At 65.3% G+C, this 57,160-nt stretch carries 47 protein-coding genes, 2 tRNA genes and 3 rRNA genes (2 of these 52 cut by a window edge); 36 read left to right on the forward strand and 16 right to left on the reverse strand.

The genetic code is table 11. The features are described 5' to 3' along the window. From C8C99_RS00015 to rrf, 5 genes are all read left to right on the forward strand, one after another. Window positions 1-179 (forward strand): 16S ribosomal RNA (locus tag C8C99_RS00015) (it extends 1,350 nt beyond the left edge of the window). Between the two features lie 52 nt (window positions 180-231). After that, window positions 232-308 (forward strand) — tRNA-Ile (locus tag C8C99_RS00020). 33 nt (window positions 309-341) lie between these two features. After that, window positions 342-417: transfer RNA gene (locus tag C8C99_RS00025), tRNA-Ala, on the forward strand. A gap of 392 nt (window positions 418-809) precedes the next feature. Beyond that, window positions 810-3,688, forward strand: a 23S ribosomal RNA gene (locus C8C99_RS00030). A gap of 144 nt (window positions 3,689-3,832) precedes the next feature. Continuing rightward, window positions 3,833-3,945, forward strand: a 5S ribosomal RNA gene (gene rrf / locus C8C99_RS00035). The 16S, 23S and 5S rRNA genes sit together here with 2 tRNA genes alongside, the layout of an rRNA operon. A gap of 260 nt (window positions 3,946-4,205) precedes the next feature. Here rrf and C8C99_RS00040 read toward each other — a convergent pair. Then, complete coding sequence (locus C8C99_RS00040; RefSeq protein ID WP_108626976.1) at window positions 4,206-5,285, reverse strand: MBL fold metallo-hydrolase; 1,080 nt, start codon at window positions 5,283-5,285, stop codon at window positions 4,206-4,208. A 125-nt stretch (window positions 5,286-5,410) separates the two neighbouring features. On the opposite strand from C8C99_RS00040, the gene C8C99_RS00045 reads away from it, so the two are divergent. The 9 genes from C8C99_RS00045 to C8C99_RS00085 all read left to right on the forward strand — a co-directional run bounded on the left by C8C99_RS00045 (window position 5,411) and on the right by C8C99_RS00085 (window position 14,436). After that, window positions 5,411-5,806 carry a MerR family DNA-binding transcriptional regulator gene (locus C8C99_RS00045; protein ID WP_108624541.1) on the forward strand — a complete coding sequence of 132 codons (396 nt, stop codon included), beginning with the start codon at window positions 5,411-5,413 and terminating at the stop codon, window positions 5,804-5,806. Between the two features lie 42 nt (window positions 5,807-5,848). Next, window positions 5,849-6,310, forward strand: coding sequence for a PaaI family thioesterase (locus C8C99_RS00050; RefSeq protein ID WP_108624542.1), 462 nt, complete (start codon window positions 5,849-5,851; stop codon window positions 6,308-6,310). A gap of 41 nt (window positions 6,311-6,351) precedes the next feature. Beyond that, window positions 6,352-7,542 carry an isovaleryl-CoA dehydrogenase gene (locus C8C99_RS00055; protein WP_108624543.1) on the forward strand — a complete coding sequence of 397 codons (1,191 nt, stop codon included), beginning with the start codon at window positions 6,352-6,354 and terminating at the stop codon, window positions 7,540-7,542. Between the two features lie 36 nt (window positions 7,543-7,578). Next, window positions 7,579-8,238, forward strand: a complete 660-nt coding sequence (gene can, locus C8C99_RS00060; protein WP_108624544.1) for a carbonate dehydratase — start codon at window positions 7,579-7,581, stop codon at window positions 8,236-8,238. Between the two features lie 56 nt (window positions 8,239-8,294). Further along, entirely contained in the window at window positions 8,295-10,100 is a 1,806-nt protein-coding gene (gene aceK / locus C8C99_RS00065; protein WP_108626977.1) for a bifunctional isocitrate dehydrogenase kinase/phosphatase, read from the forward strand. 81 nt (window positions 10,101-10,181) lie between these two features. Then, window positions 10,182-11,369 (forward strand): acetyl-CoA C-acyltransferase, encoded by a 1,188-nt coding sequence (locus tag C8C99_RS00070; RefSeq protein WP_108624545.1) that lies wholly within the window; start codon window positions 10,182-10,184, stop codon window positions 11,367-11,369. A gap of 49 nt (window positions 11,370-11,418) precedes the next feature. Beyond that, complete coding sequence (locus C8C99_RS00075) at window positions 11,419-12,498, forward strand: DUF695 domain-containing protein (protein ID WP_108624546.1); 1,080 nt, start codon at window positions 11,419-11,421, stop codon at window positions 12,496-12,498. Between the two features lie 84 nt (window positions 12,499-12,582). After that, window positions 12,583-13,251 (forward strand): SDR family oxidoreductase, encoded by a 669-nt coding sequence (locus C8C99_RS00080; RefSeq protein ID WP_108624547.1) that lies wholly within the window; start codon window positions 12,583-12,585, stop codon window positions 13,249-13,251. 54 nt (window positions 13,252-13,305) lie between these two features. Continuing rightward, window positions 13,306-14,436 (forward strand): acyl-CoA dehydrogenase family protein, encoded by a 1,131-nt coding sequence (locus tag C8C99_RS00085; RefSeq protein WP_108624548.1) that lies wholly within the window; start codon window positions 13,306-13,308, stop codon window positions 14,434-14,436. A 20-nt stretch (window positions 14,437-14,456) separates the two neighbouring features. Here the strand turns inward: C8C99_RS00085 and C8C99_RS00090 are convergent, their stop codons facing one another. From C8C99_RS00090 to C8C99_RS00100, 3 genes are all read right to left on the reverse strand, one after another. Beyond that, on the reverse strand, window positions 14,457-15,632 hold the full coding sequence (locus C8C99_RS00090) for a hypothetical protein (RefSeq protein WP_108624549.1): 1,176 nt from the start codon (window positions 15,630-15,632) through the stop codon (window positions 14,457-14,459). A 187-nt stretch (window positions 15,633-15,819) separates the two neighbouring features. Beyond that, window positions 15,820-16,176 (reverse strand): DUF2237 family protein, encoded by a 357-nt coding sequence (locus tag C8C99_RS00095; protein ID WP_108624550.1) that lies wholly within the window; start codon window positions 16,174-16,176, stop codon window positions 15,820-15,822. An 88-nt stretch (window positions 16,177-16,264) separates the two neighbouring features. Continuing rightward, complete coding sequence (locus C8C99_RS00100) at window positions 16,265-16,744, reverse strand: DUF421 domain-containing protein (RefSeq protein WP_108624551.1); 480 nt, start codon at window positions 16,742-16,744, stop codon at window positions 16,265-16,267. Window positions 16,745-16,906: 162 nt separating this feature from the next. Between C8C99_RS00100 and C8C99_RS00105 the strand changes: the two genes are divergently transcribed. The 7 genes from C8C99_RS00105 to leuB all read left to right on the forward strand — a co-directional run bounded on the left by C8C99_RS00105 (window position 16,907) and on the right by leuB (window position 23,894). Then, window positions 16,907-17,605 (forward strand): DUF4197 domain-containing protein, encoded by a 699-nt coding sequence (locus tag C8C99_RS00105; protein ID WP_108624552.1) that lies wholly within the window; start codon window positions 16,907-16,909, stop codon window positions 17,603-17,605. Between the two features lie 12 nt (window positions 17,606-17,617). Beyond that, entirely contained in the window at window positions 17,618-18,067 is a 450-nt protein-coding gene (locus C8C99_RS00110) for a YchJ family protein (RefSeq protein ID WP_108624553.1), read from the forward strand. Window positions 18,068-18,117: 50 nt separating this feature from the next. After that, window positions 18,118-18,771 carry an HAD family phosphatase gene (locus C8C99_RS00115; protein WP_108624554.1) on the forward strand — a complete coding sequence of 218 codons (654 nt, stop codon included), beginning with the start codon at window positions 18,118-18,120 and terminating at the stop codon, window positions 18,769-18,771. Window positions 18,772-18,782: 11 nt separating this feature from the next. Continuing rightward, window positions 18,783-19,679, forward strand: a complete 897-nt coding sequence (locus C8C99_RS00120) for a LysR family transcriptional regulator (protein ID WP_056639025.1) — start codon at window positions 18,783-18,785, stop codon at window positions 19,677-19,679. Between the two features lie 79 nt (window positions 19,680-19,758). Further along, on the forward strand, window positions 19,759-21,741 hold the full coding sequence (locus tag C8C99_RS00125; RefSeq protein WP_108626978.1) for an aconitase family protein: 1,983 nt from the start codon (window positions 19,759-19,761) through the stop codon (window positions 21,739-21,741). Between the two features lie 26 nt (window positions 21,742-21,767). Next, window positions 21,768-22,742, forward strand: a complete 975-nt coding sequence (locus tag C8C99_RS00130; RefSeq protein ID WP_233247130.1) for a tripartite tricarboxylate transporter substrate binding protein — start codon at window positions 21,768-21,770, stop codon at window positions 22,740-22,742. Window positions 22,743-22,748: 6 nt separating this feature from the next. After that, window positions 22,749-23,894: a 3-isopropylmalate dehydrogenase gene (leuB, locus tag C8C99_RS00135; RefSeq protein WP_108624556.1), complete on the forward strand. Its 1,146-nt coding sequence runs from the start codon at window positions 22,749-22,751 to the stop codon at window positions 23,892-23,894. Between the two features lie 36 nt (window positions 23,895-23,930). On the opposite strand, the gene C8C99_RS00140 is transcribed toward leuB, so the two are convergent. From C8C99_RS00140 to C8C99_RS00155, 4 genes are all read right to left on the reverse strand, one after another. Then, entirely contained in the window at window positions 23,931-24,611 is a 681-nt protein-coding gene (locus C8C99_RS00140; RefSeq protein WP_108624557.1) for a glutathione S-transferase family protein, read from the reverse strand. Between the two features lie 36 nt (window positions 24,612-24,647). Next, complete coding sequence (gene dmeF, locus C8C99_RS00145) at window positions 24,648-25,682, reverse strand: CDF family Co(II)/Ni(II) efflux transporter DmeF (protein WP_108624558.1); 1,035 nt, start codon at window positions 25,680-25,682, stop codon at window positions 24,648-24,650. 8 nt (window positions 25,683-25,690) lie between these two features. Beyond that, entirely contained in the window at window positions 25,691-25,969 is a 279-nt protein-coding gene (locus C8C99_RS00150) for a metal/formaldehyde-sensitive transcriptional repressor (protein WP_108624559.1), read from the reverse strand. 128 nt (window positions 25,970-26,097) lie between these two features. After that, on the reverse strand, window positions 26,098-27,207 hold the full coding sequence (locus tag C8C99_RS00155; protein ID WP_233247131.1) for an AraC family transcriptional regulator: 1,110 nt from the start codon (window positions 27,205-27,207) through the stop codon (window positions 26,098-26,100). Window positions 27,208-27,257: 50 nt separating this feature from the next. On the opposite strand from C8C99_RS00155, the gene C8C99_RS00160 reads away from it, so the two are divergent. From C8C99_RS00160 to C8C99_RS00190, 7 genes are all read left to right on the forward strand, one after another. Continuing rightward, window positions 27,258-29,024 (forward strand): AMP-binding protein, encoded by a 1,767-nt coding sequence (locus C8C99_RS00160; RefSeq protein WP_108626980.1) that lies wholly within the window; start codon window positions 27,258-27,260, stop codon window positions 29,022-29,024. A 14-nt stretch (window positions 29,025-29,038) separates the two neighbouring features. Continuing rightward, a complete protein-coding gene (locus C8C99_RS00165; RefSeq protein ID WP_108624560.1) occupies window positions 29,039-30,646 on the forward strand; it encodes a carboxyl transferase domain-containing protein in 1,608 nt (535 codons plus the stop codon). Window positions 30,647-30,663: 17 nt separating this feature from the next. Further along, the gene (locus tag C8C99_RS00170; RefSeq protein WP_108624561.1) at window positions 30,664-31,173 is read left to right on the forward strand and encodes a DinB family protein; all 510 of its coding nucleotides are present in this window, start codon (window positions 30,664-30,666) and stop codon (window positions 31,171-31,173) included. Next, window positions 31,170-31,955 (forward strand): enoyl-CoA hydratase/isomerase family protein, encoded by a 786-nt coding sequence (locus C8C99_RS00175; RefSeq protein WP_108624562.1) that lies wholly within the window; start codon window positions 31,170-31,172, stop codon window positions 31,953-31,955. Before C8C99_RS00170 ends, C8C99_RS00175 begins: the two co-directional genes overlap by 4 nt. A 16-nt stretch (window positions 31,956-31,971) precedes the next feature. Then, a complete protein-coding gene (locus tag C8C99_RS00180) occupies window positions 31,972-32,691 on the forward strand; it encodes a DUF4126 domain-containing protein (RefSeq protein ID WP_056638998.1) in 720 nt (239 codons plus the stop codon). 2 nt (window positions 32,692-32,693) lie between these two features. Next, window positions 32,694-34,721 (forward strand): acetyl/propionyl/methylcrotonyl-CoA carboxylase subunit alpha, encoded by a 2,028-nt coding sequence (locus C8C99_RS00185; protein ID WP_108624563.1) that lies wholly within the window; start codon window positions 32,694-32,696, stop codon window positions 34,719-34,721. Between the two features lie 63 nt (window positions 34,722-34,784). Beyond that, window positions 34,785-35,705 carry a glyoxylate/hydroxypyruvate reductase A gene (locus C8C99_RS00190; RefSeq protein ID WP_108624564.1) on the forward strand — a complete coding sequence of 307 codons (921 nt, stop codon included), beginning with the start codon at window positions 34,785-34,787 and terminating at the stop codon, window positions 35,703-35,705. Window positions 35,706-35,729: 24 nt separating this feature from the next. Here the strand turns inward: C8C99_RS00190 and C8C99_RS00195 are convergent, their stop codons facing one another. From C8C99_RS00195 to C8C99_RS00205, 3 genes are all read right to left on the reverse strand, one after another. Next, entirely contained in the window at window positions 35,730-36,758 is a 1,029-nt protein-coding gene (locus C8C99_RS00195; protein ID WP_108624565.1) for a tripartite tricarboxylate transporter substrate binding protein, read from the reverse strand. 73 nt (window positions 36,759-36,831) lie between these two features. Next, on the reverse strand, window positions 36,832-37,689 hold the full coding sequence (locus tag C8C99_RS00200) for a 3-keto-5-aminohexanoate cleavage protein (protein ID WP_108624566.1): 858 nt from the start codon (window positions 37,687-37,689) through the stop codon (window positions 36,832-36,834). After that, window positions 37,686-38,669, reverse strand: a complete 984-nt coding sequence (locus C8C99_RS00205) for a 3-hydroxyacyl-CoA dehydrogenase family protein (protein ID WP_108624567.1) — start codon at window positions 38,667-38,669, stop codon at window positions 37,686-37,688. The genes C8C99_RS00200 and C8C99_RS00205 overlap by 4 nt, the downstream gene beginning before the upstream one ends. Before the next feature lie 97 nt (window positions 38,670-38,766). Here C8C99_RS00205 and C8C99_RS00210 point away from each other — a divergent pair, with 97 nt between their 5' ends. Next, on the forward strand, window positions 38,767-39,675 hold the full coding sequence (locus tag C8C99_RS00210; protein WP_108624568.1) for a LysR family transcriptional regulator: 909 nt from the start codon (window positions 38,767-38,769) through the stop codon (window positions 39,673-39,675). Between the two features lie 107 nt (window positions 39,676-39,782). Then, window positions 39,783-40,691 carry a hydroxymethylglutaryl-CoA lyase gene (locus tag C8C99_RS00215; protein ID WP_108624569.1) on the forward strand — a complete coding sequence of 303 codons (909 nt, stop codon included), beginning with the start codon at window positions 39,783-39,785 and terminating at the stop codon, window positions 40,689-40,691. Window positions 40,692-40,739: 48 nt separating this feature from the next. Here C8C99_RS00215 and C8C99_RS00220 read toward each other — a convergent pair whose 3' ends face one another. Genes C8C99_RS00220 through C8C99_RS00230 form a run of 3 tightly spaced genes read right to left on the reverse strand, consistent with a single transcriptional unit; the run spans window position 40,740 to window position 46,729 of the window. Next, window positions 40,740-42,173 carry an efflux transporter outer membrane subunit gene (locus C8C99_RS00220; protein ID WP_146186040.1) on the reverse strand — a complete coding sequence of 478 codons (1,434 nt, stop codon included), beginning with the start codon at window positions 42,171-42,173 and terminating at the stop codon, window positions 40,740-40,742. Window positions 42,174-42,226: 53 nt separating this feature from the next. Then, on the reverse strand, window positions 42,227-45,415 hold the full coding sequence (locus C8C99_RS00225) for an efflux RND transporter permease subunit (RefSeq protein ID WP_108624571.1): 3,189 nt from the start codon (window positions 45,413-45,415) through the stop codon (window positions 42,227-42,229). An 18-nt stretch (window positions 45,416-45,433) separates the two neighbouring features. After that, on the reverse strand, window positions 45,434-46,729 hold the full coding sequence (locus tag C8C99_RS00230; protein ID WP_369867741.1) for an efflux RND transporter periplasmic adaptor subunit: 1,296 nt from the start codon (window positions 46,727-46,729) through the stop codon (window positions 45,434-45,436). 245 nt (window positions 46,730-46,974) lie between these two features. On the opposite strand from C8C99_RS00230, the gene C8C99_RS00235 reads away from it, so the two are divergent. From C8C99_RS00235 to C8C99_RS00255, 5 genes are all read left to right on the forward strand, one after another. Continuing rightward, on the forward strand, window positions 46,975-47,508 hold the full coding sequence (locus C8C99_RS00235) for a YbaK/EbsC family protein (RefSeq protein ID WP_108626982.1): 534 nt from the start codon (window positions 46,975-46,977) through the stop codon (window positions 47,506-47,508). Continuing rightward, complete coding sequence (locus C8C99_RS00240; protein WP_108624572.1) at window positions 47,505-47,771, forward strand: DUF1289 domain-containing protein; 267 nt, start codon at window positions 47,505-47,507, stop codon at window positions 47,769-47,771. Before C8C99_RS00235 ends, C8C99_RS00240 begins: the two co-directional genes overlap by 4 nt. Further along, window positions 47,768-48,421, forward strand: a complete 654-nt coding sequence (locus tag C8C99_RS00245; RefSeq protein WP_108624573.1) for a 2-hydroxychromene-2-carboxylate isomerase — start codon at window positions 47,768-47,770, stop codon at window positions 48,419-48,421. Before C8C99_RS00240 ends, C8C99_RS00245 begins: the two co-directional genes overlap by 4 nt. Before the next feature lie 173 nt (window positions 48,422-48,594). Further along, window positions 48,595-50,256 (forward strand): MFS transporter, encoded by a 1,662-nt coding sequence (locus C8C99_RS00250; RefSeq protein ID WP_056638965.1) that lies wholly within the window; start codon window positions 48,595-48,597, stop codon window positions 50,254-50,256. Window positions 50,257-50,403: 147 nt separating this feature from the next. Further along, on the forward strand, window positions 50,404-50,595 hold the full coding sequence (locus tag C8C99_RS00255; RefSeq protein ID WP_108624574.1) for a hypothetical protein: 192 nt from the start codon (window positions 50,404-50,406) through the stop codon (window positions 50,593-50,595). A gap of 89 nt (window positions 50,596-50,684) precedes the next feature. Here the strand turns inward: C8C99_RS00255 and C8C99_RS00260 are convergent, their stop codons facing one another. Further along, complete coding sequence (locus C8C99_RS00260) at window positions 50,685-51,803, reverse strand: ABC transporter substrate-binding protein (protein WP_108624575.1); 1,119 nt, start codon at window positions 51,801-51,803, stop codon at window positions 50,685-50,687. A gap of 81 nt (window positions 51,804-51,884) precedes the next feature. Further along, window positions 51,885-52,970 carry an ABC transporter substrate-binding protein gene (locus C8C99_RS00265; RefSeq protein WP_108626983.1) on the reverse strand — a complete coding sequence of 362 codons (1,086 nt, stop codon included), beginning with the start codon at window positions 52,968-52,970 and terminating at the stop codon, window positions 51,885-51,887. Between the two features lie 242 nt (window positions 52,971-53,212). Between C8C99_RS00265 and uvrA the strand changes: the two genes are divergently transcribed. Then, window positions 53,213-57,160, forward strand: partial view of an excinuclease ABC subunit UvrA gene (gene uvrA, locus C8C99_RS00270; RefSeq protein ID WP_108624576.1) — the 5' portion only. It continues 1,926 nt past the right edge of the window; 3,948 of the gene's 5,874 nt are visible here — the first part of the coding sequence; its start codon is at window positions 53,213-53,215; the stop codon falls past the right edge of the window.

A 57,160-nucleotide genomic window follows, 5' to 3' on the forward strand; every position in this document is an offset into this window, starting at 1 on the left:
TGTCGCGGTGAATACGTTCCCGGGTCTTGTACACACCGCCCGTCACACCATGGGAGCGGGTTCTGCCAGAAGTAGTTAGCCTAACCGCAAGGAGGGCGATTACCACGGCAGGGTTCGTGACTGGGGTGAAGTCGTAACAAGGTAGCCGTATCGGAAGGTGCGGCTGGATCACCTCCTTTCTGGAAAACTGCATTCAATATTGAACGCCCACACTTATCGGTTGTTGGAACAGGGTCTGTAGCTCAGCTGGTTAGAGCACTGTGTTGATAACGCAGGGGTCGTTGGTTCGAGCCCAACTAGACCCACCAAATTCCGATGGCTAGATGCGGTAAGAGGACACTGGGGGATTAGCTCAGCTGGGAGAGCACCTGCTTTGCAAGCAGGGGGTCGTCGGTTCGATCCCGTCATCCTCCACCACCCAACGACAAGAGAAGACTTCGGTCATTCAACACCAAAGCGGCTTTGCTAAGAGGCTGCTTTGTTGTTGATCAATATCGATTGATCAATCGGCTGTTCTTTAAAAATTCATAGAGTCGAAATCAGAGTTGCCAGGGGAAACTGCACATTCGTAAAGGTTTAGTGCAGACCGTGCCCCTGGTGACAAATTTTTGATTGCGTCAAAACGAATGTTCAATGAGCAAACGTGATTGCGAAAGCGATTGCGAAGTAATTTGAACTCAGTAATGACGAATGTTTCTTGATAGTGATATCGAGGAATTATTCACATTACGGCATAACGCGCCAGGTGAAAGACCTGGCAAGTCCTTGAAGATGATGGCGATATCTTGAAAGAGATGTCAAAGTTATAGGGTCAAGTGACTAAGAGCATGTGGTGGATGCCTTGGCGATTACAGGCGACGAAAGACGTGATAGCCTGCGATAAGCTTCGGGGAGCTGGCAAATAAGCTTTGATCCGGAGATTTCTGAATGGGGAAACCCACCTCGCAAGAGGTATCGCATACTGAATACATAGGTATGCGAGGCGAACCGGGTGAACTGAAACATCTCAGTAGCTCGAGGAAAAGACATCAACCGAGATTCCGAAAGTAGTGGCGAGCGAAATCGGAAGAGCCTTCTAGTGATAGCACGACTGTTAGCAAAACGGGATGGAAAGCCCGGCCATAGCAGGTGATAGCCCTGTATGCGAAAACAGACGTGTGGTACTAAGTTAGAGAAAAGTAGGGCGGGACACGAGAAATCCTGTCTGAATATGGGGGGACCATCCTCCAAGGCTAAATACTCGTAATCGACCGATAGTGAACCAGTACCGTGAGGGAAAGGCGAAAAGAACCCCGGGAGGGGAGTGAAATAGATCCTGAAACCGCATGCTTACAAAAAGTAGGAGCCCGCAAGGGTGACTGCGTACCTTTTGTATAATGGGTCAGCGACTTACATTCAGTGGCAAGGTTAACCGAATAGGGAAGCCGTAGAGAAATCGAGTCCGAATAGGGCGAATCAGTCGCTGGGTGTAGACCCGAAACCAAGTGATCTATCCATGGCCAGGATGAAGGTGCCGTAACAGGTACTGGAGGTCCGAACCCACTAGTGTTGCAAAACTAGGGGATGAGCTGTGGATAGGGGTGAAAGGCTAAACAAACTTGGAAATAGCTGGTTCTCTCCGAAAACTATTTAGGTAGTGCCTCAAGTATTACCTGCGGGGGTAGAGCACTGTTTAGGCTAGGGGGTCATGGCGACTTACCAAACCTATGCAAACTCCGAATACCGCAGAGTACAGCTTGGGAGACAGAGCACCGGGTGCTAACGTCCGGACTCAAGAGGGAAACAACCCAGACCGCCAGCTAAGGTCCCTAAAATTGGCTAAGTGGGAAACGAAGTGGGAAGGCTAAAACAGTCAGGATGTTGGCTTAGAAGCAGCCATCATTTAAAGAAAGCGTAATAGCTCACTGATCGAGTCGTCCTGCGCGGAAGATGTAACGGGGCTAAGCCAGTTACCGAAGCTGCGGATTTGCAATTTATTGCAAGTGGTAGGAGAGCGTTCTGTAGGCCTGTGAAGGTGTCTGGTAACGGATGCTGGAGGTATCAGAAGTGCGAATGCTGACATGAGTAGCGTTAAAGGGGGTGAAAAGCCCCCTCGCCGTAAGCGCAAGGTTTTCTACGCAACGTTCATCGGCGTAGAGTGAGTCGGCCCCTAAGGCGAGGCAGAGATGCGTAGCTGATGGGAAACAGGTCAATATTCCTGTACCGATCAATAGTGCGATGTGGGGACGGAGAAGGTTAGCTCAGCCAACTGTTGGATATGTTGGTTCAAGCCTGTAGTCGTGCCTGGTAGGCAAATCCGCCGGGCTTAGATGAGGGGTGATAACGAGTCTGCTTGCAGACGAAGTGAGTGATACCCTGCTTCCAGGAAAAGCCACTAAGCTTCAGCTATTGACGACCGTACCGCAAACCGACACTGGTGCGCGAGATGAGTATTCTAAGGCGCTTGAGAGAACTCAGGAGAAGGAACTCGGCAAATTGATACCGTAACTTCGGGAGAAGGTATGCCCCAAGTAGGTGAACTCGTACAGAGGGAGCCCAACGGGGTTGCAAAAAATCGGTGGCTGCGACTGTTTAATAAAAACACAGCACTCTGCAAACACGAAAGTGGACGTATAGGGTGTGACGCCTGCCCGGTGCTGGAAGATTAAATGATGGGGTGCAAGCTCTTGATTGAAGTCCCAGTAAACGGCGGCCGTAACTATAACGGTCCTAAGGTAGCGAAATTCCTTGTCGGGTAAGTTCCGACCTGCACGAATGGCGTAACGATGGCCACACTGTCTCCTCCTGAGACTCAGCGAAGTTGAAATGTTTGTGATGATGCAATCTCCCCGCGGAAAGACGGAAAGACCCCATGAACCTTTACTGTAGCTTTGTATTGGACTTTGAACAGATCTGTGTAGGATAGGTGGGAGGCTTTGAAGTGAGGACGCTAGTTCTCATGGAGCCAACGTTGAAATACCACCCTGGTGTGTTTGAGGTTCTAACCTAGGTCCATTATCTGGATCGGGGACAGTGCATGGTAGGCAGTTTGACTGGGGCGGTCTCCTCCCAAAGCGTAACGGAGGAGTTCGAAGGTACGCTAGTTACGGTCGGACATCGTGACGATAGTGCAATGGCATAAGCGTGCTTAACTGCGAGACTGACAAGTCGAGCAGATGCGAAAGCAGGACATAGTGATCCGGTGGTTCTGTATGGAAGGGCCATCGCTCAACGGATAAAAGGTACTCTGGGGATAACAGGCTGATACCGCCCAAGAGTTCATATCGACGGCGGTGTTTGGCACCTCGATGTCGGCTCATCTCATCCTGGGGCTGTAGCCGGTCCCAAGGGTATGGCTGTTCGCCATTTAAAGAGGTACGTGAGCTGGGTTTAAAACGTCGTGAGACAGTTTGGTCCCTATCTTCCGTGGGCGCTGCAGATTTGAGGAAGCCTGCTCCTAGTACGAGAGGACCGGAGTGGACACACCTCTGGTGTATCGGTTGTCACGCCAGTGGCATTGCCGAGTAGCTAAGTGTGGAAGAGATAACCGCTGAAAGCATCTAAGCGGGAAACTCGTTTCAAGATGAGATCTGCCGGGGCCTTGAGCCCCCTAAAGAGTCGTTCAAGACCAGGACGTTGATAGGTCAGGTGTGGAAGCGCAGTAATGCGTTAAGCTAACTGATACTAATTGCTCGTGCGGCTTGACCCTATAACTTTGATAGCCAACACGCTCACCAGCGTGAAGCTCAAAGTCTGTTATGCCAAGTTAGACGCAGTCAAATACAAAAAATCTGATTCCAGACTCTATGAATTCGCCAGGCTGTTCACAAGAACAGCCCAGCACCAAGTTATGCCTGATGACCATAGCAAGTTGGTACCACTCCTTCCCATCCCGAACAGGACAGTGAAACGACTTTGCGCCGATGATAGTGCGGGTTCCCGTGTGAAAGTAGGTCATCGTCAGGCTCTTACAGCCCAGAAAACCCCAGTCTCCAAAGGACTGGGGTTTTTTGCTTTGGAGCGCCAGATTCGCCACCGGGCTAGCTCTCAACGCACGCATCGGTTCCTAGCCCTTATCCCTCGCTTGGCACCTCTACTCGCCGCGAGACAATTGAGGCTGGCGAGAAGGCCTTGGCGTCACAATGCAGTCACCTCTCAGTGCTGACGCAAAGCTGCAGCGGAACTTGCCCGGCCGTGATCAAAAGACGACGGCTCCTTCGTCTGATTCATACTCCGCCCGGCACGCGAAATCTTTGAACCCCGGCATGATCAAGAAGCCGCTCCAATTTCCCCTCCATCCACAGATAGTGCAGATGCGCGAGAGCCTCGCCCATGGCGAACGTTATCTGGTGCGTGTCCAGCGCGCGCTGAAACAGGATCGGCAAGGCGTCGGCAGCGCTGAGGGCTTGGTTTTGGGCGGCTTGCATGATTTCCTCAAGGCGCTCGCGGTGATGGGTCTGCAATTGAGCGATGCGCGTGGCCAGGCCCGTAAAGGGTTTTCCGTGCGACGGCAGCACCAGCGTGTTTTCTGGCAACTCCAGATAGCGCAACAGCGAAGTCAGGAAAAGTTGCAGCGGATTGGCTTCTGGCTCACTGGCATGAACGCTGACATTGGTAGAGATGCGCGGAAGCACCATGTCGCCGCTGATGAGCGTGCTCAACTCCGTGCTGAACAAAGCGATGTGTTCGGGGGCGTGGCCGTAGCCACCGATGCAACGCCACGCTCGTCCTCCGATGTCCAAGGTGTCTCCGTCCATCATCCTGCGAAAGCGAGTTGGCAACGCGGGAACCAGGGTCGGGAAATAGGAGGATCGGCCTCGGACATGGGCTAAAAAGGCGGCATCTTGTGCCCCGTGCAGGGCATAAAAGTCGGCCCCCGCTTCTCCGCCAAACCCTTGTGGGTCGTACACGGCGACCCGTGCCACGTTGTAGTCGGTGGCACTGATCCACAAGCGCACGTCCCAGCGCTCGCACAGCCAGTGCGCCAGACCAATGTGGTCTGGATGCATGTGGGTCACGATGACCCGCAGGATAGGCAAGCCCCCTAGGCAATTGACGAATACCTGCTCCCACTGCGCACGGGTGGTAGCGCTGTCGATGCAGCAGTCCACCACGGTCCACCCGTCCACCAGCACACCGCCGGCATCAGGTTGCCGGTCGCGCAGCAGCCACAGATTGATGTGGTCGAGCGCGAAGGGAAGGCCCATGCGTATCCAGTAGACACCCGGCGCGACCTCGATGGCGTCGCCCTCTGGAGGGAGCGTGTCACCCAGCGGATAGTGGATCTGATGTTCTAGTGGATTCATGGCAACGATTGGATGGGTTAGCATTGACGTTAACGTAAACGTCATGCGCTCAATGCATTGTAGGGACCAGCCGCCACCGGGCTGTCTCCTGCGCGAAACCGACTCTGCTGTGTGCAGCACCCACTATGGCCAATACCTACACCATCAGCGATCTCGCCAAAGAATTCGATCTCACCACCCGGGCAATCCGTTTCTACGAAGACATGGGCTTGTTGCAGCCTGAGCGCACTGGGTCTGCGGGCCGCAACCGGGTGTATAGCGCGCGCGACCGCACGCGGCTGCGCCTGACGCTGCGGGCCAAGCGCCTCGGGCTGTCCCTGACGGAGGCCAAGGAGATCATCGATCTCTATGACAGCCCCCGCGATACGGGCGTGCAACTGCGCAAATTCCTGGACGTGCTGGTCGTCCATCGCAAGCAGCTCGAAGAGCAAATGGCCGATCTCCAAGCCAACCTGGAAGAGGTGCGCGAGCACGAAGAAGAGGCGCGAACGCTGTTGGTCAAGGTGGAAAAGCAAAATTGATTCATAATTGACGTTTACGTAAACGTAAATCAGGAGAGCACTGTGAGTCTGGCCCCTTTTGAGCCGCGTTGCCTCGACTATGCCGACCGCGTGCGCCACAGCTTTGCGCGCCAGGGGGCCATGCAGACTTTGGGCGCTGCGCTGGGTCTGGTCGCGCCGGGCGCGGTGGATATTGAGTTGTCATGGGCTGCCGCGCTGACCCAGCAACACGGCTTCCTCCATGCCGGCATGGTCGCTACAGCGCTGGATTCGGCGTGCGGATATGCCGGTTTCACTCTGATGGCGGCCGAGGCGGCAGTGCTCACCATTGAATTCAAGATCAACTTGCTGGCCCCGGCCAAGGGCGAGCGGTTTCGCATGGAAGGGCGGGTGCTGAAGCCCGGCCGCACCATCACCGTGTGCGAAGGCCGTGCCTTCGCCATCGAGGGCTCCCAAGAAAAACTGGTCGCCACCATGGGTTGCACACTCATGGCAGTGACCGGGCGCGACCACATCCAGGGCTGAAGCCCGTCCATTTCACTACCCGTTACGAGGAGACATTCACCATGAGCATTCCCGCCAACCTTCCAGGCCTCAATTTCCAGTTGGGCGAAGACATCGACGCCCTGCGCGACGCCGTGCGCGACTTCGCGCAGGCAGAGATCGCTCCCCGTGCGGCAGAGATTGACCGCAATGACCAGTTCCCCATGGACCTGTGGCGCAAGATGGGGGACCTTGGCGTACTGGGCATCACGGTGCCGGAGCAGTATGGTGGCGCCGCTATGGGCTACCTAGCCCACATGGTGGCGATGGAGGAAATCTCGCGTGCCAGTGCCTCGGTCGGCTTGTCCTACGGCGCACACAGCAACCTGTGCGTGAACCAGATCAACCGCAACGGCAACGAGGCACAAAAGGCCAAGTATCTTTCCAAGCTCATCAGCGGTGAGCACGTGGGCGCGTTGGCCATGAGCGAACCCGGCGCGGGCTCGGACGTGATCAGCATGAAGCTCAAGGCTGAGGACAAGGGCGGCTACTACCTGCTCAACGGCAGCAAGATGTGGATCACCAACGGCCCCGATGCCGACACGCTCGTGGTCTATGCCAAGACCGAGCCTGAATTGGGCGCGCGCGGCGTGACCGCTTTCCTGATCGAAAAGGGCATGAAGGGCTTCTCGATTGCGCAGAAGCTCGACAAGCTGGGCATGCGCGGTAGCCACACGGGCGAGCTGGTGTTCCAGGACGTCGAAGTGCCCGCAGAGAACGTACTGGGCGGTCTCAACATGGGCGCCAAGGTGTTGATGAGCGGCTTGGACTACGAACGCGCGGTGTTGACCGGCGGCCCGCTGGGCATCATGCAGTCGGTCATGGACAACGTGATCCCTTACATTCACGACCGCAAGCAGTTCGGCCAGAGCATTGGCGAGTTCCAGCTCATCCAGGGCAAGGTGGCCGACATGTACACCGTGCTGCAGGCGGGGCGCTCGTTTGCCTACACTGTAGCCAAGAACCTCGACATGCTGGGCACCGACCACGTGCGCCAGGTGCGCAAGGACTGCGCCAGTGTGATCCTGTGGTGCGCCGAGAAAGCCACCTGGATGGCGGGCGAAGGCGTGCAGATCTATGGTGGCAACGGCTACATCAACGAATACCCGCTGGGCCGCCTGTGGCGCGATGCCAAGTTGTATGAAATCGGGGCGGGCACCAGCGAGATTCGCCGCATGCTGATTGGCCGCGAGCTGTTTGCTGAGACCTGCTGACCTGCCCTTACTGAAAACCTCACAGACCAAAACACCATGCCTTCCTCGATCGACGACCTGTTTGTTCACAATCGCGCCTGGGCAGCCCGGATGGAGAGCGAGCGGCCAGGCTTCTTCACCAACCTGCTGGCGCAGCAGAAGCCCAAGTACATGTGGATCGGCTGCTCCGACAGCCGGGTGCCAGCCAACCAGATCACCGGGTTGGAGCCCGGCGAAGTGTTCGTGCACCGCAATGTGGCCAACGTGGTGGTGCCCACCGACCTCAACTGCCTGTCCACCATCCAGTACGCGGTGGACCAGCTGCGGGTGGAGCACCTGATGGTGGTGGGCCACTACGGCTGCGGCGGCGTGCTGGCGGCACTGGAGGGCACCCGCGTCGGTTTGGCAGACAACTGGATCCGCCACGTGACCGATGTGCGCGACCGTCACCGCGACCTGATCGCCGCCACCGCGCCTGAAGGGCGCCACGACGTGCTGTGCGAGCTCAACGCCATCGAGCAGGTGGTGAACATCGCCCAGACCACCGTGATGCTCGACGCCTGGGGGCGGGGCCAGAAGGTCACGCTGCATGGTTGGTGCTACGGGCTCAAGGACGGGCTCATCAACAACCTGCACATGTCGGTGGATAGCACCGAAGGCCTGGAATCGCTGTACAAGGCAGCGATTGCCGGCGTGGCTGCCACCCGGCGGCAGTAAGCCGGGCGCCCCTGCCCACGCTTGCGACGGTTGCGCTGACAAGGATGCCTGATACCATGTTCCCGCAACGCCTGGATGCCCCACAGGCCTATGGCATTGCCAAGGCCATGATGGACGGCTTCAACCGCCACTACCGGCTGTTCCGCACCGAGTCTGCGCGGGCCAAGCACCGCTTTGAAACCGCCGACTGGCATGGCCAGCAGCGGGCGCAGCGCGAGCGCATCGAGTTCTATGACCTACGGGTGAAGGAATGTGTGCGCCGCCTGGAGAAAGAGTTCGAGGCCGGCGCGCAGCCCATGGATGTGTGGCACCAGGTCAAGCTGCATTACATCGGCTTGCTGGTCAACCACCACCAGCCCGAGCTGGCCGAGACATTCTTCAACTCGGTCACCACCAAGATCCTGCACCGCACGCATTTCCACAACGACTTCATCTTTGTGCGGCCTGCGGTCAGCACCGAATACATCGAGAACGACGAACCCGCAGCGCGGCCCACCTACCGCGCCTACTACCCGACGCGCGACACGCTGGGAGAAACGTTCCAGGCCATCATCGAGAACTTCCAGCTCCAGCGCGAATTTGTCGACCTGCAGCGCGACACGGCCTGCGTGGTGGCCGCCATGCGTGGGCGCCTCGACAAGGTGCGGCTGCGCACCAACTTCCAGATCCAGGTGCTCACCAGCCTGTTCTTCCGCAACAAGGGCGCTTATGTGGTGGGCAAGATCATCAATGGCTTCCACGAGGTGCCGTTTGCGCTGCCCATCCTGCATGACGACAGCGGCAGGTTGTACATCGACGCGGCCCTGTTTGGCGAAGACGACATGCAGATGCTGTTCAGCTTTGCCCGCGCCTACTTCATGGTGGACATGGAGGTGCCCAGCGCCTATGTGCAGTTTTTGCGCAGCCTCATGCCGCGCAAGCCGCGCGCCGAAATCTACAACGCCCTGGGCCTGGCCAAGCAAGGCAAGACACTGTTCTACCGCGACTTCCTGTACCACCTGAAGCACTCCAGCGACCAGTTCCGCATCGCGCCCGGTATCAAGGGCATGGTGATGCTGGTGTTCGACCTGCCGAGCTTTCCGTTCGTTTTCAAGCTCATCAAGGATTACTTTCCGCACCAGAAGGAAACCACGCGCGAGCAGATCAAGGCCAAGTACCTGCTGGTGAAGCAGCACGACCGCGTGGGCCGCATGGCCGACACGCTGGAGTACAGCGAGGTCGCCTTTCCGCGCGACCGTTTTGACGATGCGCTCATCGCCGAGATCGAGAAGTTCGCCCCCAGCCAGCTCGAAATCAGCGACCGCGACGGCGATGGCCAGACCGAGGTGATCATCAAGCACCTGTACATCGAGCGGCGCATGATTCCGCTCAATATCTACCTTCAAGAGGCTTTTGATACCGGCCTCGCCGACCCGCGCGCGCGCCAGCAGATGGAGCACAGCGTCATCGAATACGGCAACGCCATCAAGGACCTCGTGGCCGCCAACATCTTCCCTGGCGACATGCTCTGGAAGAACTTCGGCGTCACGCGCAACGGCAAGGTCGTGTTCTACGACTACGACGAGATCGAATACCTCACCGACTGCAACTTCCGCCGCGTGCCCACGCCGCGCAACGAGGAAGAAGAGATGAGCGGCGAGATCTGGTACAGCGTGGGCCCGCGCGATGTGTTCCCCGAAACCTTTGGCCCCTTCCTGCTCGGCAACGACGCGGTGCGCGAGGTCTTCATGCAGCACCACGCCGACCTGCTCGACGCCGCGTTCTGGCAGTCGCACAAGGAGCGCATCCAGGCAGGCCACATGTTCGATGTGTTCCCTTACGACACGGAACGGCGCTTTGCGCAGCGCGCTGCGGCAGGCTGACCGCTCGCGAAGCCCCGGTTTTCACCTCCCACTTTCCCCCAGAACACCTTCCCTCTGACCCTTACCCAGGAGACCTTCCCCATGTCCATCCAAGACCCCATCGTCATCGTCGGCGCCGCGCGCACCCCCATGGGCTCGCTGCAGGGCGACTTCTCCAGCCTGGCCGCGCACGATCTGGGTGGTGCTGCCATCAAGGCCGCCATCGAGCGCGCCGGTGTGTCGCCTGACGCCGTGGGCGAAGTGCTGTTCGGCAACTGCCTGATGGCTGGCCAGGGCCAGGCGCCCGCACGCCAGGCCGCGTTCAAGGGCGGCCTGCCCAAGGGGGCAGGCGCGGTCACGCTCAGCAAGATGTGCGGCTCCGGCATGAAGGCCGCGATGATGGCGCACGACATGCTGCTGGCGGGCACGCACGACGTGATGGTGGCGGGCGGCATGGAGAGCATGACCAACGCTCCCTACCTGCTGCAAAAGGGCCGCGGCGGCTACCGCCTGGGCCACGACCGCATCTTCGACCACATGATGCTCGACGGCCTGGAAGATGCGTACGAAGCGGGCCGCAGCATGGGCACCTTTGGCGAAGACTGCGCTGCCAAGTACAGCTTCACGCGCGAACAGCAGGACGCGTTTGCCACGGCCAGCGTGCAGCGCGCCAAGGCTGCTACCGAATCCGGCGCGTTTGCGGCCGAGATCGTGCCCGTGACCGTCAAGACCCGCGCGGGTGAAACCGTGGTCTCGGTGGATGAAGGTCCCGGCAAGGTCAAGCTCGAAAAAATCGCCACCTTAAAGCCAGCGTTCAAGAAGGACGGCACCATCACCGCCGCCTCCAGTTCCAGCATCAACGACGGCGCCGCCGCGCTGGTGATGATGCGCGAGTCCACCGCCAAGAAGCTGGGCGCCAAGCCCCTGGCTCGCATCGTGAGCCACGCCACGCACGCGCAAGAGCCCGAATGGTTTGCCACCGCCCCGCTGGGCGCCACGCAGAAGGCGCTGGCCAAGGCCGGCTGGCAAGTGGGCGACGTGCAGTTGTGGGAGATCAACGAAGCCTTTGCCGTGGTGCCCATGGCGCTGATGAAGGAGCTGGATCTGCCCCACGACAAGGTCAACGTGAACGGCGGCGCCTGCGCGCTGGGCCACCCCATCGGCGCCAGCGGTGCGCGCATCATGGTCACGCTGATGTATGCGCTCAAGGCGCGGGGCCTGACCAAGGGCCTGGCCACGCTGTGCATCGGCGGTGGCGAGGCCACGGCCGTGGCGCTGGAACTCGTCTGAGGCCGCTGGCTGGAGATGGGATGATCCCCGACTTTGTACAAGGACCGCGATGACCACTCCCTCTCCCGCCATCGGCGCCTTCTGGCGCGCGTTTTCTGATGCCCAGGCATCGCTCCAGGCCCTGTCGTTGCGCGAGCGCGTGGGGGCGGCCAATGTGCTGATGGAGCAGCACCTGGACGGCCTGGCGCTGGAGATGTCCGGTGGCGACGCCGACGCCGTGGTGGACCTCATCGTCACGGCCCATGGCAGCATCGAGCGTTTTCCGCTGCTGGCACAGGTGGTGGCGGCCGCACCCGCGCTGCCGCACTACCGCGTGCGCGCGTTTCGCGAGCGCACCACGCAGCCGGACTTTCCCATCGGCATGGAAGGTTTCGAGCTGGCCACGTCCGACGTGCTGGTGGCGCTGGAGCAGGACGGCGGGCAGGCGGCGCTGGAGATCCGCTTTGGCCGCGAGATCCCCAGCGACTACCAGGACCACGCACGCAACATGGCGTTCATCATGCTCGACCATGTGCTGGGCGAATACGACTTTGCCGTGAAGGTGGGCGCGGTGGACTTCGTGGGCGACCCGGACGACGCCTACACTCCCTGGGTGCCGCTGAGCCAGCTGCCCCCGGTGTTCGACCGCTACTGGACCGAAACCCTGGGCCACACCGGCCACTTCCCCACGGGCGAGGCCGAGTGGGACGGGCTGGAGCTGCAGTTTGACTGCCCCATCGACGAAGACGGCAACGAGCTGCCCGCCGACGATGTGGAAGGCGGCGACGCGCCCGAGACCGGCGTGGTCATGGTCAACACCAGCGCCAACGCGGTGGCCATGCGCGCCGACCTGGCCTACGCCCTGACGGTGGACCTGGCGGTGCCCGACAGCGGCACCCTGAGCGCCGTGCAAGCCCTGCAGGATCAGGCCGCCACCGTGCTGCAAGTGCCGCAGTTGGGCATTCTGGTGCTGACGCTGATGCGCGCGGGGCGCCGACAGGCGCTGTATTACGTGAGCGACGAACAACTGGCCAAGCAGGCGCTGGCGCCTCTGCTGCTGCGCGATGAGGCGGCATCGCTGGAGCTAAAGGTGGCGTACGACCCTGCGTGGTCGGGCTATTTCGAGTACGCCGGCTACCTGTCTGCCTGAGCTTGCGGTGCTGCCTTGATTACTCCTGAATTGATAGCTGCTGGCGCATGATTTACTAGCGCTTGCGGCACATTGGGCTTGAAAATGAACTCCATACTCGTGATCGGCGCGTCCCGGGGCATCGGCCTGGAGCTGGTGCGCCAGTACACCGACGCCGGGCGCCGCGTGATCGCCACTGTGCGCGACGACGCCGGCCGTGAACGCGTGCTGGCGCTGGGTGCCGAGGCGCTCACCGTCGATGTGGCCAACCCCGCTAGCGTGAGCGGCCTGGCCTGGCAGCTCGACGGCGAAAAGCTGGACCTGGCGCTCTATGTGGCCGGCGTCATCCGCCGCCCCAACGCGCTCACGCCGCCCACGCAGCAAGACTTTGACGCCGTCATGCACACCAACGTGCTGGGCGCCATGCAGGCCATTCCGCAGGTGGCGCCCCTGGTGGCTGACGCGGGCGGTGTGTTTGCGTTTCTGTCGTCCTCCATGTCGCAGATCGGCAGTGTGCCGAACAGCGGCTCGTGGCTGTACCGCACCAGCAAGGCCGCGCTCAACATGGCTGTGGCCGCCGCGCAGCACGACTACCCCGGCGCCACGCTGGTCACCATCGACCCTGGCTGGGTGCAGACCGACATGGGCGGCGGCGGTGCACCGCTGACGGTGGAAGACAGCGCGCGCGGCCTGCGCAGCACCCTGGCCAGCGTCACCGCTGCCGACAAGGGCCGCCTGCTGCACCACGACGGCCGCCGCGCTGCCCATTGGTAGGCCGCAAGCCGGTAGGCCCCCGAATTTCTGAACAACGACTCTGGAGACACTCCCATGCTGCTGACCCAAGACCAGGAAATGATCCGCGACGCGGTGCGCGACTTTGCACAGACCGAGCTGTGGCCCCACGCCGCGCGCTGGGACAAGGAACACCACTTCCCCAAGGAGGCCCATCAGGGCCTCGCCGCGCTGGGCGCCTACGGCATCTGCGTGCCCGAAGAGTTTGGCGGTGCCAACCTCGACTACCTCACGCTCGCCCTGGTGCTCGAAGAGATCGCTGCCGGTGACGGCGGCACCAGCACCGCCATCAGCGTGACCAACTGCCCCGTCAACGCCATCCTCATGCGCTACGGCAACGCGCAGCAAAAGCGCGACTGGCTCACGCCGCTGGCGCGTGGCGAGATGCTGGGCGCTTTCTGCCTGACCGAGCCGCATGTGGGCTCCGACGCCTCCGCACTGCGCACCACGGCGGTCAAGCAGGGCGACGAATACGTGATCAACGGCGTCAAGCAGTTCATCACCAGCGGCAAGAACGGCCATGTGGCCATCGTGATCGCCGTGACCGACAAGGGCGCGGGCAAGAAGGGCATGAGTGCCTTCCTGGTGCCGACCAGCAACCCCGGCTATGTGGTGGCGCGGCTGGAAGACAAGCTGGGCCAGCACAGCAGCGACACGGCACAGATCAACTTTGACAACTGCCGCATCCCGGCCGAGAACCTCATCGGCGCCGAAGGTGAGGGTTACAAGATCGCCCTGGGCGCACTCGAAGGCGGCCGCATTGGCATCGCCGCCCAAAGCGTGGGCATGGCGCGCAGCGCGTTCGATGCAGCGCTGGCGTATTCCAAAGAGCGCGAGAGCTTCGGCACCGCCATCTTCAACCACCAGGCCGTGGGCTTTCGCCTGGCCGACTGCGCCACGCAGATCGAGGCCGCACGCCAGCTCATCTGGCACGCCGCCGCGCTGCGCGATGCCGGCAAGCCCTGCCTGAAGGAAGCCGCCATGGCCAAGCTGTTTGCCAGCGAGATGGCCGAGCGCGTGTGCAGCGCCGCCATTCAGACGCTGGGCGGCTACGGCGTGGTGAATGATTTCCCGGTGGAGCGCATCTACCGTGACGTGCGCGTGTGCCAGATCTACGAAGGCACGAGCGACGTGCAGAAGATCATCATCCAGCGCGCGTTGGCGTAGGCCGTCTTTCGGCGCCTCGCTCAGGCGCCCTTGCGCAACTCGCGCTCCAGCAGCGCCAGCCGCTCGGGCTCGGCGTGGTGCCGGGCCATCGGCTGCACGCTGGCAAACACGGTCCGCCCCATTTCCGCGCGCCCGCTCCAGGCCAGGGCCAGCGCGTAGTCGCAGGTGCACACGGCCAGTGAGGGCCAGGCGCCCGGGGCCTTGCGCACCAGCCCCAGAAATTGCTCACACGCCTTGCCCAGGTGGCTGGCTGCCTCGCCCGCGCGGGCCGGGTCACGCAGCGCAATCATGCCCCGCACCCAGTCGATGAATGCTTGCCCGTGGGGTGGCAGCATGGCGGGCTGTAGCATGTCCACGAGGCGCTGCGCTTCGTCGGTGTGGCCCGCGCGGGCCTCACCCAGGGCCAGGTCCATCTGCAGCGTAGGCTCTCCTGGCCGCTGCGCCATCAGGTCGCGCAGGCTGGCGGTAAAGCCCGCATGGTCGCCCGTGGCCAGGGGCAGGGTGTAGATGCGGGCCAAGAATTCGCCTTCGTCCGGCGGGCGCATGGGGTGGATGCGCAAGCGCAGGATCGCGGCGTCCACCCCTTCGGCGCGCGCCTCGAACCAGGCCATGCGCACGGCGGCATCCCAGGCGGGCTGCCGCAAGAACGCATGCCGTTCGGCCGCACGGGCCAGCCGCTGGGCCAGCACGTCCAGGCGTGGCAGGTCGCCCGTGGCGTGCGCGTGCAGCATCTGCTGGTACATGCGCTGAAACTGGTGCATGTAGGCAAACACCCCCAGCGGCGCCAGCATGGCCAGTACCAAAATGCCTTGCACCCACGGGCTCCATTGGCGCCACACGGCCAGCGCCACCAGGGCCGCGCACACCAGCAGCCAGGTGCGGTTGTTGCGCAGCAGCTGGCGCAGCGTAGTCCACAGGCCGGGGTTCTCCTGGGCTTCGATCTGGTCGCGCGCCAGCTGGCGCAGCGCCTTCACGTCCAGGGCGCCCAGCACGTCGTCCGCCATCTCGGTCATCGCACGGGCATACAGCCCCGAGGTGTGCAGCTGCACCTGGGTGAGCGGCGGCTGCTGCAGCGCAGCAATGGCCTGCATGGCTTCTTCCGCCGTCTGGGCATGCACGAAGCCCTCGGTGGGGCGGCCCTGGGCGTCCTGCGCCTGGTACAGCCAGCGGGGCGGCTGTGGCTGGTGGGTGGTCATGGTGTGGCTCCCTCGTGGTGTGGCTTGCCAGCGCGCGCAAGGCGCCGGTCTGTGGCTGCGCATCGTAGGGGGGCCGAGCGCTTGCGTTCTGCCACGGCTGGACGGGCGGTGTACCGCGGGCAGACGACCGGTGCCGTGGTGGCGCCCAATGTGGCGGGCCGCGCACCAGCCCGCGTCCCCGCAGCGATCAGCCAGGGCTTTGCAGCTGCGCCAGCGTCACAAACTCCAGCGCGCGGGCGTGGGTGCATTCCAGGATCACCGGAGGCGCTACGCCCGCCTGGTAGGCCTCCTTCCAGCGCAGGGCGCACAAGCACCAGCGGTTGTTGGGCCGCAGCCCCGCAAACCGATGCTCCGGCCGGGGCGTGATAAGGTCATTGCCCCGCGCGAGCGAGAAGTCCAGAAACGCCTGCGTCATGCGCGCGCAGATCACGTGCGTGCCGTGGTCATGCTCGTCGGTGTTGCAGCAGCCGTCGCGGAAGTAGCCTGTCAGTGGGTCGTAGGAGCAGGGCATCAGCAAGGTGCCCAGAACGTTCAGTGCAGTCATATCGTGTTGCGGTTGGCAGGTGGCAGAAACCAGATGGACCGATGTTTGTGGAGGAGGTGCTTTGGCAAGGCGTGCGGTCGGCAGTCGCTCAGTCTCCATCGCCCCGGCGGCGCAGCACGACGGTGATCTGCCCGTTGGTCTCGATGGTGGCGCGCTCCACCTCATGGGCGTGCAGGCAGCCCCCGGCGCGCAGCGCGGCCTCCACGTCCTCGCGGGTCAGCAGTTCCTTGCGCATCAGCGTCTGGTTCAGCTCGCCCTGGTGGATCAGTACCTGGGCCTTGCCGTCCACCCAGCGTCCAATGCGTGGGAAGTGGAACGCCAGCCGCGCCAGCACCACATGCATCAGCATCAGCGTGCTGGCCGAGATCAGCCCGCCCACCAGCGAGTTATCGCCTGCGTTCATCGAGTTTTGCACGGCGTTCGACAGGATCAGCAGCAGGATCAGATCAAACGGCTCGTACTGCCCCGTCTGCCGTTTGCCCGACAGGCGCATGAACACCAGCAAGAACAGATACACCACCACGCCGCGCAGCACAAACTCCCACCACGGCACGCTCATTTGCCACATTGCAAGGTTCCTTGTTGGATGCTTGGGTAGCAGGCAGTCTACGGCCTGCGGCGCGCCGTCGATTCCCTGAGCGAAAATCCCGCACAGTCCCCCGTGCAGTCCGTCCGCACCGCAGTGGCCGCCACGGGCGCCGTCTGCCGACCCCAACGAAAGAGCCGATCCATGCAACGCCGCCAATTCACCCAAGCCAGCCTCGCCGGGGCTCTGCTGTGCGCCACTGCGCAACACGCCTGGGCCCTGTCGCTGGGCGACCTGAGCAACGCCGATGCCTCCAGCGGACTCAAGGCGGCGCTGGCCCAGGGCGCGCAAGCGGCGGTGTCGCTGCTGGGCCGCAACGACGGCTTTCTGGGCAACCCCAAGGTGCGCATTGGCCTGCCCGGCTATCTGGACGACGCTGCCAAGGTGATGAAGTCCCTGGGCCAGGGCAAGCGCATCGATGAGTTGGTGGTGTCCATCAACCGTGCCGCCGAGGCGGCCGTTCCCATGGGCAAGGATTTGCTGGTCGGCGCCGTGCAGAGCATGACGGTGACCGACGCCAAGAACATCCTCACCGGTGGTGACAACTCGGTGACGGCCTTCTTTGCCGACAAGACCCGGGTACCACTGGGCCAGCGCTTCTTGCCGGTGGTGAATCAGGCGACGGAAAAGGTCGGCCTCACGCAAAAGTACAACGCCTTCGCGGGCAAGGCTGCGAGCTTTGGCCTGCTGAAGGCCGAAGACGCCAACCTGGCGCACTACGTTACCGGCAAGACGCTCGATGGCCTGTACTTCATGATCGGAGAGGAAGAGCGCCGCATCCGCCAGGACCCGGCAGGCGCCGGCAGCGCCATCGCACGCAAGGTGTTTGGCGCCTTGCGCTGAAGGGCTGCCGCGATGTCTTTGCCACGGCCCACCGACCCTTGCCCCTGCGGGCGCCCGGCGCCTGCGGGCCCTGGAGGCAGCAAGGGCAAAAGCGCTGCCCCCTTGCCATTCGCCAGCTGTTGCGGCCGTTACCTAGCTGCACCTGGGGTGGATGCCGTCGCTGCCCCGGATGCAGAAAGCCTCATGCGGTCGCGCTACACCGCCTTTGTGTGCGAGCGGGCCGACTACCTGCAGGCCACCTGGCATGCCAGCACGCGCCCGGCAGCACTCGACTTCGACGCTGGTGCCAAATGGCTGGGCCTGGACGTGCGCCGCCACGTCATCACCGATGCCGAACACGCCGTGGTCGAGTTCGTGGCCCGCTACCGTGTGGGCGGCCGTGCCGTGCGCCTGCACGAGACCAGCCGCTTTGTGCGCGAGGGCGGGCAGTGGTTTTACGTCGATGGAGACCAGCAGGGCTGAAATCCAAGCCAAAACTGCTCCATGCGCTAGATAAATATGCCTTGATAGCTATGAAATTTGAAGCAATCCTGTTTGACTGCGATGGTGTGCTGGTGGACAGCGAGCCCATCACCAACGGCGTTCTGCGCGACATGCTGGCCGAGGCCGGGTGGGTGCTGACACCCGAAGAGTGCATGCGCCTCTTCATCGGCAAGATGGTGCGCAGCGAGGCCGCGCGCATTGAGCACCACACCGGCCGCCCGCTGACCGACGAATGGATGTCGGCCTTCTACGCGCGCCGCAACGCCGCACTGGAGGCGCAGCTCACCGCCATCGAGCACATCCATGGCGCCGTCGAGCGCGTGCACGCCCACCATGATGGGCGCATTGCCTGTGCCTCGGGGGCTGATCGTTTCAAGGTCGAGATGCAGCTGGCCAAGGTGGGCCTGGCGCCGTACTTCGCGGGCCGCATCTTCAGCGGCCACGAGATGCCCGCCACCAAGCCCGCGCCCGACGTGTACCTGGCTGCCGCCGCTGCGCTGCAGGCCACGCCCACGTGCTGTGCGGTGGTTGAAGACACGGTGACCGGCGTGACTGCGGGCGTGGCCGCCGGGGCCACCGTGTTTGCCTACGCGCCGCTGGACGATGGCGCCGCGCTGCGGGCCGCCGGGGCGCAGCATGTGTTTTGCAGCATGGCCGAGCTGCCGGGCCTGCTGGGCTGCTGAGCCGGACCGCCATGACCCGCCGCGTCGATGCCTACAGCCTGCGCCTGTTCGCCGCCGTGGCGCAAGAGGGCTCCATCGTGCGAGCTGCGGCGCGCGAGCACATTGCGCCGTCGGCGCTGAGCCGTCGCCTGACGGACCTGGAGCATGCCTTTGGTACGCCGCTGCTGGTGCGCTCGCCGCGCGGCGTGCAGCTGACGGAGGCGGGTCTCCTGGTGTTTGAGCGTGGGCAGCAGATCGATCAGGGGCTGCAGCAGCTCGCACGCGAGGTGCAGTCGCTCGATGGCCGCGTGGCGGGCACGGTGCGTGTGGCGGCCAACACGTCAGCGGTGGTCGGCTTCCTGCCAGAACGGCTCAAGACCCTGTTGGCCCGGCATCCGGCCCTGCATGTTTCGCTCAAGGAGCTGGATACGCCGGAGGTGGTGCGCAGCTGCCTGGACGACCATGCCGACGTGGGCGTGGGGGTGTGCATGGATGTGCCCGCAGGCATGGAGCGCTGGCATTTCGCCAGCGACCCGCTGCTGGTGGTGCTGCCGCGTGGCCACGTGCTGGCCCGGCGCAGTGCCGTGGGGTTTGCCCAGGCGCTCGAGTGGCCGCTGATCGGTGTGCGGGCTGGGGGCTCGCTGGACCGCTTCGTGCATGCCCAGGCACTGGCCGCCGGGCGCAGCCTGCAGATGGCCGTCTCCGTGGGCAGCTTCGACGCCGTGTGCCGCATGGTCGAAGCGGGCCTGGGCATTGCCATCGTGCCCCAGAGCGCGGCGGCCGCCTATGCAGGAAGCCGCCACTTTGTGCGCCGTCCGCTGCAGGAGGACTGGGCCGCCCGTGAGCTGTGCCTGTACGCCCTGCGCAAGACGCCGCGCCTGCGCTCGGTGCAGGCCGTCATCGACAGCTGGAGTGGGCCCGCGGGATAACCCGGATCGCGATTTTTGCGAGACCCCCTGTGCTGCATTGGCGCTTGGCCTGCGTTGGGCGTCGGCCGATCATGCAGGCATGCAAGCCCATGCCAGCACAGTCCGCTTTGACGGCCGCATCCTTTTTCTCAGCCAATCCGCCGATGTGATGCAACGGCAGATGGTCGACGCAGCGCTCACCCCGGGGGCGGCCGGTGCGCTGCGCGACGATGTCTCCACCGACGAGATCACGCCGCTGCCCATCCTCACCCACTACGACGCGCAGCTGGGCCGGTACCCGTACACGGGCTTCAGGGCCGGCGACAGCCTGCCCATCGTGGCCGATGCGGTGCGTCAGGGGGGCTTTCAGGTCACGGTGGCAGGCAAGCGTTATGGCAAGGGCTCCTCGCGCGAGCACAGCCCCGCCGCAGAAAAACTGGCGGGCATCCGCCTGGTGGTGGCCGAGAGCTTTGAGCGCATCTACCGCCAGAACGCCGACAACATCGGCCTGTTCACCTCCACCGACTTTGGCCTCATCGAGCGCATCCAGCGTGGCGAGGCCATCGCCATCGACGAACTGGTGGCGGGCCGCGATGCGCTGGCGGCCGCCATCCTGCGCAGTGGCGGGCTGCTGCGTTTTGGCCAGCGCTTCATGCAGGGCGTGGCGCCCGTGGCCGAGTCGGGGCAGGGCGGCGTTGCGCCGCGCACGCTGTTCGAGAAGATCATCGCCCGCCACGCATTGGCCACCGAACTGACCGCTGCGCATGCCGCGCCCGGCGACGGCGCCTTTGTGCAGGCCGACTGGCGCTTCATCCATGAGTACTACACCGGCATGGCCGCCCACATGCTGGGGGCGGAGTTCGGCACATCGCTGGCACTGAACGGGCCCGAGTCCATCGTGGTGTTCGAGGACCACACCTCCTACGTGCACGAAAGCGCGACCCACGTGCGGGCCGGCCTGGTGCCCAACGTGCTCGCCATGTGTGCAGCGCAGCGCGCTTTTGCCAGGCGCTTTGGCCTGCGCATGCACCGCACCCTCACCGAGGACGAGGCCCGCAGGGACGATGGCAGCAACGTCGCAGGCATCTCGCACGCGATGATGGCCGAGCACTACGCGCTGCCCGGCCAGGTGGTGGTGGGCACGGATTCGCACACCCCGCACAGCGGCGCGCTGGGCTGCGTGGCCTTTGGTGTGGGCACGACGGACATGGCCAATGCCTTTGTGACGGGCGCGGTGCGGCTCACGGTGCCCGAGCAACTGCGCATCGTGCTCGACGGTGCGGTGCCCGCCGGCGTGACGGCCAAGGACATCGTGCTGCACCTGCTGGCGCTGCCGGCCATCCGTGCGGGTGCCGGGTTGGGCAAGGTGTTCGAGTTCTGTGGCCCGGCCGTGGCGGCACTGTCCACCGACGAGCGTGCCACCCTGACCAACATGACGGCCGAGCTGGGTGGCTTTACCGGCATCGTGGCGCCCGATGCCGAAACGGTGCGCTTTCTGCGCGAGCGGCGTGGGGTGGATTTCACGATCGAGCCCTGGATGCACAGCGACGCCGGGGCCCGGTACGCGCAAACCATAACAGTGGACTGCACGGCGCTCACGCCCATGCTGGCGCGCCCCGGCGACCCGGGCAATGGCCTGCCGCTGGCCGATCTGGCCGGGCCCGTTACGGTGCACATCGCCTACGGGGGCTCGTGCACGGCGGGCAAGCGTGAGGACTTCGACCTGTACCACGGCGTGCTGCAGTGGGCCGCGCAGCGCGGCCTGCGCGTGGCGCCACATGTGCAGCTGTTTTTGCAGTTCGGCACCACGGCCGTGCGCGACTACTGTGTGGCGCGCGGTTACATGCCGGTGTTCGAGCAGGTCGGCGCGCGCATGCTGCAGCCGTCGTGTGGGGCCTGCGGCAACTGCGGGCCAGGCTCGTCCACCACCGCCGACCAGGTCACGGTGAGCGCCATCAACCGCAATTTTCCGGGCCGGGGCGGCCCGGGCCCCGTCTGGCTGGCCAGCCCGCCCACGGTGGTGGCCAGCGCAATTGCGGGCGAACTGCTGTCCTTTGCGGACCTCAAGGCACGGCACCCCTGAACAAACACAACGACAGGAGACAAACGATGAATTCCTCAAACCTGGCATGCATGGGCCGGCGATGCCTGTTGCTGGCTGCCTTGGTCGCAGGTGGCCTGGCCCACGCGCAGGGCGACAAGCCGGTGCGTGTGATCGTTCCGCTCACCACGGGCTCGACCGTGGACACGCTGGCCCGCGCGCTGTCACCACCGCTGGCGCGTGCGCTGGGCCAGCCGGTGGTGGTGGAGAACATTGCAGGTGCGGGCGGCGTCTCGGGGACGGCCCAGCTGGTGCGCGCGCCCAAGGACGGGCAGACCCTGGCGCTGGTCTCGTCCAACCACGTGATCAACCCGGCCATCTACAAAAGCATGCCCTTCGACACGCTCAAGGACATCACGCCCATCACCGTGGTCGGCACGGTGCCGCTGGTGCTGGTGGCCACCAATGCGCTGCCGGTCAAAAGCCTCAAGGACCTGGTGGCCTATGCCAAAGCCAATCCCGGCAAGGTGGACTACGGCTCGGCTGGCAATGGCAGCGTGCTGCACCTGGCGGCCGAGCTGCTCAAGAGCGAGGGCGGCATCTTCCTCACCCACATCCCCTACAAGGGCACGGGCCCGCTGACCACTGACCTTATTGGCGGGCAGATCCACCTGGCTTTTCTGTCGGTGACGGCCGCCGCACCCCACGTGAAGGCCGGGCGGCTGAAGGCGCTGGGCGTGTCCACCACCCAGCGCTCGCAGGTGCTGCCCGAGGTGCCCACCCTGGCCGAGGCAGGGCTGCCGGGCTACAGCTTCGATGCATGGATCGCGTTGATCGGCCCGGCCGGCCTGCCCAAGGCCCAGGTGCAAAAGCTCTACCAGGACGTGAAGGCCACGCTGGCGCAGAAGGAGGTGCAGGACATCATGGCCGCGCAAGGCATCGCTCCGGTGGGCTCCCCGCCGGAGAGCGCCGAGCCCTTCTTCAAGGCTGAGCTGGCCAAACACGCCGACCTGGTGCGCCGGTCCGGCGCTGTGAAAGACTGATCCACCGTGCACCGCATCGCCTTCCTGCCCGGCGAGGGCATCGGTCCCGAGGTGCTGGCGCAGGCCCGGCGTGTGCTGGAGGCCCTGCGCGGGCCGGATTTTGACTTTGACGCCGTGGAAGCCCCTGTGGGCGCGGTGGCCTGCGATGCCCACGGCCATCCCTTGCCGCCCCACACGCTGGCAGCAGCCTGCGCGGCCGATGCCGTGCTGTTTGGCGCCGTGGGCGACCCGCGCCACGACCATCTGCCGCGCGCGCTGCGGCCCGAGCAGGCCATCCTGGGGCTGCGGCGCGGCATGGGCCTGTATGCCAGTCTGCGCCATATCCAGATCGACGCCACGGTTGCGATGCTGTCGCCGCTCAAGACGCAGCGGGTGCAAGGCGTGGATGTGCTCATCGTGCGCGAACTGGACGGCGACGTGTACACGGCCCTGCCCAAGGGCCAGCGGGTTGCGGCCACCGGCCCCTTTGCGGGCGATGCCGAGGGTTTTGACTCCATGCGCTATGCGGCGGGCGAGGTGCGGCGCGTGGCGCATGTGGCCTTTGGTGCGGCACGCGCCCGGCGCGGGCAACTGGCCAGCGTGGACAAGGCCAATGTGCTGGAAACCTCGCGCCTGTGGCGTGAGGTCGTGACCGAAGTGGGTCGCGCGCACTACCCGGATGTGCAGCTGCGCCACCTGTACGCCGACAACGCCGCCATGGCCCTGGTGGCCAGCCCCCAGGATTTTGATGTGGTGCTGGCGGGCAACCTGTTTGGCGACATCCTCAGCGACCTGGCCTCGGTGCTTACTGGCTCCATCGGCCTGCCCGCGTCTGCGCTGCTGGGGGATGGTGAGCCGGGTCGCACCCGGGGGCTCTTCGAGGCGGGGCATGGCACGGCGCTGGACATCGCGGGTACAGACCGCGCCAACCCCATCGGCTGCATCCGTGCGGCTGCCCTGCTGCTGCGGCATGCCTTGGTGCGGCCAGACCTGGCAGACCGGGTGGAGCAGGCCGTTCGCCGGGCGCTCGCCAGCGGGTGGCGCACGGCCGACATTGCAGATGCTGCAACACCAGAAAACCTGCGCGTTGGCACCCGCGCCATGGGCTCTGCCGTACTGCAGCACCTGCGCGAGGGCGCCGAGGTGCCGGGCACCTCCCTGTCATTGCTCTGAGCCTCGTTCGCAGCCCGGCAAGGTCCACGCGGGCGTTCAGGGCTGCGTATCGGGCGCGGGTGTGGTGGGCATCCCTTGCTCCTCTGCCGCCCTTACCTGCACCTCCATGGCCCGCTGGTAGGCAGGCCGTGACTGCAGCCGCTGCCAATAGGCCTGGGTGGCCGGCCCAAACTGCGTGTTCAACCCCAGGTGCTGCGCGAGCAGCAGTGCATACCCGACAGCCACGTCTGCGGCCGTGAATCGGCCTGCGCACAGGTATTCGCTGTGCGCCACCGTCGCTTCCACGGCCCGCAGCCGTGCCAGAAACCAGCGGCTGTAGTCCTCCACCACCTGCGGTTGCTTGCGCTCTGCCGGTTCAAACCGCCCATAGCGCAGCACCAGCGTCTGCGGAAAGGTCAGCGTGGCATCGCTCATGTGCAGCCAGTTCAGGTACGCGCCATACGCCGGGTGTGTGGGCGCCACATCCAGCCCCGCGTCGGGGTGCGTGGCGGCGAGGTATTGGCACATCGCCGCCGATTCGGTCATGCGCACCTCGTTCGGCGCGGCGCCCTGCACCAGCAGCGGCACCGTGCCCAGCGGGTTCTCATCCAGAAACCACCGCGCCTGGGCACGCGGTGGGAAGGGCAGCATGTGGAGCTGGTAAGGCAGCTGCAGCTCTTCGAGCATCCACAGAGGGCGGAAGGAACGGGCGCTGACGCAGTGGTGCAGATGGAGCATGGGGAGGGTTTGAACGGTTGGGGGCTGCCCCGCAGCTTAGCCGGTAGCAAGGTGCTGCCCAGACGGCGCGTCACCCGGCGGGTGGTCTGCGTGCAGCTCATCGGGGCAATAGTGGATTTCAATGGTCGAGTGGACGATTTCCTCGTGCACCGACAAGCGTTCGCGTACCCCTGCCGGTGTGAGCTGGTGATCGTGGGTGACCACAGTCATCGCGCATGAATACACCTGCTTGCCCACCCGCCAGACATGCAGGTCGGTGATCTTTGTGTCGCCCGCATCCGGCGTGGTTTCCACCACCTCGCGAATCTCGTCGACCACTGGGTGGTCCATCTCGCGGTCCAGCAGCACCTTGCCTGTATCGGTGATGAGGCCCTTGGCCCAGACCGCGACCAGCACCGCGCCGACGACACCCATCAGGGGGTCAAGCCACGACCAGCCGAAGATCCAGCCACCCACAAGGGCTGCGATTGCCAGCACCGATGTCGCGGCGTCGGCGATCACATGCAGATAGGCCGACTTGAGGTTGAGGTCGTGGTGGTGGCCACCGTGGCTGTGTCCATGGTCGTGCCCGTGGTGGTCATGTGCATGCCCGTGTTGGTGGCCGTGCCCATGGTGATGCGCCTTGCCCAGAATCAGTGCGCAGACCACGTTGACCACCAGCCCGAGAAGGGCGATCACGATGGCCTCCTTGTACCGGATCGGCTGCGGCGAGACGATGCGCTCCACCGAACCGACCAGCATCATGGCTGCCACGCCCAGCAGGAAAATGGCGCTGGCAAAGCCGCTCAGGATCTCGATCTTCCAGGTGCCAAAGGCAAAGCGCGGATCTCGCGCGTATCGCCGGGCGGTCCCATAAGCCACGGCCGACAGGCCAATCGCCACTGCGTGGGAGCTCATGTGCCAGCCGTCTGCCAGCAGCGCCATCGAGTTGAACCACCATCCGGCGGCTATCTCGATCACCATGGTGACGGCGGTGATCCACATCACCACGCGCGTGCTGCGTTCAGCGGCGTCGTTGCCGGTGTCGAACACATGGTCGTGGACCCAGCGGGAAAGATTTTCGGTATGCACAGTCGTTCTCACTTGATGTAGGCGCGCAAAACATCGACCAATTCATGGGCGCCCTGCGCGCGCTCGGCGTCGCTGGCGATCTCTGGACTGGCGATATGGGTGTGCACATGCTGTTCAAGCACCTCCGTCATCAGCCCACCCATGGCGCCGCGCACGGCTGCAATCTGGTGAAGGATGTCTGCGCACCCTTTTTCTGCATCGAGCGCGCGCTCCAGGGCTTCGACCTGCCCCCGGATGCGACGCACCCGAGCCAGCAGTTTGGATTTTTGTTGGATGGTGTGACTCATCGGGGCTCGAAAAATGACATAGGGGGGTAGGGTATTTTAAATGCAGCTTTGCGAGTACCCCGAAATGGGGGTGGGGATGCCGGAGACGGCGGCGGTCTGGAGCAAAGCCCCCCCCCTGCTTTTTGCCCCTACACCCGCACCGCCCTCCGAAACTCCGCCGGCGACTGTCCCGTCCACCCGCGAAACGCCCGGATAAAACTCTTCTCGTTCTCAAACCCCGCGGCCTCGGCCACCTGCTTGATGGGCCGCTGCGTGCGGTGCAGTAGCTCCACCGCGCGGGTGCGGCGCACCTCGTCTTTCAGGCCCTGCAGCGTGGCGCCTTCTTCCTTCAACTGCCGGTGCAGCGTGCGCGGCGACACGTGCAGCAGCGCGGCCAGTGATTCGGCGCTGTGCTGGGGCAATGCATGGGAGGGCTGGCCGGGCAGGGGCGCGGCCAGCAGCTGGCGCACGCGCTGCACCAGCAGGCGGTCGCGGCGGTAGTGCAGCACGGTCAGGGGCAGGGCGTGTTGCAGCATCTGGCGCAGGGCCTGTTCGTCGCGGCGCAGGGGCAGGTGCAGGTAGCGGGCGTCGAAGTGGATGGCGGTGCGTGGTGCGTGGAAGGTGATGGGGCCACGGAACAGGACGGCATACGCATCGGCATGCGGTGGGGCATCAAACGCAAATTCGGCAGCGATGAGGGGGATGCGCGAGTCCACCATCCAGCAGGCCAGGCCATGGGCATTGCGCAGCACCGACACCAGGCAGAACTCGCGCAGTGCACCCAGGTCGCGGGCTTCGGTGATGGCCAGGGTGGCGGTGTCGCCGCTGGTGGTGAGGTGCAGCGCAATGTCGTCCGCCAGCAAACCGTGGTGGCGGCACCAGCGGGCCAGGGCGACCTGCAGCGTGGGTGAGCTGATGGAGGCGCGCGCCAGCATGCCGTAGCTGCCCCAGGGCAGGCGGCGGCTGAACCAGCCCAGGGCTTCGTCATCCAGCTCCTGCATAGCGGCGTCGGAAATCTGTTCCATCTGCCAGGCGGTGATGTGTGCCCTGTCGTCTTGCAGCAGCTGCGGCGCAATCTGTGCCTGGGCCAGGGCGCGTTCGGGGCTCCTGCCGCGCTGCTCGTAGGCGAGAGCGATGGCCCGCACGAAGGCGATGGGCGTGGCGGCAGGGGCCGTGGCGGGCGCGGACAAGTGGTTGGCGGGTTGGATGGGCGGTTTCACGCTGCCGAGTGTGCCAGCCGTGGCACGATTTGCAACCATTGTGGCAACCCGGCCAGGGCGTGGGCTCCTATGCTTGCACATCGCCCGCCATGCGCGCAGGGCCGGATGACAGAGGAGACAACCCCGTGACGAGTGCAGCCGCAACGAAATCCGCACCGCTGGTAGACAGCTACGCCCGTGGCGCCACCGATGTTCCCCTGATCGAGCAGACCATCGGCGCCTTCTTTGCCGACATGGTGGCCCGCCAGCCCGAGCGCGAGGCGCTGGTCAGCGTGCACCAGGGCCGCCGCTACACCTACGCCCAGTTGCAGACCGAAGCCCATCGCTTGGCCAGCGCGCTGCTGGGCATGGGGCTCACCCCCGGCGACCGCGTGGGCATCTGGTCGCACAACAATGCCGAATGGGTGCTGATGCAGCTGGCCACCGCGCAGGTGGGCCTGGTGCTGGTCAACATTAACCCGGCGTACCGCACGTCTGAAGTCGAATACGCGCTCAACAAGGTGGGCTGCAAGCTGCTGGTGACCATGGCGCGCTTCAAGACCAGCGACTACCTGGGCATGCTGCGCGAGCTGGCGCCCGAATGGCATCGCCAGCAGCCGGGGCAACTGGGCTCCGTGAAGCTGCCCCACCTGAACACGGTGGTGTGGATCGACGAAGCGGGGCAGGGCGCCGACGAGCCCGGTTTGATGCGATTTACCGACCTGCTGGCACGCGGCAACGCGGCCGACCCGCGCCTGGCGCACATCGCAGCGACGCTGAAAGCCACCGACCCCATCAACATCCAGTTCACCAGCGGCACCACGGGCTTTCCCAAGGGGGCCACGCTCACGCACCGCAACATCCTGAACAACGGCTTCTTCATTGGCGAGTGCATGAAGCTCACGCCCGAAGACCGTTTGTGCATCCCCGTGCCGCTGTACCACTGCTTTGGCATGGTGCTCGGCAATCTGGCCTGCCTCACGCACGGCTCTGCCATCGTGTATCCCAACGACGGGTTTGACCCGATCACGGTGCTGCAGACGGTGCAGGACGAGCGCTGCACCGGTCTGCATGGCGTGCCCACCATGTTCATTGCCGAGCTGGACCACCCGCGTTTTGCCGAGTTCAACCTGAGCACGCTGCGCACCGGCATCATGGCGGGCTCGCCCTGCCCCACCGAGGTGATGAAACGCGTGGTGGAGCAGATGAACCTGCGTGAAATCACCATTGCCTACGGCATGACCGAGACCAGCCCCGTGAGCTGCCAGAGCAGCACCGATACGCCGCTGGACAAGCGCGTATCGACCGTGGGCCAGGTGCAACCGCACCTGGAGGTGAAGATCGTGGACCCCGACACCGGCGCCATCGTTCCCATCGGCCAGCGCGGCGAGTTCTGCACCAAGGGTTATTCCGTCATGCACGGCTACTGGGGCGACGAGGCCAAGACCCGCGAGGCGATTGACGAAGACGGCTGGATGCACACCGGCGACCTGGCCACCATGGACGCCGAGGGCTATGTGAACATCGTCGGCCGCATCAAGGACATGGTGATCCGGGGCGGCGAGAACATCTACCCGCGCGAGATTGAAGAGTTTTTGTACCGCCACTCGCAGGTGCAGGACGTGCAGGTGGTGGGTGTGCCCGACCAGAAATATGGCGAAGAACTCTGCGCTTGGATCATCGCCAAGCCCGGCACCCAGCCGACGGAAGACGACATCCGCGCTTTCTGCAAGGGCCAGATTGCGCACTACAAGGTGCCGCGCTACATCCGCTTTGTCACCAGCTTCCCGATGACGGTGACGGGCAAGATCCAGAAGTTCAAGATCCGCGACGAGATGAAGGACCAGCTGGGTCTGGAAGAACAGAAAACCGCTTGAAAGAGCCACACCCTATGACCATTCTCGACACCCAACTCAACGCCCGCTCGGCGGACTTTCTGGCCAATGCCGCTGCCATGCGCACGCTGGTGGATGACCTGCGCACCCAGCTCGACAAAGTGGCCCAGGGTGGGGGCGAGGCGGCCCGCGCCAAGCATGTGGCCCGCGGCAAGCTGCTTCCGCGTGAGCGCGTGCAGATGCTGCTGGACCCCGGCACGCCGTTCCTCGAACTCGCGCCGCTGGCCGCGCTGAACATGTACAACAACGATGCGCCTTGCTCGGGGCTCATCGCGGGCATTGGCCGCGTGAGTGGCGTGGACTGCATGATCGTGTGCAACGACGCCACGGTGAAGGGTGGCACCTACTACCCGCTCACCGTCAAGAAGCACCTGCGTGCGCAAGAGGTGGCGCAGCAAAACCACCTGCCCTGCATCTACCTGGTGGATTCGGGCGGGGCCAATCTGCCGAACCAGGACGAGGTCTTCCCTGACCGTGACCACTTCGGCCGCATCTTCTTCAACCAGGCCAACATGAGCGCCCTGGGCATCTCGCAGATCGCCGTGGTCATGGGATCGTGCACGGCGGGCGGCGCCTACGTGCCCGCGATGAGCGACGAATCCATCATCGTGAAGAACCAGGGCACGATCTTTTTGGGCGGCCCGCCGCTGGTGAAGGCCGCCACCGGCGAGGTGGTGACGGCCGAGGACCTGGGCGGCGGCGATGTGCACACCCGCCTGTCGGGTGTGGCCGACCATCTGGCGCAGAACGACATGCATGCGCTGCAGTTGGCACGCAATGCCGTGCGCAATTTGAATAAAAACAAGCCGCAGGCGCCCGCAGATCATGCGCCAACAGCTCCTAAATTTGTAGCAGAAGAGCTGTATGGTGTGATCCCGGTGGACACGCGCAAGCCCTTCGACGTGCGCGAGATCATTGCGCGCATCGTGGACGGCAGCGAGTTCGACGAGTTCAAGGCGCGTTACGGCACCACGCTGGTCACGGGCTTCGCTCGCATCGAAGGCATGGCCGTGGGCATCATCGCCAACAACGGCATCCTGTTCAGCGAGTCGGCCCTGAAAGGCGCGCACTTCATCGAGCTGTGCTGCCAGCGCAAGATTCCGCTGGTGTTCCTGCAGAACATCACCGGCTTCATGGTGGGCCGCAAGTACGAGAACGAAGGCATTGCCCGCAACGGCGCCAAGATGGTGACGGCCGTGGCCACTGCGAGTGTTCCGAAGTTCACCATCATCATCGGCGGCAGTTTTGGCGCAGGCAACTACGGCATGTGTGGCCGTGCTTACAGCCCCCGCTTCTTGTGGATGTGGCCCAACGCGCGCATCAGCGTGATGGGCGGCGAGCAGGCCGCTGGCGTGCTGGCCACGGTGAAGCGCGACGGCATCGAAGCCAAGGGCGGGCAGTGGACCATGGAGGAGGAAGAAGCCTTCAAGGCCCCCATCCGCCGCCAGTACGAAGACCAGGGCCACCCCTACTACGCCACGGCCCGCCTGTGGGACGACGGTGTGATCGACCCCGCCGACACCCGCCGCGTGCTGGCGCTGGGCCTGGCCGCCACGCGCAACGCTCCGATAGAAGACACCAGGTTCGGCCTGTTCCGCATGTAACCCCGCCGGGAGCTGCCATGGACGCTGTTGCCCACTTCACCCAGCTGGCACGCTACAACGTGTGGGCCACGGCGCGCGTGTTGGATGCCGTGCGGGCGCTGCCTGACGAGGCCTACCGGCGCGACGTAGGCCTGTTCTTCAAAAGCATCCACGGCACGCTCAACCACCTGCTGGTGGGCGAGCACCATCTGTGGTTTGTGCGCTTTGCCGAAGGCATCTCGCCCAAGGTGGCGCTGGACGCCGAGTTGGAGACCGACCGCGCGCAGCTCGATGCCCGCCTGCGCGAAGGCGCGGCACGCTGGGCACCGCTGATTGCGTCGTTCTCTCCTGACCGCTGGAACGACACCCTTGACTACACAACCATGCGTGGCACCGCGGCATCGCTGCCGTTTGCGGCCACGCTGGCCCATGTTTTCAACCACGGTACGCACCACCGGGGCCAGATCACCGCCGCATTGACCGCGCTGGGCCAACCCTGCCCGGAGCTGGACCTCGTCTACTTTTTGCAAAACCCGTCCAAGCCATGAGCAGCCAGAACCTTTCCATCACCCAGTCCGGCGCCGTGGCGCGCATCACGCTCACGCAGCCCGAGATTCGTAACGCGTTCAGCGACGAAGTCATTGCCGAGATCACCGCCGCCTTCATCGATGTGGGCGGGCGCGCCGATGTGCGCGCTGTGGTGCTGGCGGCCGAAGGCCCGGCCTTTTGCGCCGGTGCCAACCTCAACTGGATGCGTCGCATGGCCGACTACACGCAGGGCGAGAACATCGCCGACGCGGGCAAGCTGGCCGAGATGCTGCGCGTGATTTATGAATGCCCGAAGCCAACAATAGCCCGCGTGCAGGGCGACGTGTACGCAGGAGGCATGGGCCTGGTGGCCGCGTGTGACATGGCGGTGGCGGTGGACACGGCGGGCTTCTGCCTCAGCGAAGTGAAGTTGGGGCTCATCCCCGCCACCATCAGCCCTTATGTGATCCGCGCCATGGGCGCGCGCGCTGCGCACCGTTACTTCCTCACCGCTGAGCGTTTTGGCGCGGCCGAGGCGCTGCGCATCGGCTTCGTGCATGAGGTGGTGGCTGCCGACCAGCTCGACGCCAAGGTCGATGAACTGCTCAAGGCCCTCACCAGCGCCAGCCCCAACGCCGTGCGCGTTTGCAAGAAGCTGGTGATGGATGTGGCCGAGCGCGAGATCAACGGGGGCCTGATCGCCGCCACGGTGCAGGGCATTGCCGACATCCGCGCCAGCGATGAAGGCAAGGAAGGCGTGCAGTCGTTCCTCAACAAGCGCAAGCCGAACTGGCTGGGCTGACCGGTACCAGTAGGTCATGGACACCCTCTGGTTCAACATCGTGCAGTGGCTCCACACGCTGGGGTTGCATGTCGATGGCGGCACCGCGCGGGCCGTGGGTGATGCGGCGGCAACGGCCACTGCGCGGCTCGACATGCCCAGCCTGCTGGCCCTGGCGGCCGCCTTGGGCTGGGCCAGCGGGTTCCGGCTGTATGCCGTGGTGTTTCTGGTCGGCATGATGGGGGTGCTGGGCTGGATGCCCCTGCCGCCCGGCCTGGCCATGTTGCAGCACCCGCTGGTGCTGATGGTCAGCGGCTGCATGCTGATGGTGGAGTTTTTTGCCGACAAGGTGCCCTGGGTGGACAGCGCCTGGGATGCGGTGCATGCCTTCATCCGCGTACCCGCAGGGGCCGCATTGGCGTACGGCGTCTTTGGCGCCGACAACGCCACGATGGCGGTGGTGGCGGGGCTGCTGGGGGGCTCTCTCTCTGCCACCGCTCTGGCCACCAAGATGACCACGCGGGCTGCGGTCAACACCTCGCCCGAGCCGTTTTCCAACTGGGGCCTGTCGTTCTTTGAAGACGGCCTGGTGGTGGCCGTGGTGTGGATGGCCACGCAGCACCCGGTGGCCTTTGGCATCGCGCTGGTGGTGATGGTGGCGGTGTCGGTGCTGCTGCTGGTGGTGCTGTTCAAGTTTCTGCGCGCCGTGGTGCGGCGCTTGTCTTCTTTCTTTTCTGGTTCTGCCAAGGTGGCTTAAACATGTTCAACAAGATCCTCATTGCAAACCGTGGCGAGATAGCTTGCCGTGTCGCGGCCACCGCCAAACGCCTGGGCGTAAAGACCGTCGCCGTGTACTCCGATGCCGACGCCAGCGCCAAGCATGTGGCCGTCTGCGACGAGGCCGTGCACATTGGCGGCAGCGCGCCCAAGGACAGCTACCTGCGCTGGGAGCGCATCATCGACGCCGCCAAGGCCACGGGTGCGCAGGCCATTCACCCCGGCTACGGCTTTCTGAGCGAGAACGAAGATTTCGCTAAGGCCTGTGCCGATGCGGGCCTGGTCTTCATTGGCCCCCCCGCCAGCGCGATCAATGCGATGGGGCTCAAGGCCGAGTCCAAGCGCCTCATGGAGCAGGCCCAGGTGCCCCTGGTGCCCGGCTACCACGGTGCGGACCAGGACCCAGCCATGTTGCAACGCGAGGCCGACCGCATTGGTTACCCCGTGCTCATCAAGGCCAGCGCAGGCGGCGGCGGCAAGGGCATGCGCGCGGTGGACAAGGCCGAGGACTTCGCCGCCGCGCTTGACTCTTGCAAGCGCGAGGCCATCAACAGCTTTGGCGACGATGCGGTGCTGGTGGAGAAATACGTGCAGCGTCCCCGCCACATCGAGATCCAGGTGTTTGGTGATACGCACGGCAACTGCGTGTACCTGTTTGAGCGCGACTGCTCGGTGCAGCGCCGCCACCAGAAAGTGCTGGAAGAAGCGCCTGCCCCCGGCATGACACCCGAGCTGCGCGCCCGCATGGGCGAGGCCGCTGTGGCTGCCGCACGCGCCGTAAATTACGTGGGCGCGGGCACAGTGGAGTTCATCGTCGAGCAGCCCGGCGGCTACGACGCGCCCGAGCAGATGAAGTTCTACTTCATGGAGATGAACACCCGCCTGCAGGTGGAGCACCCCGTGACCGAGGCCATCACCGGCCTGGACCTGGTGGAGTGGCAGCTGCGCGTGGCTTCCGGCGAACCCTTGCCTTTGAGGCAGGAAGACCTGCGCATCACCGGCCATGCCATCGAGGCGCGTATCTGCGCCGAGAACCCCGACAACAACTTCCTGCCCGCCACCGGAGCGCTCAATGTGTATGCGCTGCCCGAGTGCGTGACTTTCGAGCGGGGCTCGGTCCGTGTCGATTCCGGCGTGCGCCAAGGCGATGCGATCAGCCCGTTTTATGACTCCATGGTGGCCAAGCTCATCGTGCATGGCGACACGCGCGAGCAGGCGCTGGCGCGGCTGGACGAGGCGCTGGCCCAGACCCATATCGTGGGCCTGGCCACCAACGTGCAGTTCTTGCGCCGCGTGGCGAAGACGGCGGCATTCGCGCAGGCCAAGCTCGACACCGCGCTCATCCCGCGCGAGCAGGCTGTGCTGTTCCACCAGGAGTCTGTGGGGTTGCCGCTGGCCGCAGCGGCTGCCGTAGCGCAAACCCTGCTGCACGAGCGTGCCAGTGAAGGGGTGGATCCATTCAGCTGCCGTGATGGCTTTCACACGCATGGTGTGGTGCAGCGCCGGTTTGAGTTTGATTTTGGTGGTGAGCATGCCAAGGCCCTGCTGACTTACGAGCGTGGTGGCAGCCTGCATCTGGCAGTCGGCGAGGGCGATGCCGCCGTGGCCGGGCCGCTGGTGTTTGCGGCAAAGCTCAACGGAATCGAACTGCAGTTTGCAGGTCAGCGCACGCGCGCTGCCGTGTATGCCCAGGGTGAGGTGGACCATGTCTTCACCCCGCTGGGCGCCACCCAGATCACCGCCATCGACCTGCTGGCCCACGCGGGAGAGGCAGCGGCCGAAGGCGGGCGCCTGACGGCCCCGATGCCTGGCAAGGTCGTGTCGTTTGCCGTGAAGGCGGGAGATGCCGTGACCAAGGGCCAGCCGCTGGCGGTGATGGAAGCCATGAAGATGGAGCACACGATTGCAGCGCCTGCCGATGGCATGGTGGCTGAGCTGCTGTACGCCCCTGGCGACCAGGTGACCGAAGGGGCCGAGCTGCTCAAGCTCGTGGTGGCCGAGAAGGCGTAAGCCCCATCGGGGCACCTCGTGCGTGACAGCGCGGGGTGCGCAATGCGGCTACGCTCGGAGCCCATGAAAATCACCTTTTGCTGTACCGATGCCAAGCCGGAGCCCTGGCTCCAGGGCTTTTCCGCCGTGCTGCCCGGCGCTGAGATTTCTGTGTGGCAGCCCGGCGCTCCCCAGGCCGACTATGCCGTCGTCTGGGCACCGCCCCAGCAGTTCATGGACGAGCAGCCCGCGCTCAAGGCCTTGTTCAATATCGGTGCGGGGGTGGATGCCTTGCTCAAGCTGCGCCTGCCGCCCCAGGCCTTTGTGGTGCGGCTGGACGATGCGGGCATGGCCGTGCAGATGGCCGAATACGTGTGCCACGCGGTCATCCGCCACTTCCGCGAGTTTGACGGCTACGAGGCCGACACGGCCGCCGGGCGCTGGGGCTACCGCAAGCCGCGCCTGCGCAGCGACTACCCCATCGGTGTGATGGGCCTGGGCGTGCTGGGCGAGCGTGTGGCCCAGGCGCTGGCACAGTTTGACTTTCCGATCAACGGCTGGAGCCGCAGCCCCAAGGCCATCGAGGGTGTGCGCGCGTTTGCAGGGGCGGACCAGTTCAACGATTTCCTGGCAGCGAGCCGCGTGCTGGTCAATCTGCTGCCCCTCACGCCCGACACCACCGACGTGATCAACAAGGACACGCTGGCCCGTTTGCAGCCCGGCGCTTATGTGATCAACGTGGCGCGCGGAGCGCATCTGGTGGACGGGGATTTGCTGGCCGTCATCGACAGCGGCCATGTGGCGGGCGCCACGCTCGATGTGTTCCGCACCGAGCCGCTGCCTGCTGGTCACCCGTTCTGGACCCACCCCCGCATCACCGTCACGCCGCACACCTCGGCGCGCACGTTGCGCGATGAAAGCATCGCCCAGATCGCACGCAAGATGGTGGCACTGGAGCGGGGCGAGGCCGTGGCCGGGGTGGTGAACCCGTCGCGCGGCTACTGAGCCTATTTCCCCGCCGCGCGGTGCTCAGTCCACCGTCACGCCCGCATCGCGCACCAGCTTGCCCAGGCGCTGCGCATCGGCCTTGATCAGCGCGCCAAAGTCGGCGGCGTTGCCCGCCACCACCGGCGTACCGATGGCTTCCCATTTGGTGCGGAAGGCGGGGTCCTTGAAGATCGCGTTGACCGTGGCGTTGAGCTTGTCGATGGTGGCTTGCGGGGTGCCCGCGCGCACGGCAATGCCGTGCCAGCCGGTGATCTGGTAGTCCGTAATGCCGGCCTCGGCCATGGTTGGCACGTTGGGCAGCACCTTGGCGCGTTCGCTGGACGTGACCGCCAGCGGGATCAGCTTGCCTGCCTGGATGTGGGGCAGCGAGCTGCCGACGATGTCGAACATCACGTTCACCTGCCCGCCGATCAGGTCGTTGAGCGCGGGGCCTGCGCCGCGGTAAGGGATGTGCCCCATCTTCACGCCTGCCATGGTGTTGAACAGCTCGCCCGCCAGGTGCTGCGGTGTTCCGTTGCCGGCCGACGCAAAGCTCAGCACCGGCTTGCCCGTCTTGGCCAGCGCCAGGAATTCGGCCAGGGTCTTGACGCCGAGCGACGGATGGACTTCGAGCACCAGCGGAAAGGCCGACAGCTGGATCACCGGCGCCAGATCGGTCAGCGGGCTGAACGGCATGCTCGCGTAGAGCGAGGGGTTCACCGCCATCGGCCCGCTGGCCGCCAGCAGCAGCGTGTGCCCGTCAGCAGGGGCCTGCTTGGCCACCTCGGCGCTGCCGGTGTTGCCACCGGCGCCGCCCTTGTTGTCCACCACCACAGGCACGCCCAGGCGGCTTTGCAGCTCGGGCTGGAGCATGCGGGCCATCAGGTCGGTGGGGCCACCGGGCGGGTAGGGCACCACAAAGCGGATGGTCTTGCTGGGGAATGCGGTAGCGGCCGACTGTGCCGCGGCCTGCCCCGCCAGGCCCAGGGCCAGGGGGACGGCCAAGGCTGCGTGCAGCACGGTGCGCCGGTTGGTGCGGGGCGTGGACGAAGAAATGGGGCGGTGGTGCATGTCTGTCTCCTGTGGGGATGGATAAAGCCCGTCTGCTGCGGGTTGATGTCAATGGATTAAGTGAAAGGGGCTCTCAGGGCGCGCCAAAGCGCTGCCGAATGTCGGCTGCGGAGGCCAGCGGGCGGCCCAGTGCCTGAGCCGCTTCTATCGCCTGGCGCACCAGTGCGGCGTTGTCGGGCGCAATGCTGCCGTCCTTGCACAGCAGATTGTTTTCAAACCCCACACGGGCGTGGCCGCCAAACACTGCGGCGGCTGCTACGCAGGCGTTCTCGGTGGCCCCAAAGGCGCACACCGCCCAGGGCTCGTTCCCCTCATGGGCGTTCAGAAACGGCAGCAGGTCGCGCGGGCTGGAGGTCTGGCCCGCGCTGTAGCGGCCCAGCACAAACAGCAGGAACCACGGTGCATCCGGTACCACGCCACTGGCGCGCAAGGCCTGCCAGCGCCGCAGGTCGGCCACGTCGTACAGGATGACCTGCACCATGGTGCGCCGCTGGGCCAGGCCGGTGAAGAAGCGCTGCAGCCCGGCTTCGCCGACCTCGGGTTTGTCCACCTCGCGCAGGCCGATGGACACGGCCTCGGGCTGCAGCGCTTCGACCATGGCGATCTGCGCCGGGGCCTTGTACACGCCTGCGGCTTCGCTGGTGATCTGGATGACCATGGCATCACCCACGGCCTGGCGCACCACGCGCTGGGCCTCGCGGTAGCCCTCCACATCCAGGCTGTGGCGGCCTTGTGCGTCGCGGATGTGCATGTGCAGCATGGCCGCGCCCGCATCCAGGCAGGCCTTGGCCGCGGTCGCCAGCGTGGCGGGGGTGATGGGCACGGCGGGGTGGTCGGCGGGCTGTTTGTAGGCGCCGTTGGGGGCCACGGTCACGATGAGCGGGTCGGCCCACTGGCTGGCCATAGCGGGTGATGCGGGCGATGGGGTCATGAACGATCTCCGATATCGGGGGCAGCGTCGGCAGGGGGCTCGATGCTGGGCAGCTCGCTGGCCAACAGCGCCAAGCCCTGGCGCAGCAGCGTGTCATAGCGCCCGCGCTCGGCCTGCTTGCGGTCTTCGGGCCAGTCGAAAAATCCCTTGCCCGTTTTCATGCCCAGCTGGCCCTGGGCCACCTTGTCGCGCAGCGCCTGGGCGGGTGCATCGGTGTTGGACAGCGTGGGGTACATGGTGGCGGCAGCGGCGGTGTGCACCTCAATGCCCGCATGGTCACGCTGCAGCACCGGCCCCGCCGCCAGAAAGCGGAACCCAAAGCCAAAGCGCACGGCGGCGTCCACGTCCTCCGGCGAGGCAATGCCTTCGTCGATGAGGGCAAACGCCTCGCGCGACAGCGCATGCTGCATGCGGTTGGCCAGAAAGCCCGGCTTGTCTTTTTTGACCAGCACCGGCACGCTGCCGCAGCCGCGCATGAAGGCGTGCAGCCAGGTGCCCAGGGCCGGCTTGCTGCGCTCGCCCAGCACCACCTCCACCAGCGGCACCAAGTGGGCGGGCATGAAAAAGTGCAGCCCCAGCATGCGCTGCGCCGTGGCCAGCCCCTGGGCAATGGCGCTGATGGGAAAGCCCGAGCTGTTGCTGGCCAGCACCGCGTTGGCGGGCGCGATGGCTTCCAGCTCGGCAAACAGTTGCTGTTTGGCGGGCAGTTGCTCGGTGATGCATTCGACCACCAGCACCACGCCGGTCCAGTCCACTTCTTGCAGCGATGCACACACCCGCACCGGGCCTGCGTGGGCGGCCTGGCCTGCGGTGGCCAGTTCCTGGGCGATGTGGGGCAGGAGCCGGTTGCGGCGCTCGGTGTGCGGGTCTACCACCGTCACGTGGGCGCCCCCACGCGCCAGGACCACGGCCACATCGGCCCCCATGGTGCCTCCGCCCACCACCACGGTGCGGGCGTTGCGAGGCGAACTTGTTTCCATCTTGTCTCCAGTTTTTGCTTGTCGTGCTGACGTGCAATGCAGTCTAGGTATCCTGAATTGCGCGGTCCAGACGTCTTTTTCGATAGACTGATCGGCTATGAAGATCAATTGGTCCGCCCGCGAGGTGGATGTGTTCCTGTCGCTGGCCGAGACGCTGAGCTTTCGGCGCACGGCTTTGCAGATGCACCTGTCGCAGTCGGCGGTGTCCGGCACGGTGGCGCGGCTGGAGGAGATGCTGGACGTGCGCCTGTTCGAGCGCACCACGCGCACCGTGCAGCTCACGCTGGCGGGCGAGGTGTTTGCCGAGCAGGCGCGCTTTCTGCGCCACCAGATGGATGAAACCGTGCGCCGCGTGCAGGAGGTGGCGCAGCTGCAGGTGGGCCGCGTGGCGCTGGCGGCGCTGCCGTCGCTGGCCGCCGGGGCGGTGCCACGGGCCTTTGCCCGGTTTGCCGCGCAGCACCCGGGCGTGCAGATGGAGCTGATCGACAGCCTGGCGGGCCCTGCGTTTGACATGGTGCGCGCCGGGCGTGTGGACTTTGCCCTCACCGCCGCCAACCCCGCCTATGCGGACCTGGACTACACCCCGCTGGTGTCCGACCGGTTTGTGCTGCTGATGCCGCGCACGCACCCGCTGGCCCGTGGGCGGGGCGCCGTTGCCTGGGCCGATGTGGCCGAGTTGCCCCACATCTCCATGCCCGCAGGCACCAGCGTGCGGCAGTACGCGCAAGAGGCTTTGCTGACGCACCGCATCCGCTTTGAACCCCGCTACGAGGTGGAGCACCTGGCCACCATTGCGGCCATGGTGGCGGCGGGGCTGGGGGTGAGCGCGCTGCCCGAGCTGGCCGCCCAGGTGGTGCGCCGGCCCGAGGTGGTGACGCGCGCGCTCAAGGCGCCCGTGCTGCACCGGCCCATCGGGCTGATCACGCTGCGCGGGCGGCCGTTGTCACTGGCGGCGCAGGCCATGGTGGCCCTGCTGCGGCAAGAGGTGGAAAACGCCGAGACGTAGAGCGGCTGATGGCGCGTCCGGCGAATGGTCTGGCACGATATGAGGTCGCCGAGTGGAGGCGGTAGCGAGACAATGGCGGAATTCCTTGATTCACCCTTGGTAGCCCCATGAGCATTCCCTCCCGCGTCCGCCTCATCGACGTTGGTCCCCGCGACGGCCTGCAGAACGAAAAGACCCCGGTGCCCGCAGCCGTCAAGATCGAGCTGGTACACCGCCTCCAGCAAGCGGGCCTGCAAGAGATCGAAGTCACCAGCTATGTCAGCCCCAAATGGGTGCCGCAGATGGCCGACAACCACGAGGTGATGAGCGGCATCACGCGCCATAGCGGTGTGGCGTATTCGGTGCTCACGCCCAACCTCAAGGGCTTTGAGTCCGCCGTGCTGGACAAACCCGATGAAATCGTTGTCTTCGGATCGGCCAGCGAGGCCTTCAGCCAGCGCAACATCAACTGCAGCATTGCCGAGAGCATCGAGCGCTTTGCTCCCGTGGTAGAGGCAGCATTGGCCGCGGGCATCCGCGTGCGCGGCGCCATGAGCTGCACCGTGGGCTGCCCGTACGAAGGCGATATCGCCCCCGAACGCGTGGCGTACCTGGCGGGCCTGCTCAAGGGCATTGGCGTGCAGCGCGTGGATGTGGCCGACACCATTGGCGTGGGCACGCCGCGCAAAGTGCAGAAGGCGCTGGAGGCCACGTTGCAGCACTTTGGCATCGACGAAGTCTCCGGCCACTTCCACGACACCTACGGCCAGGCGCTGTCGAACACGCTGGCCGCGCTGGAGCTGGGCGTGTGGAACTTCCAGTCATCCGTGGCTGGGCTGGGCGGCTGCCCCTATGCCAAGGGCGCTACGGGCAATGTGGCCACCGAGGACGTGGTGTACATGCTGCAGGGCATGGGCATCGAGACCGGCATCGACCTGGACCTGCTCATCGATGCAGGGGCCTACATCAGTGGTTTTCTGGACCGCAAGCCCAACTCGCGTGCGGCCAATGCCTTGTTGACCAAGCGCGCGGGCTGACCGTTGATCTAGGGCCCGTTAGCAGGCCCTAGCTCCACCCGGCCGCCGTCAACCGGCGTCCGGGGTGCCGCCCAGCACCTTCCAGAGCGTCACGCGGTTGACCTGCTCGGCCTGGCGCAGGCCGATCAGGGTCTGCTGCGCCGCATACAGGCTGCGCTGTGCATCCAGCACCGTGAGGTAGTTGTCCACCCCGGCCTTGAAACGCGCCTCCGACAGGTCGAACGCTTTCTGGGTGGAGGCCACCAGCCGCGTCTGCGCGGCGATGCGCTCGTCCCATTGCGCGCGGTCAGCCAGCACATCGGCGGTCTCGCGGAACGCGGTCTGCACGGCCTTTTCGTACTGGGCCACCGCGATGCGCTGGTTGGCCTCGGCCACCTGCACATTGGCCCGATTGCGGCCTGCGTCGAAGATCGGCAGTCTGACCAGAGGCACAAAGCTCCAGGTGCCGCTGCCTGCGCCAAACAAACCGTCCAGCTCGCGGCTGCCGGTGCCCAGGTTGGCCGTGAGGCTGATGGTGGGGAACAGGGCCGCCCGTGCTGCGCCGATGTTCGCCTCGGTGGCGCGCAGGGCGTTTTCGGCGGCCTGCACATCGGGGCGGGCGAGCAGCACGCTGGAGGCCAGCGGCACGGGCACGGGCTGCAAGGCCGCCGGGGCCTGCGCCTCTGCGCGCAGCGTGCTGGCAGTGGGCCAGAGGGCGGCGGGCACCGGGCCTCCCACCAGCAATTGCAGGGCGTTGCGGTCGCGCTCCACCTGCGCCAGGTAGGTCGCCACGTCGCCCCGCGCCGAGTCCACCGTGGTCTGCGCCTGGGCCAGCACCAGGCCCGATGTTGAGCCGATGGCATGGATGCGTTGGGTCAGCGCATAGGCTTTTTCTCGGCTGGCCAGGGTGTCGCGCGCCAATTGCAGCCGGGCCTCATCGGCGGCCAGCGTGAGCCAGGCGTTGGCCACATCCGCGATTAGGCCCGTCTGAATGTTGCGCTGGTTCTGCTGGCTCTGCAGAAACTGCTGCAGCGCCGCCTCGTTGAGGTTGCGCACGCGGCCCCAGAAGTCGATTTCGTAGCTGGCAAACCCCAGTTGTGCGGTGTACTGCGTGGACAACTGCGAAGGCGCGGTGGCGCTGCTCATGCCGGCGGCGGTGCGTGCGCGGCTGGCCTGCGCCTGCGCGGTGACGCTGGGCAGCAGGTCGGCACGGGTGATGCCGTACTGGGCGCGGGCCCGCTCGATGGCTTCGACGGCCACGCGCAGGTCGCGGTTGTTCGACAGCGCCAGGGCGATGACATCGCGCAGCGGCTGGGCCTGGACCCAGCCCAGCGCAGCCGCCGCTTGCACGCTGGCGTCGCTGGCGTCGCTGGCGTCGCTGGCCACGGCGGGCTGCCCGCTGGTGGCGCCCACGGTGTCAGGCACCGGCAGGGCAGGGTTCTGGTGGGTGGGGGCCAGGTTGCAGCCCGCGAGCAGTGCGGCAGCGGCCAGGGCGGTGGTCATGGCGGCAAGGGCGGCAGGCCGGCGCTGGTGGCCTGGCGACAAGGGTGGGCGCGTCATGCTGCGCTCTCCTGTGTGGGGTGCGGTGGGGTGGTGGCTGGGGCTGGCGGTGCGTCGTCCCCGCTGCGCGAGCGGCTCTTGAACCAGCGGCGAATCAGCAGGAAGAACACCGGCACCAGGAAGATGCCCAGTACGGTGGACGCCAGCATGCCGCCCAGCACGGCGGTGCCGATGGCCACCCGCCCGCCGGCACCCGCGCCGGTCCCGATGGCCAGCGGGATCACCCCGAAACCAAAGGCCAGCGAGGTCATCAGGATGGGGCGCAGGCGCAGGCGCACGGCGGCCACGATGGCGTCGACCAGGTTCTTGCCCTGCTCCTGCAGCTGCACAGCAAACTCGACGATCAGGATCGCGTTTTTGGACGCCAGCCCCACGGTGGTCAGCAGCCCCACCTGAAAGTACACGTCGTTGGTCAGGCCCCGGGTGTAGGTGGCTGCCAGGGCCCCCACCACGCCCAACGGCACGGCGAGGATCACCGACAGGGGTACCGTCCAGCTCTCATACAGGGCGGCCAGGCACAGGAACACGAACAGGATCGAGATCGCGTACAGCATGGGGGCCTGGGCGCCCGACTGGCGCTCTTGCAGCGAGGCGCCCGTCCACTCGTAGCCGATGCCGGGGGGCAGCGTGCGCAGGATGTCTTCCACGATCTTCATCGCGGCGCCCGAGCTGACGCCCGGTGCCGCGCGGCCTTCCAGCTCGTACGCCGGGTTGCCGTTGTAGCGCATCAGCTGCGGCGAGCCGTAGGCCCAGTAGCTGGTCGAGAACGCGCCGAACGGCACCATCTCGCCCTTGCTGTTGCGCACGCTCCAGCGGGCCACGTCCTGCGGCAGCATGCGCGCGGGGGCGTCGCCCTGGATGTACACGCGCTTGACCCGCTCGTTGTTCAAAAAGTCGTTCACGTAGGTGCCGCCCATGGCGCTGGAGAGCACGCTGTTGATGTCGTTGTACGAAAGCCCCAGTGCAGCGGCCTTGCGGTCGTCGATCTCCAGGCGCAGCTCGCTGGCGTCCTCCAGGTTGGTCATGCGCAGGTTGGTCAGCTCGGGCCGCTTGCGCGCTTCGGTCAGGAAAGTGTTGGTGGCGGCCAGCAGCGCCTGGTGGCCCAGGCCGTTCATGTCCTTGATCACGAAGTTGAATCCCGAGCTGGAGCCCAGGCCCCGCACGGCCGGGGGCATGACGACCAGCACCCGCGCATCGCGGATGGAGGCCAGGTCGCGCGTGGCCTTGTGGGCAATCTGCGCGGCGGCCTGGTGGGGCAGGGGGCGGTCTTCCCAGGGCTTGAGGCGCACAAAGCCGCGGGCCGAGGCCTGGTCGCCGTTGATGCCCGAGACCTGGTAGAAGCTCAGCACATCGGGCTGCTGCGCAAAGTAGTCGCGCACCTGGTCCAGCACGCTCTGCAGCCGCGCGTCGGCGGCGCCCGAGGGCAGGTTCACGTTCACGTACAGAAAGCCCTGGTCTTCGTCGGGCAGGAAGGAGGTGGGCAGGCGCGCCATGAGCAGCCACACCACGCCACACACCGCCAGGAAGATCAGCACCATGCGCTTGGTGCGGCGCAGGGTGTAGGCCACCGTACCCTGGTAGCGCGAGGCCGTGGCGTCGAAATGGTGGTTGAACCAGCGGAAGAACCGGTCGTTCAGGCCCAGCAGGCCGGGCCGGATGGGCCGGTCATGCCCGGCAGATGCGGCTGCAGGCTTGAGCAGCGTGGCGCACAGCGCCGGCGTCAGTGTGAGCGCCACGAACACCGACAGCGCCATGGCTGCCACGATGGTGATGGAAAACTGCCGGTAAATCACGCCGGTCGAGCCGCCAAAGAACGCCATGGGCACAAACACCGCAGACAGCGTGACCCCGATGCCCACCAGGGCGGGCGTGATTTCGCGCATGGACTGGCGGGTGGCCTCCTTGGCCGACTGGCCGGTCTCGTGCATCACCCGCTCGACGTTCTCGACCACCACAATCGCATCGTCCACCAGCAGGCCGATGGCCAGCACCATGGCAAACATGGTCAGCGTGTTGATCGAATACCCTGCCAGTGACAGCACGCCAAAGGTGCCCAGCAGCACGACCGGCACGGCAATGGCGGGGATCAGCGTGGCGCGGAAGTTCTGCAAAAACACGAACATCACGATCACCACCAGGATCATGGCCTCGCCCAGCGCGCTGACCACTTCCTTGATGGAGGCGCGCACAAAGGGCGTGGAGTCCGAGCTCACGAAGTAGTCGATCTGGTTGGGGAAGTAGGGCTTGAGCTCGGCCAGCTTGGCGGCAATGGCGTCGGCCACCTGCATGGCGTTGGCGCCGTCGGCCAGCACGATGCCCATGCCCGCGCCGGGCATGCCATTGAGCTTGGCCTTCACGGTCAGGTTCTCGGCGCCCAGCTCCACGCGGGCCACGTCCTTGATGGTGACCACTGACCCGTCGAGCGCCGACTTGAGCACGATGCGCTCGAACTGCTCCACGGTCTTGAGCTTGGTGCGGGCGGTGATGGTAGCGTTGAGCTGCTGGTCGGACACCGCAGGCAGGGCGCCCAGCTGGCCGGCAGACACCTGGGCGTTCTGGGCGTTGAGCGCGTTGACCAGGTCCGACGGCATCAGCGCGTACTTCTCCATCTTGGCCGGGTCCATCCAGATGCGCATGGCGTAGTTGGTGCCGAACACCGTCACGTCACCCACGCCATCGATGCGGCCGATCACGTCCACCAGGCTGCTGGTCAAAAAGTCGCCGATGTCCACGGCGCTCATCGAGGGGTCTTTGGAGAAGAAGCTGTAAGTGACCAGAAAATCCTGCCCGCCCTTGTTCACGAACACGCCCCGGCTCTTGACGGCATCGGGCAGGCGGTTGGTGGCGGCCTGCAGCTTGTTCTGCACCTGCACCTGCGCCACGTCGATGTTGGTGCCGGGTGCGAAGGTGAGCGTGGTGCGCGAGCGGCCCGAGGCGTCCGAGGTCGAGCTCATGTAGAGCATGTTGTCGATGCCCTTGAGCTGCTGCTCGATGATCTGCGTGACCGAGTTTTCAACCGTCTCGGCCGAGGCGCCGGTGTATTGCGAGCCGATGGTCACGCGCGGCGGAGCGATGTCCGGGTACTGCTCCAGCGGCAGCGTGACGATGGACAGTGCGCCGCCCAGCATGATGATGATGGCGATGACCCACGCGAAGATGGGCCGGTTGATGAAGAACTGGGCCATGTGCTGCGTCCTTCGTGCTCAGCGGGAGGCCGCTGGGGCGGGGGCCGGGGCGGGTGAGGCCGCTGCGGCGGGCGGTGCGTCAGCATCCTGCGGGGCCTTGCGGCCCTTGGCTGGGGCTTTGAGGTCCACTTCCGACGGTCGTACCTTGTCGCCGGGCTTGACCCGCTGGAAGCCCTCGACCACCACGCGTTCTCCTGCAGCCAGTCCGCCCTGCAGCAGCCATTGGTTGCCCACGGCACGGTCGATGCTCACGGGACGCTTTTCCACCACATCGCCCTCTTTGACCACCAGCACGCTGGGCTTGCCGGTGAGGTCGCGGGTCACGGCCTGCTGGGGCACCAGCAGGGCTTCGGGCGCCAGCCCTGTGGGCAGCAGCGCCTGCACGTACATGCCGGGCATCAGCGTGCCCTTGGGGTTGGGTACGACGGCCCGCAGCGTGACGGTGCCGGTGGTGGCGTTGACGATCACGCCCGCAAATTGCAGCTGGCCGCGCTGTGGGTATTCGGTGCCGTCATCCAGGCGGATGCGCACCGGGATCTTGTCGCCGCCGACCTTCTGGAAGCGTCCTGCGTCCCAGTCGCGCTGCAATTGCATCAGCTCGGTCGTGGACTGGGTGAAGTCCACATACATCGGGTCGAGCTGGACGATGGAGGTCAGCGCGTCGGCCTGGTTGGCCGTGACCAGCGCCCCGGGCGTGACGGTGGACAGGCTGATGCGCCCGCTGATCGGGGCCTCGATGCGGCTGTACTTGAGGTTGATGCGCGCCGTGGCCAGGTTGGCCTGGGCCACGGCCACGTCGGAGCGCGACTGGGCGGCGGCGGCCTGGCTTTCTTCAAAAGCCTGCTGGCTGATGGCGTCGATCTTCACCAGCTCGGCGTTGCGCCGGGCCGTGGCCTCCTGGGTGCGCGCGGTGGCCTCGGCCTTGGCGAGGGCAGCCTGGGTGCTGGCCTCTGTGGCCCGCAGCGAGGCGTCGTCGATCTGGTACAGCGGCTGGCCCTGGCGCACCAGCGCCCCTTCGGTGAACAGGCGCTTTTGCAGGATGCCCGACACCTGGGGCCTCACCTCGGCCGTGAGCGACGCGCGGGTGCGGCCTGGCAGGGTGGCTTCAAGTTGCTGGCTTTGCTGCTGGAGCGTGACCACGCCCACTTCGGGAGCGGCCTTGGCCGGCGCGGGCGCTTCGCTCGGTTTGCTGCAGCCCGCCAGGGTGCCTGCAATCAGCAGCAGTCCCAACAATGCGCCCCGGTGCCGCAGAGCCCCGAGGGTGGGGTGGGCGGCGCGGCCTGGAACCGTATCGGCAGGGGAGGGTGCAGGCAGGCTCGGGCACAGCGGGGGCAACGCGGCATCGTTCATGGGCGTGAGGGGCGTGGGGTTGGGGATGTTTGGAGCATTGTGGGGGCCGCACATTTCCTGTTTGTAAAGTGGCTTGTTTTGGCCCGTGTGCCGGAGCGTAGCGCAGGGACATGCCGACCCCGGCACGGCGGGTGCCCCAACGCGCGGCAAAATGGAGGGAGACCCGACCGAATCACGTCCCCTTGTGGACCCGCTGGAGACCAATGCGCATGTGTGGAGCCGAACTGAAGAACCTGCCCGAGGGCGTACAGCGTGTGGCAGCCGAGCTGCTGCGGCGCGGGCACCCGCACACGCCGCAGATGCTGGACGACGCCGCACGCACCGCGCAGCAGGCCGCCGACGCGCTGGGCATTCTGGTGGGGCAGGTGGCCAAGAGCATCATCTTTCGGCGCAAGAGCGACGATGCAGCGGTGCTGGTGGTCACCTCGGGCGACCGCCGCGTGGACGAAAAGAAGGTGGAAGCCCATGTGGGCGGCAAGATCGGCCGGGCCGATGCCGAGTTTGTGAAATCGCGCACTGGGTTCTCGATTGGCGGCGTCTCGCCCGTGGCGCATGCCACGCCGCCCGTCACGCTCATCGACCAGGACCTGCTCCGCTTTGACGTGGTGTGGGCCGCAGCAGGCCACCCGCATGGCGTGTTCCCCCTGCACCCCACCGACCTGCAGCGCCTGACGGGCGCGCCCGTGGTGGACGTGGTGCAAGCGCCTGTGGCGGATGCCTCAGTGCCTCAGGCGGTCGCATGAATGCTATTGATTTGCTAGCTGCTAAGGCAAGAGACACTAGCACTACCGGCCAATTTGATCCCAAAAGCACGGAGCCGGTGCCCTCGCCCTGCATTTCGGTGTGCCGCATGACGCCCGACCGCAGCCACTGTGAAGGCTGCTTTCGCACGCTGGATGAAATCCGCGCTTGGTCGCGCGCCGACGCCCCGCAGCGTCGCGCCATCTGGGCACAGCTGCTGCAACGCGCGGGCATTGCCTGGCCCGTGCCGGAGACCGAAGCATGAAGCGCATCACGTTCTACCTGGACTTCATTTCGCCCTATGCCTGGCTGGCGTTCGAGCGCTTGCCCGAGGTGCTCGAAGGGCTGACCTACAGCGTGACCTACCAGCCCGTGCTGCTGGGCGCCCTGTTGCAGCAGCACGGCAACCCCGGCCCCGCGGGCATTGCCCCCAAGCGCGACTGGACCTACCGCCACGTGACGTGGCTGGGCCATGCGCAGGGCACGCCGCTGCAGATGCCTGCGCGCCACCCGTTCAACCCGCTGCCCCTGCTGCGCCAGGCCCTGGCCTGCAGCGACGACGGCAGCATCAACCGCTACGTGGCGGGTACGGTGCTGCGCCATGTGTGGCAGGGCGGTGGTGACGCGCTGGACCCGGCGCGTCTGGCCGCGCTGGCCGAGGCGTTGGCGGAACAGTTGCGCCCCGGGCAGGACGTGAACAGCGACGGCCCCAAGGCCCTGCTGCGCGCCAACACCGAAGCCGCGCAGGCAGCCGGCGTGTTCGGCGTGCCCGCGTTCGGGATGGACGGCAAGCTCTTCTGGGGGCTCGACGGCCTGCCCATGCTGCGCGCCTACCTCGATGGCGATGCCTGGTTCGACGGCCCGGCCTGGGATGCTGTCAGCCAGCTCCCATCGGGTTTACCCGGCAAGCCTTGAGCAATTTCCGGATGCTGAAAGGGGTGCTGCGGGTTTCACCCTAAGTTGTCAGAGAGCGGTCAGTTTGATGAAAGCTCTTGTTGGTTTCGTGTCAGAGGGTGGTCAGTGCCATCCAAAACAATGGCCTCAGCCCGCCGCAGTGCGGTCTGTAACACCAATAGGAGACACACACCATGGCAACTGTTCATCCCGCACCGCGGCCGATGTCGCCCGAAGAGAGGAAGGTCATCTTCGCCTCGTCGCTCGGCACCGTTTTCGAGTGGTACGACTTTTACCTGTACGGCTCGCTCGCAGCCATCATCGCCAAGCAGTTCTTCAGCGGTCTGGATGCCGGCTCGGCGTTCATCTTCGCGCTGCTGGCGTTTGCGGCGGGCTTCATTGTTCGTCCCTTCGGCGCCATCTTCTTCGGCCGCCTGGGCGACATGATCGGTCGCAAGTACACGTTCCTGGTCACCATCCTGATCATGGGCCTGTCCACGTTCATCGTGGGTATCTTGCCGACGTACGCATCCATCGGTGTGGCCGCTCCCGTCATCCTGATTGCGCTGCGCCTGCTGCAAGGCCTGGCACTGGGCGGTGAGTACGGCGGCGCGGCCACCTACGTGGCCGAGCACGCTCCGCACGGCAAGCGCGGCGCCTACACGGCCTGGATCCAGACCACGGCCACGCTGGGTCTGTTCCTGTCGCTGATGGTGATTCTGGGCACCCGTACCATCCTGGGCGAAGAAGCCTTTGCCGACTGGGGCTGGCGTGTTCCGTTCATCGTGTCGATCCTGTTGCTGGCCATCTCGGTCTGGATCCGCCTGTCGATGAACGAATCGCCTGCCTTCCAGAAGATGAAGGCCGAGGGCAAGACCTCCAAGGCACCGCTGACCGAATCTTTCGGCCAGTGGAAGAACCTCAAGATCGTGATCCTGGCGCTGGTGGGCCTCACTGCCGGCCAGGCTGTGGTGTGGTACTCGGGCCAGTTCTATGCGCTGTTCTTCCTGACGCAGGCACTGAAGGTCGATGGCGCCACCGCCAACATCTTTGTGGCCGTATCGCTGCTGATTGGTACGCCGTTCTTCATCGTGTTCGGTTCGCTGTCGGACAAGATCGGCCGCAAGCCCATCATCCTGGCGGGCTGCCTGCTGGCCGCACTGACGTACTTCCCCGTGTTCGGTGCCCTCACCAAGGCGGCCAACCCCGCTCTGGCTGAAGCCCAGGCCAAGAACAAGGTGGTGATCACCGCCGACCCTGCCGAATGCTCGTTCCAGTTCAACCCCACGGGCACCACCAAGTTCACCAGCTCGTGCGACATCGCCAAGCAGGTGCTGGCTGGCGCTTCGGTGAGCTATGAAAACGCTGTGGCTCCCGCCGGTACGGTGGCAACCATCAAGATTGGCGAAACCGCGATCCCCTCGTATACCAGCAAGGGCTTGAGCGCTGACGAAGCCAAGAAGAAGGATGCCGAGTTCAAGAAGCTCGTGGCCGACGACCTGAAGGCCGCTGGCTACCCCACCAAGGCAGACCCTGCCCGCATCGACAAGGTGATGGTCACCATCATCCTGACCTACCTGGTGCTGCTGGTGACCATGGTGTACGGCCCCATCGCCGCCATGCTGGTCGAGATGTTCCCCACCCGCATCCGCTACACGTCCATGTCCCTGCCGTACCACATCGGTAACGGCTGGTTCGGCGGCCTGCTGCCCACCACGGCGTTTGCCATCGTGGCCCAGACCGGCAACATGTACAACGGCCTGTGGTACCCCATCATCATCGCCGGTGCCACGGTGGTGATCGGTGGCCTGTTCATCAAGGAAACCAAGGACGTTGACATCTACGCCAACGACTGATCGTTACTGACCGGTGTACAGGGCCCGCCCCGCAAGGGTCGGGCCCTGTGTTCCATCAAGGGGCTTGTGCCGCGCACCAGTACAACCCACAACCTGCGCGTCAGCCAGGCCCCTTGATTGAACAACCCCATCCCAGGAGAAATTGATATGTGGAAGATTGTTGTTGGCTTCGTCTTGTTTGCCGCCTTGTCGATGTACGTGATCATCACGGCCGGCGACAAGGCCGACATGGGCGGTGAAAAGCACGGGGCCGATTCCGTGCACGCCCCCGAGGCCCCTGCGAGCGCGGCCGCACCTGCACCTGCTGCGGCTCCTGCATCGCCTGCCAGCGCGCAATAAGCACGTTGCCCGGCATGACAAAGGCCCTGCCAGCAATCGCTGGCAGGGCCTTTTTTTATGGTGTCCGGGGGGTGTTGGCCTGTGCCGGGTCAGCGCTTGAAGCGACCGTCGGTGCCGATGATGGACAGGTCCGAGAAGTCCAGCCCGCTGTGGTCGGTAGGGCTGTAGCTCAGCTCCATGCCGCCCAGATCCCACTTCCTGATACTTTCCAACCCCGTGAGGAGTTTGGCGCTGTCGGGCTTGGCGCCTGCACGTTTAAGGCCTTCCACGAGTACCTTGGCGCTCACAAAACCCTCCAGCATGGCGGGCGTCAGGTCGCCGATGTTCTTGGCCTTGGCCAGGTCCATGGCCTCCTTGACCACGGGGTAGTTGAGCGAGCGCTCCGACGGGAACACCTGCGTCACCACCACGCCCCGGGCCTGGTCGCCCAGGGCCTTCACAAACCCGCCCGACGCGTTGTTGGACAGCGTGACGATCTGGCCGGCAACGCCCGCAGCGCGCAGGGCCTTGATGCCATCCACCACCGCTGCGCCCGTGCCGATGAAAATCACGGCCTGAGGTTGCTTGCCGGCCACGCGCGGCGCGATGGCGCTGTAGTCGGGCTTGGCGCGGTCAAACTTCTCGACGAACAGCGCCTCGATGTTGTTGGCCTTGAAGCCGGCCTGCGCACCCGCCAGCCCGTCGGCGCCAAAGGTGTCGTCCACATGCACCACGCCAATGCGCTGGATGCCCAGCGTGTGCAGGTGGGAGATGGCCTTGGTCACCTCGCGCTGGTAGGGCGCTCGCACGTTGAACACGTATTTGCTTACCGGCTGGTGCAGCGCAATCGCTCCGGTGGACGGGCCCACCAGCGGCACGCCATGCTGTTCCAGCACCGGGATGATGCCCTGCGTGTGGGGCGTGCCCCGGGTCATGAACAGGCCGATCACGCCCTTTTGTTCGATCAGCGTGCGGGTGTTGTCCAGAGTCAGCTTGGGGTCGAACTTGTCGTCCAGCGACAGCACCTCCACCTTCTGCCCGCCCACACCGCCCTTGGCGTTGACGTGGTCGATGTAAAGGGCTGCACCCTGCATGGATTCGGCCACCGTGGCGGCGGCCGAGCCGGTGATGCCCACTGTCTGGCCGATCAGGATCTGTGCGTGGGCGGAACCGATGCCCAGGGCGGCAGCCAGGGCGCAGAGCGCACCGGCCAGGCCAGTTTTCTTCATGGGGTTGTCTCCTGCGTGTGGAGCGCCCGAGTGTAGGCACGCTCCCGCGCGGGACAACTGTAAAAACGCGTAGGCGGTCGCTCAGCGGCGGAAGCGCCCGTCCGTGCCGATGATGGACAGGTCGGCAAAGTCCAGCCCGGTATGGTCCTCGGGGCTGAAGTTCACTTCCAGCCCGCCCAGGTCCAGCTTCTTGATGCTCTCCAGGGCGGTCTGGATCTTGTCGCGGCTGGGTTTGGGGCCCGCGCGCTTGAGGCCTTCGACCAGCACCTTGGCGGCGGCAAAGCCCTCGAGCATGGCAGGGCTGATTTCGGTCAGTCCCTTGGCCTTGGCCAGTTCCTGGGCTTCCTTGACCATCGGGTAGGTCACGGCCCGCTCGTTGGGGAACACCTGGGTCACGATCACGCCGCGTGCGTTGGCCCCCAGGCTCTTGATGAAGCCGCTGGACGCGTTGTTGGACAGCGTCACGATCTGCGCCGCCGAACCCGCCGTGCGCACGGCGGTAGTGGCATCCACCACCGCGGAGCCCGAGGCCACCATCAGCACCGCCTGCGCGTCGGCCTTGGCCACCTTGGCGGCGATGGGTGCGAAGTCGGGCTTGGCGCGGTCGAACTTTTCGGACACCACGGCGGTCAGCTTGGCGGCCGCCAGTCCCTTCTGCGCGCCCTGGATGCCGTCGGCACCAAAACTGTCGTCGGCATACACCAGCGCCACGCGGCTGATGCCCATCGAAGCCAGGTGGGTGATCGCCTTTTCCGCCTCGCGCTGGTAGGTGGCGCGCACGTTGAAGATGTATTTGCGCACCGGCTGGTGCAGCACCATGGCCCCGGTGGACGGCGCCACCAGCACCACGCCATGTTTGTCCAGCAGCGGGAGGATGGCCTCGGTGTGGGGTGTGCCCCGGTTGAGGAACAGTGCGGAGACGTTCTTGTCTTCGATCAGCGTGCGGGCGTTTTCCGCCGCCAGCTTGGGGTCGAACTTGTCATCCAGGGAGATCAGTTCGATCTTCTGGCCATTGACACCGCCCTTGGCATTGATGGAGTCGATGTACAGCAGCGCACCGTCGGTGGTCTCCTTCACCCCGGCCGCCACCTGGCCGCTGAATCCTGCTGTCTGGCCGACCAGAATCTGTGCGTGGCTGGCCGCACTGGCCGCAAGCGCCAGGACCATGCCCGCCGCCCGCAGTTGCCATTGTTTTGTCATGGCGGTCTCCTCTTGTTGTCTATGGAGGCCGCAGTCTAAACCGATGTGGCGGGCCCGAACCTCCGCTTTTTGCCAGCCGCTGCCCCATTCCCCTTGCTTTGTCTACGGTCAAAAGCACCGCAGCGCGCCCCGGGGGTAATTGGCGTGCGCAGGAGCAAACGCCGGTGTCTCCCTAGAATGTTTCGCCTCACACCCGAAAGACCGCCTCCATGACCCAGGGACAGATCCGCATCCGTGGCGCACGCCAGCACAACCTCAAGAACCTGGACCTGGACATCCGCACCGGCGAACTGACGGTGGTCACGGGGCCGAGCGGCTCGGGCAAATCCAGCCTGGTGTTTGACACGCTGTACGCCGAGGGTCAGCGCCGGTATGTGGAGACCTTCAGCGCCTACGCGCGCCAGTTCCTGGACCGCATGGACAAACCCGCCGTGGACAAGGTCGAAGGCGTGCCCCCGGCCATTGCCATCGACCAGACCAACCCCGTGCGCTCCAGCCGCTCCACCGTGGGCACGATGACGGAGCTGAACGACCACCTCAAGCTGCTGTTCGCGCGTGCGGGCCAGCTCTTTGACAAGCAGACCGCGCAGCCTGTGCGCCACGACTCGCCCGAGACCATCTACGCGGAGCTGCAGCGTCGCAGTGCCGAGGCAGGCGACCCGCGCATCGTGCTGACATTCCCCGTGGAACTGCCTGGGGGCACCTCCGCCGAACAGGTCGAGCAGTGGCTGTCTGCCAGCGGCTTCACCAAGGTGCAGGCCGAGCGCGAGGTGGCCACTCCCACCGGCCCGCGCAAAGTGCTGGACGTGGTGGCCGACCGCTTCCGCCTGGGCAATGCCGAGAAGGCGCGGGTGATCGAGGCGATTGAGGTGGCCCTTAAGCGCGGCACGGGGCGCTTGAATGTGTACCGCCTGGTGGACGAGGGCGAGCCGGAACTGTGGCGCTTTTCGACAGGCCTGCACTGCCCCGACAGCGACCTGCGCTACAGCGACCCCATCCCCTCGATGTTCTCGTTCAATTCGGCCGTGGGCGCGTGCGACAGCTGCCGGGGCTTTGGCCGCGTGATCGGGGTGGACTACGGCCTGGTCATTCCCAACGACAAGCTCACGCTGCGCGCGGGCGCGATCAAGACCATCCAGACCCCTGCGTGGAAAGAGGCGCAGGACGATCTCATGCGCCATGCCGAAACGGCCGGCATCCCGCGCGACACCCCCTGGTACAAGCTGACCGAGGAACAGAAGAAGTGGGTCATCGGCGGCGCGCCCGGCTACAAGGACGGGCAGTGGAGCAAGCAGTGGTACGGCATCAAGCGCTTCTTCGAATACCTCGAAAGCAAGGCTTACAAGATGCACATCCGCGTGCTGCTGTCCAAGTACCGCAGCTACACGCCGTGCCCCACCTGCGCGGGTGCGCGCCTCAAAACCGAAAGCCTGCTCTGGCGCATCGGCCGCAAGGAAGACGCCGATGCGGTGCTGGAGCCCGGCAAACGTTTCATGCCCGAGGGCGTGCAATGGTCGCGTGAGCAACTGGAGGCCTTGCCCGGCCTGTGTCTGCACGACCTGATGCTGCTGCCCATTGACCGGCTGCGCCGTTTTTTTGACCGCATGCAATTGCCGGTGGGTGACGACGCCAAGGGCGGCGATGCCCAGGCACTGAAGCTGCTGCACGAAGAAATCACCACGCGCCTCAAATACCTGTGCGACGTGGGCATTGGCTACCTCACGCTCGACCGGCAAAGTCGCACGCTCAGTGGCGGCGAGGTGCAGCGCATCAATCTCACCACGGCCCTGGGCACCAGCCTGGTCAACACGCTGTTCGTGCTGGACGAGCCCAGCATCGGCCTGCACCCGCGCGACATGCACCGCATCACCGAGGCCATGCTGCGCCTGCGCGATGCGGGCAACACCCTGGTGGTGGTGGAGCACGACCCGGCCGTCATGCTCGCGGCCGACCGCATGATCGACATGGGCCCCGGGCCCGGTCGCCTGGGCGGACAGATTGTTTTTGATGGCACGACGGCCGACCTGCGCCAGGCCGACACGCTCACCGGCGCCTATCTGGGCGGCCGCAAGCATGTGGGCTTTGGCTTCAAGCGCATGGTCACCGAATCGACCCCGCGCCTCATCCTGGAGGGCGCGCGTGAGCACAACCTGCAGGATGTGACGGTCGAGTTTCCGCTGCAGCGCCTGGTCACGGTGACGGGGGTGAGCGGCTCAGGCAAGTCGAGTCTGATCCAGGACGTGTTGGCCCCGGCGCTGCTGCGCCACTTCGGCAAGGCCACCGACAGCCCTGGCGCGCACGACCGCATGCTGGGCGCCGACCATTTGTCAGACGTGGTGTTTGTGGACCAGTCTCCCATCGGCAAAACGGCCCGTTCCAACCCCGTGAGCTACGTGGGCGCGTGGGACAGCATCCGCGAACTGTTTGCCGTGGCGCCGCTGTCCAAGCAGCGCAGCTACACCGCTGCCAAGTTCAGCTTCAACAGCGGCGACGGGCGCTGCCCGACCTGCGGCGGCTCGGGCTTTGAGCATGTGGAGATGCAGTTCCTGAGCGACGTGTACCTGCGCTGCCCCGACTGCGACGGCAAGCGGTACCGGCCCGAGATCCTGGAGATCACCATCGAACGCGGCGGCAAGACGCTGAACGTGGCCGACGTGCTGGCGCTCACCGTGGCCGAGGCGGCCGCCGTGTTTGCCAACGACCGCGACGTGATCCGCGCGCTGCAGCCCATCGTGGATGTGGGGCTCGAATATGTGGCGCTGGGCCAGCCTGTGCCGACCTTGTCCGGCGGTGAGGCGCAGCGCCTCAAGCTGGCAGGCTTCCTGGCCGAAGCGGCGAAGACAGCTGCCAAATCCCGCCAGGCCGTGGCGCGCAAAGGCACGCTGTTCCTGTTCGACGAGCCCACCACGGGCCTGCACTTTGACGACATCGCCAAGCTCATGCGCGCGCTGCGCAAGCTCATCGATGCGGGGCACTCGCTCATCGTCATCGAGCACAACCTGGACGTGATCCGCGCCAGCGACTGGCTCATCGACCTGGGGCCGGAAGGCGGCTACGCCGGTGGTCTCATCGTGGCCGAGGGCACGCCCGAAGATGTGCGGGCCCACGCCACCTCGCACACCGGGCAGGCACTGCGCGACTACGAACTGGCGCTGGGCGTGGGCGGCCACTCGGTGCACGAAAAGGCTGCCGCGCTACGAAAATCAGAGCGCCTTGCGCATATGGATCTAGCGCCTGCGGCCAAAAACGCCATTGAAATCGTCAACGCCAAGGAGCACAACCTCAAGAACCTGAGCGTGGACATTCCGCGCGGCAAGTTCAATGTGGTGACGGGTGTGAGCGGCTCAGGCAAGTCCACGCTGGCGTTTGACATCCTGTTCAACGAAGGCCAGCGGCGCTACCTCGAATCGCTCAACGCCTATGCGCGTTCCATCGTGCAGCCCGCTGGCCGGCCCGAGGTGGATGCGGTCTACGGCATCCCGCCCACCGTGGCCATCGAGCAGCGACTGTCGCGCGGCGGGCGCAAGTCCACCGTGGGCACGACCACCGAGGTGTGGCACTTTTTGCGCCTGCTGTACGTCAAGCTCGGCACGCAGCACTGCACCAAAGACGGCGCCGCCGTGCAGCCGCAAACGCCCGAGAGCATTGCCGCGCAGCTGCTCACGCAGTTCCGTGGTCAGCACATCGGCTTGCTCGCGCCGCTGGTGATGAACCGCAAGGGCGTCTACACCGAGCTGGCCGACTGGGCCCGCCCGCGTGGCTACACGCACCTGCGCGTGGACGGCAACTTTTTGCCCACCACCAATTTCCCGCGCATCGACCGTTTCAAGGAACACACCATCGAGCTGCCCGTGGCCAGCCTCGATGTGTCGCCGGAGCACGAGGCGGCGCTGCGCATCGCGCTGGCCGATGCGCTCACGCACGGCAAGGGCGTGGTGCATGTTCTCTCAGGCATCGCAGGCCTGCGCGAGGCCATGGAGGGCGGCCAGCCCACGGCGGGCATTGGTACGCTGCAGGCGTTCTCCACCAAGCGCGCCTGCCCCGTGTGCGCGACGAGCTATGCCGAGCTGGACCCGCGCCTTTTTTCATACAACAGCAAACACGGCTGGTGCCCCGACTGCGTGGGCACGGGCGTCAAGCTCACCAAAGACCAGCGC

This window comes from Acidovorax sp. 107 (genome assembly GCF_003058055.1).
Lineage (GTDB): Bacteria > Pseudomonadota > Gammaproteobacteria > Burkholderiales > Burkholderiaceae_C > Acidovorax.

What these genes read in the sequence shown, in the direction of transcription:
- C8C99_RS00220 (WP_146186040.1), bottom strand. Translation starts at nt 42,173, where the DNA reads ATGACCACCGCCCTGGCCGCTGCCGCACTGCTCGCGGGCTGCAACCTG.
- C8C99_RS00080 (WP_108624547.1), top strand. Translation starts at nt 12,583, where the DNA reads ATGAACTCCATACTCGTGATCGGCGCGTCCCGGGGCATCGGCCTGGAG.
- C8C99_RS00225 (WP_108624571.1), bottom strand. Translation starts at nt 45,415, where the DNA reads ATGGCCCAGTTCTTCATCAACCGGCCCATCTTCGCGTGGGTCATCGCC.
- C8C99_RS00045 (WP_108624541.1), top strand. Translation starts at nt 5,411, where the DNA reads ATGGCCAATACCTACACCATCAGCGATCTCGCCAAAGAATTCGATCTC.
- C8C99_RS00245 (WP_108624573.1), top strand. Translation starts at nt 47,768, where the DNA reads ATGAAGCGCATCACGTTCTACCTGGACTTCATTTCGCCCTATGCCTGG.
- C8C99_RS00075 (WP_108624546.1), top strand. Translation starts at nt 11,419, where the DNA reads ATGACCACTCCCTCTCCCGCCATCGGCGCCTTCTGGCGCGCGTTTTCT.
- C8C99_RS00120 (WP_056639025.1), top strand. Translation starts at nt 18,783, where the DNA reads ATGACCCGCCGCGTCGATGCCTACAGCCTGCGCCTGTTCGCCGCCGTG.
- C8C99_RS00105 (WP_108624552.1), top strand. Translation starts at nt 16,907, where the DNA reads ATGCAACGCCGCCAATTCACCCAAGCCAGCCTCGCCGGGGCTCTGCTG.
- C8C99_RS00095 (WP_108624550.1), bottom strand. Translation starts at nt 16,176, where the DNA reads ATGACTGCACTGAACGTTCTGGGCACCTTGCTGATGCCCTGCTCCTAC.
- aceK (WP_108626977.1), top strand. Translation starts at nt 8,295, where the DNA reads ATGTTCCCGCAACGCCTGGATGCCCCACAGGCCTATGGCATTGCCAAG.
- C8C99_RS00205 (WP_108624567.1), bottom strand. Translation starts at nt 38,669, where the DNA reads ATGGAAACAAGTTCGCCTCGCAACGCCCGCACCGTGGTGGTGGGCGGA.
- C8C99_RS00180 (WP_056638998.1), top strand. Translation starts at nt 31,972, where the DNA reads ATGGACACCCTCTGGTTCAACATCGTGCAGTGGCTCCACACGCTGGGG.
- C8C99_RS00100 (WP_108624551.1), bottom strand. Translation starts at nt 16,744, where the DNA reads ATGTGGCAAATGAGCGTGCCGTGGTGGGAGTTTGTGCTGCGCGGCGTG.
- C8C99_RS00115 (WP_108624554.1), top strand. Translation starts at nt 18,118, where the DNA reads ATGAAATTTGAAGCAATCCTGTTTGACTGCGATGGTGTGCTGGTGGAC.
- C8C99_RS00155 (WP_233247131.1), bottom strand. Translation starts at nt 27,207, where the DNA reads ATGGTTGCAAATCGTGCCACGGCTGGCACACTCGGCAGCGTGAAACCG.
- C8C99_RS00260 (WP_108624575.1), bottom strand. Translation starts at nt 51,803, where the DNA reads ATGAAGAAAACTGGCCTGGCCGGTGCGCTCTGCGCCCTGGCTGCCGCC.
- C8C99_RS00185 (WP_108624563.1), top strand. Translation starts at nt 32,694, where the DNA reads ATGTTCAACAAGATCCTCATTGCAAACCGTGGCGAGATAGCTTGCCGT.
- C8C99_RS00160 (WP_108626980.1), top strand. Translation starts at nt 27,258, where the DNA reads ATGCGCGCAGGGCCGGATGACAGAGGAGACAACCCCGTGACGAGTGCA.
- C8C99_RS00215 (WP_108624569.1), top strand. Translation starts at nt 39,783, where the DNA reads ATGAGCATTCCCTCCCGCGTCCGCCTCATCGACGTTGGTCCCCGCGAC.
- C8C99_RS00140 (WP_108624557.1), bottom strand. Translation starts at nt 24,611, where the DNA reads ATGCTCCATCTGCACCACTGCGTCAGCGCCCGTTCCTTCCGCCCTCTG.
- C8C99_RS00040 (WP_108626976.1), bottom strand. Translation starts at nt 5,285, where the DNA reads ATGAATCCACTAGAACATCAGATCCACTATCCGCTGGGTGACACGCTC.
- C8C99_RS00090 (WP_108624549.1), bottom strand. Translation starts at nt 15,632, where the DNA reads ATGACCACCCACCAGCCACAGCCGCCCCGCTGGCTGTACCAGGCGCAG.
- C8C99_RS00055 (WP_108624543.1), top strand. Translation starts at nt 6,352, where the DNA reads ATGAGCATTCCCGCCAACCTTCCAGGCCTCAATTTCCAGTTGGGCGAA.
- C8C99_RS00190 (WP_108624564.1), top strand. Translation starts at nt 34,785, where the DNA reads ATGAAAATCACCTTTTGCTGTACCGATGCCAAGCCGGAGCCCTGGCTC.
- C8C99_RS00110 (WP_108624553.1), top strand. Translation starts at nt 17,618, where the DNA reads ATGTCTTTGCCACGGCCCACCGACCCTTGCCCCTGCGGGCGCCCGGCG.
- C8C99_RS00235 (WP_108626982.1), top strand. Translation starts at nt 46,975, where the DNA reads ATGTGTGGAGCCGAACTGAAGAACCTGCCCGAGGGCGTACAGCGTGTG.
- C8C99_RS00210 (WP_108624568.1), top strand. Translation starts at nt 38,767, where the DNA reads ATGAAGATCAATTGGTCCGCCCGCGAGGTGGATGTGTTCCTGTCGCTG.
- C8C99_RS00195 (WP_108624565.1), bottom strand. Translation starts at nt 36,758, where the DNA reads ATGCACCACCGCCCCATTTCTTCGTCCACGCCCCGCACCAACCGGCGC.
- C8C99_RS00130 (WP_233247130.1), top strand. Translation starts at nt 21,768, where the DNA reads ATGAATTCCTCAAACCTGGCATGCATGGGCCGGCGATGCCTGTTGCTG.
- C8C99_RS00070 (WP_108624545.1), top strand. Translation starts at nt 10,182, where the DNA reads ATGTCCATCCAAGACCCCATCGTCATCGTCGGCGCCGCGCGCACCCCC.
- C8C99_RS00170 (WP_108624561.1), top strand. Translation starts at nt 30,664, where the DNA reads ATGGACGCTGTTGCCCACTTCACCCAGCTGGCACGCTACAACGTGTGG.
- C8C99_RS00265 (WP_108626983.1), bottom strand. Translation starts at nt 52,970, where the DNA reads ATGGTCCTGGCGCTTGCGGCCAGTGCGGCCAGCCACGCACAGATTCTG.
- C8C99_RS00165 (WP_108624560.1), top strand. Translation starts at nt 29,039, where the DNA reads ATGACCATTCTCGACACCCAACTCAACGCCCGCTCGGCGGACTTTCTG.
- C8C99_RS00175 (WP_108624562.1), top strand. Translation starts at nt 31,170, where the DNA reads ATGAGCAGCCAGAACCTTTCCATCACCCAGTCCGGCGCCGTGGCGCGC.
- C8C99_RS00240 (WP_108624572.1), top strand. Translation starts at nt 47,505, where the DNA reads ATGAATGCTATTGATTTGCTAGCTGCTAAGGCAAGAGACACTAGCACT.
- C8C99_RS00200 (WP_108624566.1), bottom strand. Translation starts at nt 37,689, where the DNA reads ATGACCCCATCGCCCGCATCACCCGCTATGGCCAGCCAGTGGGCCGAC.
- C8C99_RS00250 (WP_056638965.1), top strand. Translation starts at nt 48,595, where the DNA reads ATGGCAACTGTTCATCCCGCACCGCGGCCGATGTCGCCCGAAGAGAGG.
- C8C99_RS00085 (WP_108624548.1), top strand. Translation starts at nt 13,306, where the DNA reads ATGCTGCTGACCCAAGACCAGGAAATGATCCGCGACGCGGTGCGCGAC.
- C8C99_RS00150 (WP_108624559.1), bottom strand. Translation starts at nt 25,969, where the DNA reads ATGAGTCACACCATCCAACAAAAATCCAAACTGCTGGCTCGGGTGCGT.
- can (WP_108624544.1), top strand. Translation starts at nt 7,579, where the DNA reads ATGCCTTCCTCGATCGACGACCTGTTTGTTCACAATCGCGCCTGGGCA.
- C8C99_RS00255 (WP_108624574.1), top strand. Translation starts at nt 50,404, where the DNA reads ATGTGGAAGATTGTTGTTGGCTTCGTCTTGTTTGCCGCCTTGTCGATG.
- C8C99_RS00125 (WP_108626978.1), top strand. Translation starts at nt 19,759, where the DNA reads ATGCAAGCCCATGCCAGCACAGTCCGCTTTGACGGCCGCATCCTTTTT.